This window comes from Methylobacter tundripaludum SV96, assembly GCF_000190755.2.
Classification (GTDB): Bacteria; Pseudomonadota; Gammaproteobacteria; order Methylococcales; family Methylomonadaceae; genus Methylobacter_A; species Methylobacter_A tundripaludum.
Genome location: NZ_JH109154.1, coordinates 1 through 57,671 on the forward strand (window position 1 = coordinate 1; position 57,671 = coordinate 57,671).

At 48.8% G+C, this 57,671-nt stretch carries 52 protein-coding genes and 1 pseudogene (1 of these 53 running past the window's edge); 29 read left to right on the forward strand and 24 right to left on the reverse strand.

The window, feature by feature from the left end; translation table 11 throughout:
* Nucleotides 1-98: 98 nt before the first annotated feature.
* A complete protein-coding gene (locus METTU_RS19745; RefSeq protein ID WP_006893762.1) occupies nucleotides 99-419 on the reverse strand; it encodes a hypothetical protein in 321 nt (106 codons plus the stop codon).
* A gap of 281 nt (nucleotides 420-700) precedes the next feature.
* Here METTU_RS19745 and accA point away from each other — a divergent pair, with 281 nt between their 5' ends.
* The 9 genes from accA to truD all read left to right on the forward strand — a co-directional run bounded on the left by accA (nucleotide 701) and on the right by truD (nucleotide 10,059).
* Entirely contained in the window at nucleotides 701-1,669 is a 969-nt protein-coding gene (accA, locus tag METTU_RS19750; RefSeq protein WP_006893763.1) for an acetyl-CoA carboxylase carboxyl transferase subunit alpha, read from the forward strand.
* Between the two features lie 14 nt (nucleotides 1,670-1,683).
* Nucleotides 1,684-3,039 (forward strand): tRNA lysidine(34) synthetase TilS, encoded by a 1,356-nt coding sequence (gene tilS / locus METTU_RS19755; RefSeq protein ID WP_006893764.1) that lies wholly within the window; start codon nucleotides 1,684-1,686, stop codon nucleotides 3,037-3,039.
* Between the two features lie 162 nt (nucleotides 3,040-3,201).
* Nucleotides 3,202-4,833 (forward strand): CTP synthase, encoded by a 1,632-nt coding sequence (pyrG, locus tag METTU_RS19760; protein WP_006893765.1) that lies wholly within the window; start codon nucleotides 3,202-3,204, stop codon nucleotides 4,831-4,833.
* Complete coding sequence (gene kdsA / locus METTU_RS19765) at nucleotides 4,833-5,666, forward strand: 3-deoxy-8-phosphooctulonate synthase (protein ID WP_006893766.1); 834 nt, start codon at nucleotides 4,833-4,835, stop codon at nucleotides 5,664-5,666. Before pyrG ends, kdsA begins: the two co-directional genes overlap by 1 nt.
* Before the next feature lie 13 nt (nucleotides 5,667-5,679).
* Nucleotides 5,680-6,960, forward strand: coding sequence for a phosphopyruvate hydratase (gene eno, locus METTU_RS19770; protein WP_006893767.1), 1,281 nt, complete (start codon nucleotides 5,680-5,682; stop codon nucleotides 6,958-6,960).
* Between the two features lie 85 nt (nucleotides 6,961-7,045).
* Nucleotides 7,046-7,315, forward strand: coding sequence for a septum formation initiator family protein (locus METTU_RS19775; protein ID WP_006893768.1), 270 nt, complete (start codon nucleotides 7,046-7,048; stop codon nucleotides 7,313-7,315).
* A 78-nt stretch (nucleotides 7,316-7,393) separates the two neighbouring features.
* Nucleotides 7,394-8,086 (forward strand): 2-C-methyl-D-erythritol 4-phosphate cytidylyltransferase, encoded by a 693-nt coding sequence (ispD, locus tag METTU_RS19780; protein ID WP_006893769.1) that lies wholly within the window; start codon nucleotides 7,394-7,396, stop codon nucleotides 8,084-8,086.
* Nucleotides 8,083-8,556 (forward strand): 2-C-methyl-D-erythritol 2,4-cyclodiphosphate synthase, encoded by a 474-nt coding sequence (gene ispF, locus METTU_RS19785; RefSeq protein ID WP_006893770.1) that lies wholly within the window; start codon nucleotides 8,083-8,085, stop codon nucleotides 8,554-8,556. The genes ispD and ispF overlap by 4 nt, the downstream gene beginning before the upstream one ends.
* 483 nt (nucleotides 8,557-9,039) lie before the next feature.
* Nucleotides 9,040-10,059, forward strand: a complete 1,020-nt coding sequence (truD, locus tag METTU_RS19790; RefSeq protein ID WP_006893771.1) for a tRNA pseudouridine(13) synthase TruD — start codon at nucleotides 9,040-9,042, stop codon at nucleotides 10,057-10,059.
* Between the two features lie 65 nt (nucleotides 10,060-10,124).
* Here truD and METTU_RS19795 read toward each other — a convergent pair whose 3' ends face one another.
* On the reverse strand, nucleotides 10,125-11,828 hold the full coding sequence (locus METTU_RS19795; protein WP_006893772.1) for a carbamoyltransferase family protein: 1,704 nt from the start codon (nucleotides 11,826-11,828) through the stop codon (nucleotides 10,125-10,127).
* A gap of 123 nt (nucleotides 11,829-11,951) precedes the next feature.
* Nucleotides 11,952-12,236, reverse strand: a pseudogene (gene tnpA / locus METTU_RS19800) (IS200/IS605 family transposase); the annotation flags it as partial.
* A gap of 187 nt (nucleotides 12,237-12,423) precedes the next feature.
* Here tnpA (METTU_RS19800) and METTU_RS19805 point away from each other — a divergent pair.
* The gene (locus METTU_RS19805; RefSeq protein ID WP_006893774.1) at nucleotides 12,424-13,011 is read left to right on the forward strand and encodes a hypothetical protein; all 588 of its coding nucleotides are present in this window, start codon (nucleotides 12,424-12,426) and stop codon (nucleotides 13,009-13,011) included.
* Between the two features lie 72 nt (nucleotides 13,012-13,083).
* On the opposite strand, the gene METTU_RS19810 is transcribed toward METTU_RS19805, so the two are convergent.
* The 3 genes from METTU_RS19810 to METTU_RS19820 form a co-directional block, all read right to left on the reverse strand.
* Nucleotides 13,084-13,626, reverse strand: a complete 543-nt coding sequence (locus METTU_RS19810; protein WP_006893775.1) for an HPF/RaiA family ribosome-associated protein — start codon at nucleotides 13,624-13,626, stop codon at nucleotides 13,084-13,086.
* A gap of 51 nt (nucleotides 13,627-13,677) precedes the next feature.
* Nucleotides 13,678-13,890: a cold-shock protein gene (locus METTU_RS19815; RefSeq protein WP_006893776.1), complete on the reverse strand. Its 213-nt coding sequence runs from the start codon at nucleotides 13,888-13,890 to the stop codon at nucleotides 13,678-13,680.
* 192 nt (nucleotides 13,891-14,082) lie between these two features.
* On the reverse strand, nucleotides 14,083-14,286 hold the full coding sequence (locus METTU_RS19820) for a DUF2934 domain-containing protein (protein ID WP_006893777.1): 204 nt from the start codon (nucleotides 14,284-14,286) through the stop codon (nucleotides 14,083-14,085).
* A gap of 495 nt (nucleotides 14,287-14,781) precedes the next feature.
* Here METTU_RS19820 and METTU_RS19825 point away from each other — a divergent pair, with 495 nt between their 5' ends.
* Entirely contained in the window at nucleotides 14,782-17,172 is a 2,391-nt protein-coding gene (locus METTU_RS19825; RefSeq protein ID WP_006893778.1) for a Lon protease family protein, read from the forward strand.
* 355 nt (nucleotides 17,173-17,527) lie between these two features.
* Here the strand turns inward: METTU_RS19825 and METTU_RS19830 are convergent, their stop codons facing one another.
* The 5 genes from METTU_RS19830 to METTU_RS19850 all read right to left on the reverse strand — a co-directional run bounded on the left by METTU_RS19830 (nucleotide 17,528) and on the right by METTU_RS19850 (nucleotide 22,464).
* The gene (locus tag METTU_RS19830) at nucleotides 17,528-18,886 is read right to left on the reverse strand and encodes an IS1182 family transposase (RefSeq protein WP_006889238.1); all 1,359 of its coding nucleotides are present in this window, start codon (nucleotides 18,884-18,886) and stop codon (nucleotides 17,528-17,530) included.
* 221 nt (nucleotides 18,887-19,107) lie between these two features.
* The gene (locus tag METTU_RS19835) at nucleotides 19,108-20,055 is read right to left on the reverse strand and encodes a zinc metalloprotease HtpX (RefSeq protein WP_006893779.1); all 948 of its coding nucleotides are present in this window, start codon (nucleotides 20,053-20,055) and stop codon (nucleotides 19,108-19,110) included.
* Nucleotides 20,055-20,702, reverse strand: coding sequence for an MlaC/ttg2D family ABC transporter substrate-binding protein (locus METTU_RS19840; protein WP_006893780.1), 648 nt, complete (start codon nucleotides 20,700-20,702; stop codon nucleotides 20,055-20,057). The genes METTU_RS19835 and METTU_RS19840 overlap by 1 nt, the downstream gene beginning before the upstream one ends.
* A gap of 35 nt (nucleotides 20,703-20,737) precedes the next feature.
* On the reverse strand, nucleotides 20,738-21,187 hold the full coding sequence (locus METTU_RS19845; protein ID WP_254258120.1) for an acid-shock protein: 450 nt from the start codon (nucleotides 21,185-21,187) through the stop codon (nucleotides 20,738-20,740).
* Between the two features lie 155 nt (nucleotides 21,188-21,342).
* A complete protein-coding gene (locus tag METTU_RS19850; RefSeq protein WP_006893782.1) occupies nucleotides 21,343-22,464 on the reverse strand; it encodes an aminotransferase class V-fold PLP-dependent enzyme in 1,122 nt (373 codons plus the stop codon).
* Nucleotides 22,465-22,901: 437 nt separating this feature from the next.
* Here METTU_RS19850 and METTU_RS19855 point away from each other — a divergent pair, with 437 nt between their 5' ends.
* From METTU_RS19855 to METTU_RS19890, 8 genes are all read left to right on the forward strand, one after another.
* Complete coding sequence (locus METTU_RS19855) at nucleotides 22,902-23,264, forward strand: EthD family reductase (RefSeq protein ID WP_254258122.1); 363 nt, start codon at nucleotides 22,902-22,904, stop codon at nucleotides 23,262-23,264.
* Between the two features lie 4 nt (nucleotides 23,265-23,268).
* The gene (locus tag METTU_RS19860) at nucleotides 23,269-23,913 is read left to right on the forward strand and encodes an FMN-binding negative transcriptional regulator (RefSeq protein WP_006893784.1); all 645 of its coding nucleotides are present in this window, start codon (nucleotides 23,269-23,271) and stop codon (nucleotides 23,911-23,913) included.
* Nucleotides 23,914-24,175: 262 nt separating this feature from the next.
* On the forward strand, nucleotides 24,176-25,054 hold the full coding sequence (locus METTU_RS19865; RefSeq protein ID WP_040581660.1) for a DUF2971 domain-containing protein: 879 nt from the start codon (nucleotides 24,176-24,178) through the stop codon (nucleotides 25,052-25,054).
* 357 nt (nucleotides 25,055-25,411) lie between these two features.
* Nucleotides 25,412-26,152, forward strand: a complete 741-nt coding sequence (locus tag METTU_RS19870) for a response regulator (RefSeq protein ID WP_006893786.1) — start codon at nucleotides 25,412-25,414, stop codon at nucleotides 26,150-26,152.
* A 474-nt stretch (nucleotides 26,153-26,626) separates the two neighbouring features.
* Nucleotides 26,627-27,070: an IS200/IS605 family transposase gene (gene tnpA, locus METTU_RS19875; protein WP_006893789.1), complete on the forward strand. Its 444-nt coding sequence runs from the start codon at nucleotides 26,627-26,629 to the stop codon at nucleotides 27,068-27,070.
* Nucleotides 27,071-27,290: 220 nt separating this feature from the next.
* Nucleotides 27,291-27,620, forward strand: coding sequence for a hypothetical protein (locus METTU_RS19880; RefSeq protein ID WP_006893790.1), 330 nt, complete (start codon nucleotides 27,291-27,293; stop codon nucleotides 27,618-27,620).
* Nucleotides 27,621-27,921: 301 nt separating this feature from the next.
* The gene (locus tag METTU_RS19885; protein ID WP_006893792.1) at nucleotides 27,922-28,542 is read left to right on the forward strand and encodes a TetR/AcrR family transcriptional regulator; all 621 of its coding nucleotides are present in this window, start codon (nucleotides 27,922-27,924) and stop codon (nucleotides 28,540-28,542) included.
* Nucleotides 28,543-28,638: 96 nt separating this feature from the next.
* Nucleotides 28,639-29,757, forward strand: a complete 1,119-nt coding sequence (locus METTU_RS19890; RefSeq protein WP_006893794.1) for a methyltransferase — start codon at nucleotides 28,639-28,641, stop codon at nucleotides 29,755-29,757.
* A 126-nt stretch (nucleotides 29,758-29,883) separates the two neighbouring features.
* On the opposite strand, the gene METTU_RS19895 is transcribed toward METTU_RS19890, so the two are convergent.
* Both METTU_RS19895 and METTU_RS19900 read right to left on the reverse strand, forming a co-directional pair.
* Complete coding sequence (locus METTU_RS19895; RefSeq protein ID WP_006893795.1) at nucleotides 29,884-30,273, reverse strand: DUF2380 domain-containing protein; 390 nt, start codon at nucleotides 30,271-30,273, stop codon at nucleotides 29,884-29,886.
* Between the two features lie 109 nt (nucleotides 30,274-30,382).
* Nucleotides 30,383-31,465, reverse strand: coding sequence for a DUF3047 domain-containing protein (locus tag METTU_RS19900; protein ID WP_006893797.1), 1,083 nt, complete (start codon nucleotides 31,463-31,465; stop codon nucleotides 30,383-30,385).
* Between the two features lie 72 nt (nucleotides 31,466-31,537).
* Between METTU_RS19900 and METTU_RS19905 the strand changes: the two genes are divergently transcribed.
* Together METTU_RS19905 and METTU_RS19910 are read left to right on the forward strand one after the other, a co-directional pair.
* On the forward strand, nucleotides 31,538-32,317 hold the full coding sequence (locus METTU_RS19905; RefSeq protein ID WP_217182956.1) for an AraC family transcriptional regulator: 780 nt from the start codon (nucleotides 31,538-31,540) through the stop codon (nucleotides 32,315-32,317).
* Between the two features lie 259 nt (nucleotides 32,318-32,576).
* A complete protein-coding gene (locus METTU_RS19910) occupies nucleotides 32,577-33,965 on the forward strand; it encodes an L-lactate MFS transporter (RefSeq protein ID WP_006893803.1) in 1,389 nt (462 codons plus the stop codon).
* A gap of 129 nt (nucleotides 33,966-34,094) precedes the next feature.
* On the opposite strand, the gene METTU_RS19915 is transcribed toward METTU_RS19910, so the two are convergent.
* The 3 genes from METTU_RS19915 to METTU_RS19925 are packed head-to-tail and all read right to left on the reverse strand — an operon-like array spanning nucleotide 34,095 to nucleotide 36,646.
* Nucleotides 34,095-35,177 carry a protein-glutamate methylesterase/protein-glutamine glutaminase gene (locus METTU_RS19915; protein ID WP_006893804.1) on the reverse strand — a complete coding sequence of 361 codons (1,083 nt, stop codon included), beginning with the start codon at nucleotides 35,175-35,177 and terminating at the stop codon, nucleotides 34,095-34,097.
* Between the two features lie 27 nt (nucleotides 35,178-35,204).
* The gene (locus tag METTU_RS19920; RefSeq protein ID WP_006893805.1) at nucleotides 35,205-35,804 is read right to left on the reverse strand and encodes a chemotaxis protein CheD; all 600 of its coding nucleotides are present in this window, start codon (nucleotides 35,802-35,804) and stop codon (nucleotides 35,205-35,207) included.
* Nucleotides 35,795-36,646 (reverse strand): CheR family methyltransferase, encoded by an 852-nt coding sequence (locus METTU_RS19925; protein WP_436969960.1) that lies wholly within the window; start codon nucleotides 36,644-36,646, stop codon nucleotides 35,795-35,797. Before METTU_RS19925 ends, METTU_RS19920 begins: the two co-directional genes overlap by 10 nt.
* Nucleotides 36,647-36,692: 46 nt before the next feature.
* On the opposite strand from METTU_RS19925, the gene METTU_RS19930 reads away from it, so the two are divergent.
* From METTU_RS19930 to METTU_RS24875, 8 genes are all read left to right on the forward strand, one after another.
* A complete protein-coding gene (locus tag METTU_RS19930) occupies nucleotides 36,693-37,862 on the forward strand; it encodes a methyl-accepting chemotaxis protein (protein ID WP_006893808.1) in 1,170 nt (389 codons plus the stop codon).
* Nucleotides 37,863-37,883: 21 nt separating this feature from the next.
* A complete protein-coding gene (locus tag METTU_RS19935; protein ID WP_006893813.1) occupies nucleotides 37,884-38,252 on the forward strand; it encodes a response regulator in 369 nt (122 codons plus the stop codon).
* Nucleotides 38,253-38,277: 25 nt separating this feature from the next.
* Nucleotides 38,278-38,610, forward strand: coding sequence for an STAS domain-containing protein (locus tag METTU_RS19940; RefSeq protein WP_006893814.1), 333 nt, complete (start codon nucleotides 38,278-38,280; stop codon nucleotides 38,608-38,610).
* Nucleotides 38,607-40,796 (forward strand): chemotaxis protein CheA, encoded by a 2,190-nt coding sequence (locus METTU_RS19945; protein ID WP_006893815.1) that lies wholly within the window; start codon nucleotides 38,607-38,609, stop codon nucleotides 40,794-40,796. Before METTU_RS19940 ends, METTU_RS19945 begins: the two co-directional genes overlap by 4 nt.
* Before the next feature lie 64 nt (nucleotides 40,797-40,860).
* Nucleotides 40,861-42,540, forward strand: a complete 1,680-nt coding sequence (locus METTU_RS19950; RefSeq protein WP_006893816.1) for a methyl-accepting chemotaxis protein — start codon at nucleotides 40,861-40,863, stop codon at nucleotides 42,538-42,540.
* 15 nt (nucleotides 42,541-42,555) lie between these two features.
* On the forward strand, nucleotides 42,556-43,122 hold the full coding sequence (locus METTU_RS19955; RefSeq protein ID WP_006893817.1) for a chemotaxis protein CheW: 567 nt from the start codon (nucleotides 42,556-42,558) through the stop codon (nucleotides 43,120-43,122).
* Nucleotides 43,123-43,147: 25 nt separating this feature from the next.
* Entirely contained in the window at nucleotides 43,148-45,031 is a 1,884-nt protein-coding gene (locus METTU_RS19960) for a methyl-accepting chemotaxis protein (protein ID WP_006893818.1), read from the forward strand.
* Between the two features lie 208 nt (nucleotides 45,032-45,239).
* Nucleotides 45,240-48,056 (forward strand): methyl-accepting chemotaxis protein, encoded by a 2,817-nt coding sequence (locus tag METTU_RS24875; protein WP_006893819.1) that lies wholly within the window; start codon nucleotides 45,240-45,242, stop codon nucleotides 48,054-48,056.
* Between the two features lie 29 nt (nucleotides 48,057-48,085).
* Here METTU_RS24875 and METTU_RS19970 read toward each other — a convergent pair whose 3' ends face one another.
* The 8 genes from METTU_RS19970 to METTU_RS20005 all read right to left on the reverse strand — a co-directional run.
* Nucleotides 48,086-49,384 carry a cobyrinic acid a,c-diamide synthase CobB gene (locus METTU_RS19970; protein ID WP_006893820.1) on the reverse strand — a complete coding sequence of 433 codons (1,299 nt, stop codon included), beginning with the start codon at nucleotides 49,382-49,384 and terminating at the stop codon, nucleotides 48,086-48,088.
* Between the two features lie 187 nt (nucleotides 49,385-49,571).
* Nucleotides 49,572-50,690 carry a CobW family GTP-binding protein gene (locus tag METTU_RS19975; RefSeq protein ID WP_006893821.1) on the reverse strand — a complete coding sequence of 373 codons (1,119 nt, stop codon included), beginning with the start codon at nucleotides 50,688-50,690 and terminating at the stop codon, nucleotides 49,572-49,574.
* A 185-nt stretch (nucleotides 50,691-50,875) separates the two neighbouring features.
* Nucleotides 50,876-52,477 (reverse strand): precorrin-3B C(17)-methyltransferase, encoded by a 1,602-nt coding sequence (gene cobJ / locus METTU_RS19980; RefSeq protein ID WP_006893822.1) that lies wholly within the window; start codon nucleotides 52,475-52,477, stop codon nucleotides 50,876-50,878.
* 216 nt (nucleotides 52,478-52,693) lie between these two features.
* Complete coding sequence (locus tag METTU_RS19985; protein WP_006893823.1) at nucleotides 52,694-53,458, reverse strand: cobalamin biosynthesis protein; 765 nt, start codon at nucleotides 53,456-53,458, stop codon at nucleotides 52,694-52,696.
* A 206-nt stretch (nucleotides 53,459-53,664) separates the two neighbouring features.
* Nucleotides 53,665-54,444 carry a precorrin-4 C(11)-methyltransferase gene (gene cobM / locus METTU_RS19990; protein WP_006893824.1) on the reverse strand — a complete coding sequence of 260 codons (780 nt, stop codon included), beginning with the start codon at nucleotides 54,442-54,444 and terminating at the stop codon, nucleotides 53,665-53,667.
* The gene (gene cobI / locus METTU_RS19995; protein WP_006893825.1) at nucleotides 54,441-55,175 is read right to left on the reverse strand and encodes a precorrin-2 C(20)-methyltransferase; all 735 of its coding nucleotides are present in this window, start codon (nucleotides 55,173-55,175) and stop codon (nucleotides 54,441-54,443) included. Before cobI ends, cobM begins: the two co-directional genes overlap by 4 nt.
* A 151-nt stretch (nucleotides 55,176-55,326) precedes the next feature.
* Nucleotides 55,327-56,460: a cobalt-precorrin-5B (C(1))-methyltransferase CbiD gene (cbiD, locus tag METTU_RS20000; protein ID WP_006893826.1), complete on the reverse strand. Its 1,134-nt coding sequence runs from the start codon at nucleotides 56,458-56,460 to the stop codon at nucleotides 55,327-55,329.
* Between the two features lie 148 nt (nucleotides 56,461-56,608).
* Nucleotides 56,609-57,671: the 3' portion of a precorrin-8X methylmutase gene (locus tag METTU_RS20005; RefSeq protein WP_006893827.1), read on the reverse strand. 515 nt of this gene lie beyond the right edge of the window; only the last 1,063 of its 1,578 coding nucleotides appear in the window; its start codon lies off the right edge, out of view; its stop codon occupies nucleotides 56,609-56,611.

A 57,671-nucleotide genomic window follows, 5' to 3' on the forward strand; every position in this document is an offset into this window, starting at 1 on the left:
ACCCTCGATAAAAGCTCCGGTGCTCGGCGCGGCAAACGGGAGAAATACCATCCGTGCGTAACATCAGTTACCAATCAAAAGTACCCCCTTTTTTGTTTTTATACTGAGCAAGCAAGCTTATCAACTCGCAAAGTGTAACGATTGAAAGAACGCCCGTTGTTTTTCTGTTCTTTGCCGTGAAAAGTCACTGTTACTAAATCTCCCAGCGCGGCGTTATGTTGTTTCAAGCTGTGTATCAAATAACGATTTAGGTCAATACTCACAACCGAGCCGTTATCATCCTGTAAAAGCATGGTTTTCTGTTCGTCATAGAGTGAATTTTTAAAAGTGCCACTGCCTTGAATTACGCCTGTGATTGTTTCGCCTGCCGACGGTTGCCAGTAGGTAACTTTATTTGTTGCTGGTAGGTTTTCAGTCATTTTTTTATCCTGTTTGTTAGTGGGGGCATCTGGGTACAATTGTACTCAGTTCATCTCAATCTTGCTTAATAGCAGTGAGCGCCGCGGGCATGAAAAGGGAGCGGGGGGATAGTCCGTTAAGCACAACATGCTGATTTATTTGTTGTCTTTCGTATCTTTTGCGTCTTTTGTGGATAAACTACGATTTTTAGGTCAATTGGAGTCCGTAATTTATTTAGAAAAAATTGTTGAATTTCTATAAAATCACTCATTACTGCAACAACTTTTCAGATCAAGTCTACATGGACCTAAAATTTCTCGATTTCGAACAACCCATCGCTGAACTAGAAGCGAAAATTGAAGAACTCCGCAATGTGCAGTTTGACAATAACATTAATATTTCCGATGCGCTTAAACAGCTGGAAGAACGAAGCCAGGCGCTGACCGAGTCGATTTTTACCGATCTTTCCGATTGGCAGATTTCCCAGTTATCCCGTCATCCGGGTCGTCCGTATACGCTGGATTATGTGGAACATATTTTTACCGATTTCCATGAGCTGCACGGCGACCGGGCTTATGCCGACGATCCGGCGATTATTTGTGGATTAGCGCGCCTTGAGGGACAGCCGGTTATGGTGATCGGTCATCAAAAGGGACGCGACACCAAGGAAAAAATTTATCGCAATTTCGGCATGCCGCGCCCGGAAGGTTACCGCAAGGCATTGCGCATGATGAAAATGGCGGAGCGATTCAAAATGCCGGTTATTTGCCTGATTGACACACCGGGAGCTTATCCGGGTATCGGCGCGGAAGAACGCGGCCAAAGCGAAGCGATCGCCAGAAACCTGTTTGAAATGGCCAAGCTGAAAACACCGATTATCTGCACTATTATCGGCGAAGGCGGTTCAGGCGGCGCGCTGGCTATCGGCGTCGGCGACCGTTTGATCATGCTGGAATACAGCACCTATTCGGTTATTTCACCGGAAGGCTGTGCATCCATTCTGTGGAAAAGCGCGGATAAATCGCAATTGGCGGCCGAGGCGATGGGTATTACTTCGGATCGTATTCGCGAGCAGGGTTTTCTGGATGAAGTCGTCAGGGAGCCTTTAGGCGGCGGACATAGAAATTTTAAAGTTATTGCCATGAACTTAAAGGACGCGCTGGTTCGTCATATGGATGATTTGATGCGGCAATCTGTTGATGATTTAATGGAAAGGCGCTATCAACGGATTATGGATTTTGGTGTTTTTACCGAAGAAGGCGGGAAGTAGAACGTAGGCGAAAGGTGCAAGGCGAAAGGCGAAAGGTTAAAGATTCGAGTCTCTACGAGGATTTTTGCGGCAGCATTTTCAAGCAACTTGATCTTGGGGGCGAGCGGCAAAGATTTTATATCGCCTACAGCGGCGGCGTGGATTCTCATGTTTTACTGCATTGTTGCGCCTCGATAACTCATCTCAAAGATAAACTTACCGCTGTTTACGTACATCACGGTTTGCAGGCGGAAGCCGAATCCTGGGCCAAGCATTGTGAAAAGACGGCTAAAGACGTGGGTGTTGAATTCTTAACGCTACGGGTTAATGCCAATGCGGCGCCGGGCGAAAGCCCTGAAGAAGCCGCCAGAAACGCCCGGTACGCAGCTTTAAAGTCGTTGATTAAAGCCGATGATGCGTTGCTGCTTGCCCAGCACCGGGAAGATCAGCTGGAAACGGTGTTGCTGCAACTGTTTCGCGGCAGCGGCTTGCGCGGACTTTCTGGAATGTCGGAACGAATGGCTTTCGGGGCGGGTGTGATGCTCAGGCCTTTGTTGAATACGCCCAAACAGGCGATTAGCGATTACGCCCATGCGCATCAATTAAGCTGGGTTGAAGATCCCAGTAATCAGAGCAATGATTATGACCGCAATTTCCTGCGCAATGCGGTTGTACCGCTACTAAAGCAGCGCTGGTCGGCAATCGACAAAACAGTGGCCCGCTCGGCAAAACATTGTGCGGATGCGCAGGTGCTGGTCGATGAAGTCGCAGATGAGCTATTTGGCGCGGTTTTTAATCCGGTAGATAAGACCTTAAGTATCAGTCGGCTATCGGAGCATCACAGCCATCCGCAACAACTTATCGTCAGGCATTGGTTTCGGCATAGAGGGTTAAAAATGCCCGCGCAGGCTAAGGTCGAACGGATTTTAAACGAGGTGGTTGCGGCCGCGGGGCATCGCGACCCGGTATTGTCGGGGCAGGGCTACAGCATTCGCCGTTATCGGGATAAGCTGTATTGCCTGACCAATCTGTCCGGAACGGAACCGCAAGACCGTGTTTGGCCTGTCGGGCAAGCGTCGATAAAAATTACCGATGATCGGACATTGTCTTGCGTGCCGTCTTCAAAGGGAATATCCCGTGAGCGGTGGCAGGATGCCACTGTTGAGGTGAGATTTCGCCGGGGCGGTGAAAAAATCCGCTTGCCGGGGCGTGAAGGTCATCATTCGCTGAAAAACCTGTTTCAGGAAGCAGGTATTCCTCCTTGGGAAAGGGATGCGATGCCTTTTATTTACCTGAATGATACGCTGGCCGCCGTCGGCGACCTCTGGATCAGCGCTGCATTTTACAGTGAAAAAACACAAGATTGCATCAGCTTGTCCCTGCAAAGTTAAGAATTAAACCCAAAAGACAATGACGAAAAGCGCATTGTCGATTAAAATGTAGCGGTTTTACCTAACTTCATCAGAGCTATTAGGATGGGTTGACCAAAGAGGCCCGTCGTTCGCGATTGATGGGCTTCGTACCTCACCCATCCTATGAACTAAAAATCCTACATGACAAAATACATTTTCATTACCGGTGGCGTTGTTTCGTCTCTTGGCAAAGGCATTGCTGCATCTTCACTTGCTGCTATTCTTGAGTCTCGCGGCCTTAAAGTCACCATGACCAAGCTTGATCCTTATATCAATGTTGATCCGGGCACTATGAGCCCTTTTCAGCATGGTGAGGTATTTGTTACTGAAGACGGTACCGAAACCGATCTCGATTTAGGCCATTATGAGCGGTTTCTTAAAACCACGATGGCTAAAAAGAACAGTTTTTCAACGGGACAGGTCTACGAAAGCGTTTTGCGTAAAGAGCGTAAAGGCGAATATTTGGGAGCGACGGTTCAGGTCATTCCGCATATTACCGATGAAATTAAACGCCGTGTTTATGAAAGCGCCGAGGGAGTCGATGTCGCCTTGATTGAAGTCGGCGGCACGGTCGGCGATATTGAGTCGTTGCCTTTTCTCGAAGCTATCAGGCAGATGCGTTTTGAACTGGGTTCCGATCGGTCGCTGTTTATTCATTTGACGCTGGTGCCGTATATTCGTTCCGCCGGTGAAATAAAAACCAAACCGACCCAGCATTCGGTAAAAGAGCTGCGCAGTATCGGCATACAGCCGGATATTTTAATTTGCCGTTCCGAACAGCCGGTGCCGCTCAGTGAGCGTCGTAAAATCGCCTTGTTTACCAATGTCGAAGAAAAAGCGGTTATTACTGCGGTGGATGCCTCTTCAATTTACAAGATTCCTTTGTTACTGCATGATCAAGGACTGGATGAAATTGTCGTTCACAAGTTACGCCTGGATGTACCTCCGGCAGATTTGTCCGAATGGGAAGCTGTTGTTGAAGCGCTGGAGCATTCTGTCAATGAAACGACCATCGCTATTGTCGGTAAATATGTCGATCATTCCGATGCCTATAAATCGCTGAATGAAGCGTTGATTCATGCCGGTATTCGTACCCGCACCAAGGTTAACATCGTCTATATCGATTCGGAAATGATAGAGGATGAAGGCGTTGCCAGACTGAAAGGCATTGATGCTATTTTGGTGCCCGGCGGCTTTGGCGAACGCGGCGTGGAAGGCAAAATTGCCACGGTCAAATATGCGCGGGAAAATAAAATCCCTTATTTGGGTATTTGTCTGGGTATGCAGGTTGCCGTTATTGAATTCGCCCGCGATGCAGCCGGTTTGGAAGGCGCGCACAGCACCGAATTTTTACCCAAATCGCCGCATCCGGTGATCGGCTTGATTACTGAATGGATGTCTGAAGACGGCCAACTGGAAACGCGCAATGAAGAATCCGACTTAGGCGGTTCCATGCGTCTGGGCGGGCAGCAATGCCGGTTACAATCGGATTCGCTGGCTTTCCAGCTTTATCAGAAAGACGTGATCACCGAAAGACATCGCCATCGTTACGAATTTAACAGCCAGTATCTGGAAAAACTGGAACAGGCCGGTATGCGTTTTTCCGGTAAGTCTATTGATGGGCGTTTGGTCGAAGTGATAGAAATACCCGATCATCCGTGGTTTTTGGCTTGTCAGTTTCATCCGGAATTTACCTCAACACCCAGAAAAGGTCATCCCTTGTTTTCAGGTTTTGTAGTCGCGGCTGTTGAACATAAAAAAGGTACAGTGTAATGAAATTATGTGGTTTTGAAGCCGGTTTGGATCAGCCGTTTTTTTTGATAGCCGGTCCTTGTGTTATTGAAAGTGAGCAAATGGCGCTGGACACAGCGGGTTATCTTAAAGAATTAACGACCCAACTAAACATACCCTTTATCTACAAGTCCTCTTTCGATAAAGCCAACCGTTCATCGCACGAAAGTTATCGCGGTCCCGGCGTGGAAGAGGGGCTTAAAATACTGGAAAAAGTAAAGCAACAAATCGGTGTGCCGGTTTTGACTGATGTCCATGAAGATACGCCGCTGGCCGAAGTCGCCTCGGTCGTCGATGTAATGCAAACGCCTGCGTTTTTATGTCGGCAAACCAATTTTATTCAGCAAGTCGCCTCTCAAGGTATTCCCGTCAATATCAAAAAAGGCCAGTTTCTGGCGCCTTGGGATATGGTGCATGTCGCCAACAAAGCCAAGGCAACCGGAAATCAGCAGATTATGGTCTGCGAGCGCGGCGTATCGTTCGGTTATAACAACCTGGTTTCCGATATGCGCTCTTTGGCGGTTATGCGCGACACCGATTGTCCCGTGGTTTTTGACGCGACTCACTCGGTGCAACTGCCCGGCGGACAAGGCACGGTATCAGGCGGACAACGCGAATTTGTACCGGTGTTAGCCAGAGCCGCCGTCGCGGTAGGCATTGCCGGCCTGTTTATGGAAACCCATCCGAATCCTGCGGAAGCGAAAAGTGACGGCCCCAACTCCTGGCCCTTACACAGAATGAAAGAATTACTGGAAGTTTTATTAACTATCGACAGCGCTGTAAAAGCTAGCAGCCTGATCGAAACAACTCTCTAAATAAGGAAAAATAATGGCTGCAATAGTAGATATTCGTGCAAGAGAAATTTTAGATTCACGCGGCAACCCGACTCTGGAAGCGGACGTGATTTTGGCGTCCGGCGTGATCGGCAGCGCTATGGTGCCATCCGGCGCATCGACCGGCGAGCGCGAAGCGATAGAATTGCGTGATAACGATAAAGCCCGTTATTTAGGCAAAGGCGTATTAACGGCTGTTAACAATGTTAATACTGAAATTCGCGCTGCGATTGTCGGTATGGATGTCGCTGACCAAGCCGGCATCGACAAAAAAATGATCGCACTGGACGGCACAGAAAACAAAGGCCGTTTAGGCGCTAACGCTATTTTAGCGGTATCTATGGCGGCGGCTCATGCGGCGGCTAAAGAAGCGGGCGTACCTTTATACCGTCATCTGAACACCAGCGGCAAGTTCGTCATGCCGGTACCGATGATGAACATCATCAACGGCGGCTCACATGCCGATAACAGCGTTGATCTGCAAGAGTTCATGATTTTGCCTGTCGGCGCACCGACTTTCCGTGAAGCGATTCGTTACGGTGCGGAAGTTTTCCATAACCTGAGCAAAGTTTTAAAAGCAAAAGGTCTGGCGACTACAGTGGGTGACGAAGGCGGTTTCGCACCGAACTTGTCTTCTAATGAAGAAGCTATCGAAGTCATTTTGGAAGCGATTGAAAAAGCCGGTTACAAAGCCGGTGTCGATATTTTCTTAGGTATGGACGCAGCCAGCTCTGAATACTACAAAGACGGTCGTTATGAATTATCGGCAGAAGGCAGAAGTTTCAACTCAGTTGAAATGAATGATTTCTTTGTTGAATGGGTCAATAAATATCCGATTATTTCTATCGAAGACGGCCTGGATCAAAACGACTGGACCGGCTGGAAAGATCAAACCGAAAAATTGGGCAGCAAAATCCAATTGGTCGGCGATGACTTGTTCGTAACCAATCCGGCTACTTTAAAAGAAGGCATTGAGAAAGGCATTGCCAACTCAATCCTGATTAAAGTAAACCAAATCGGTACTTTGACCGAAACGTTGGAAGCGATTAATACCGCACACGCGGCAGGCTACACCGCTGTTGTATCGCATCGTTCAGGCGAAACCGAAGACACCACCATTGCCGATTTAGCCGTTGCCACAGGCACAGGACAAATCAAAACCGGTTCCTTGAGCCGTTCTGACCGCGTCGCTAAATACAATCGTTTGATGAAGATTGAAGAAGAATTAGGTGACTTGGCTGTTTACGCAGGTCGTAGCGCGTTTAAAATGTTGTAAAAAGCAGACGAAAGGCGAAGGACGAAAGGTGAAAAACTGTGAACTTTACGTCTTAGCCTTTTGCCCTTAGCCTTTCGCCTCGTCCATGAAAATCATCATTGCAATTATCATCCTGTTAATTATCCATTTCCAATACCGGATATGGGTTGGCGACGGCAGTGTTGCGCAGATCGACGCCTATCAACAGCGCCTTGATGACCTGAAAAAACAGGCAGAGGAAAAAAGAGAGCGCAATGAAGCTCTTTATGCTGAAGTGCTTGATTTACGGAAAGGGCAGGAAGCGATTGAGGAGCGGGCCAGGGACGAATTAGGGATGATTAAGGAAGATGAAACGTTTTTTCATGTGCTTGAGTAATTAGGCGAAGGGCGAAAGGCAAAAGGTGGCGTTTTTCATCTTTTGCCTTTCGCCCTTTGTCTTTAGCCTTTTTTACCAATGATCAATTCAATAAAATTCTGGGCTATCGTCCCCGCTGCCGGTGTCGGCAAACGCATGCAGGCCGACCGGCCTAAACAATATCTGGAACTTGCCGGGAAAACGGTCATAGAACATACCTTGCTACGCTTGTTGCAGGCCGATGTTTTTGCCGCCATCGCCGTTGTGGTTTCCGAAGAAGATCCTTACTGGCCTGATCTGGCCGTATCGCAACATCAAAAAATCATCACCGCTCCAGGCGGCAAAGAACGGGCTGATTCCGTACTGTCCGGGTTAAAAACCATCAGGGAGCAAGCGTCCGATGACGACTGGGTATTGGTGCATGATGCAGCCAGGCCCTGCATTACAGCGGCCGACATTCATTATCTGATCGACTCGCTGGTTGACGATGACGTAGGCGGGATTTTGGCCTTGGCATCGCCCGACACCTTAAAACAGGTTGAAGGTAAGTGCATTACCGGAACGCTGGATAGAAGCCATATCTGGCGGGCATTGACGCCGCAAATGTTCCGTTACGGCATGTTAAAAACCGCACTGGAACAAGCACAAGGCAATCCGGCCATAACCGACGATGCCAGCGCTCTGGAACTACAAGGCTTGCAGCCTAAAATCGTCGAGGGCCGTCCCGACAATATCAAAATCACCCGCCCGGAAGACCTGGCATTAGCGCAATTTTATATGGAGCAACAATGATTAGAGTAGGTCAAGGTTACGATGTACACCGTTTCAAAGACGGCGGAGACGTTATTTTAGGCGGCATAAAAATACCTTATGAACAAGGCCTGGAAGCGCATTCCGACGGCGACGTGGTTTTGCATGCATTGTGCGACGCCATATTGGGCGCGGCGGCTTTGGGGGACATCGGCAAGCATTTTCCCGACACCGATCCCGAATTTAAAGGCGCCGACAGCCGGGTTTTATTGCGCCATGTTTACGGCATCGTGCAGGAAAAAGGCTATCGGTTGGTGAATGCTGATATTACCATCATTGCCCAGGCGCCGCTTATGTCGCCGCACACAGCCGCCATGTGTCGCAATATCGCCGATGATTTGCATGTTGATGTCGATTTCATTAACGTCAAAGCGACCACTACGGAGAAGTTGGGCTTTGAGGGGCGCAAAGAAGGTATTGCCGTACAGGCAATTGTCCTTATCGAAAAATAGGCGCTACTTCTGTTAGGGAAGCGCTGATTAAATCCTTCGACAGGCTCAGGACGAACGGTAAGCTGTTGATTCCGTTCGTGGTGAGCTTGTCGAACCATGAGCGGAATCGATTTGTTCAGCGTTTCCTTAGCTCTCAAAGAGAAAACTTTAAGTAAATAAATCTCCAGTCTGGGAACCGGCGCAAAGGCTTTTTAAGGAAGTTGCCGAGAGCTGGAGTGCAGGCTTCGCCTGCAAGCGCAAGCAAAGCTTGCACTCCGTTGCAATAAGTCGTAACGATGAACATAGGCTTGCACGGAACGGAGACTGCTCAGGCATTCTTACCGGATGACGGAGTCCCGCAAGCGCTTATGTATAAAGATGAGCGCGCTACATGGGGACACAGTATCGGCGCGTGCGCCGCGAGAAATTAAATGGCTACGGCTTAACGGGACGCAGCGCGTCCCAGATGCATTTCCACGCAGCGCGTGGGAACGAGAAGACTTTATGCAAAACATTGAAATCCCCGTCTGGCCTTACGTTTACGGTCAACCTTCCGGCACCGGCAAAATCCGCAGTTTACCCGAAGACTTTATCGTTAAGGAAAACCTGTCCTTCGAACCGTCAGGCGCTGGCGAACATGCTTTCTTGCAGATAGAAAAGAAAGGCGAAAATACTGAATATGTTGCCAGGCAACTGTCCAGGTTTGCCAATGTCAGACAGCGCGATGTCAGTTACGCAGGTCTAAAAGACCGGTACGCGGTTACCACACAATGGTTCAGCGTCTGGTTGCCCGGCAAAGCCGATCCCGACTGGACGCAGTTTGAATCAGACAGCATGAAGGTGTTGCATTCTGTGCGACATGCCAGGAAACTCAAGCGCGGCGTGTTGTCGGGCAACAGTTTTAAGCTGATTATTCGTGACTGGCAGGGTGATCAGGCAAAAACCATTCAGCAGCTGGAACTGATTAAAGCCAACGGCATCGCCAATTATTTCGGCTCGCAACGCTTTGGCAACGAAGGTCAAAATGTCAGCAAGGCTTTGGCAATGTTTGAGGGAGCAAAAGTAGGCCGGGAGCAGCGCAGCATTTATTTGTCGTCGGTCAGGTCTTTTCTGTTCAACCGGATTTTGGCTTATCGGGTAACGCATAATAACTGGAACCAGCCGATTGCAGGTGACACCTATCAATTCGACCTGTCGCACAGCTGTTTTCAGTCGAATCAGCCGGACGATGAAATCATCCGGCGATTGGCGGCCAAAGAAATTCATCCTGCCGGCGTATTGTGGGGTAGGGGAGATGCTGATGTGTCAGCCGATGCGCTGGCTATTGAGCAAGCTGTTATCGATGTACATCAGCAATTGGCTCAGGGCTTGATAGCGAGTGGCGTCGACCGGGACAGACGCGCATTAAGGGTAAATGTGCAGGATTTACAATGGCGGTTTATTGATGACGGGATGTTGGAGCTTTGTTTTACATTACCGGCTGGGAGCTACGCCACATCGGTGTTGCGGGAAATTATCATATAAAAGAACACCACGAAGAAACGAAGAAAAATATAAGCTTCATGCTCTTCGTGGTGATTAACTGCCTTTTACTGAACCGCGCTTACTTTTCTAATTAAAAACGGCCCTAAAACCAACGCATCCAGATCGGCCGCCTGAAAAGCCCGAATAGCCTCGTCGGCAGTCCGAACGATAGGCTCTTCGTGCATATTAAAACTGGTGTTAATGACGCTGGGTACGCCGGTAACATCATAATATTCTTTAATAATATCGTAATAGTCCGGGTTATCTTCTCTGCGTAGCACTTGGGGGCGCGCAGTATTATCGATATGCACGGCGGCGGGAATGTTTCTTTTGGCTATATCGGAAACATTGTAGGTAAGCGTCATAAAACGCGCGGTAATATGATCTTCCTTCCATTCCGGAAAATATTCTTTCGCATGTTCCTGAAGAATAACCGGGGCAAAAGGCATAAATTCGGTGCGGTCGAACTTTTTATTCAACCAGTCATTAATGGTCGGGTCATTACAAGCCGCCATCACGGTGCGGTTACCCAAGGCGCGAGGGCCGTATTCCATTTTGCCGTCTGCACGCGCAATAACTTTGCTGTCAGCCAATAACCTTGCAACGGTTAACGCAAGGTTTTCGGGCTCTTCGTAAGTGATTCCCTGTTTTTCAAGCGCGGCTAACGCAGTGTCGCGGTTAATTTCAGTGCCCAGATAAACCTGCTGATTAAACTGCGGTTCCAAGCCCTGATTTAAGCGTGAATAAACTTCAAATGCGGCGCCGGTTGCCAAACCGCCGTCACCCATATTAGGGTGTACATAAATAGTTTCAATTTCCGGTAATGCCAGAATAAGTTGATTTAATTTTACATTCGAAAATACGCCGCCGGCCAAAGCTAATTTGGTGACCTTTAATTCTTTGACCCGATCTTGTACCCACTTGCAAATCAATTTTTCAGTATAGGCCTGGATTCCGGCTGCTATATCTTCGCGAGACAAATCGGCACACAATTCCCGGACAACCGATTGCCCGAGATTCGCTCCGAATTTTAAAGAAACCCGTACTAATTTAGGATTAAAAAGATCATCCCAATTTTCGCTATTGGTATGTGCAAGTAAACGCGATAACAACGGCTCAGGATTACCGAAAGCGGCCAGACCTAATACTTTGCCTTCATGCCTGTTGGCCTTAAAGCCTAGGTAAATAGTAATCGCAGAGTACAATAAACCTATACTGTTGACCTGATGTAGATGGTCTACATGCTGTAGTTTTCCGTGTTCGCCTATCCAAACAGAGCCCCAGGAAAAATCTCCGACGCCGTCCAGAGTAATCACTCCTACACGCTCATTGCCAAAAGGCGAGGCATAATAAGCAGATGCCGCATGAGCCAAATGATGTTCAACCGTTTGATAAGGCTTTTGCGCCAGAATACCCAAGGGTTGCTTGCGTCGATGCAGTACGCGACGATAACGCTCAAATTGTTTTTTCCAGAAAAAGTTTCTGATTAAAGTATCGGTTTTGCCTGCCTTGGCTATATGCTGATAATAACGGTTAAGGTAAGGGATTTGTTGCCAGCGCGATAAATTAGCTTTGGCAACCATATCAATATCTTCAGCTGTCAACCCCGCAATGGCTAAAGCTTCATCAATTGCAGCATGGGGAAACGAGCCGTCATTTTTAATCCTGGAAATACGTTCCAGCTCAACAGACGCAACCAATTTGCCATCAACTAAAATTGAAGCGGCGGAATTATGATGGCAGCCATCATTAATACCGAGAATAATCATAAAAAACTCCGAAGAAATTGTTCTTAAGGCGGAAGCTGTAGCAGGGTAGCAATTAAATTACTATCCGCCGGGATGGATATGTCGGGCGAGGGACTTTATCAACAACAAACATTTTAGCATATTTAAGTGCGGAAACTCTTCAAACAAGTAATTTGCTGTCCGCCCTTTGATCCGCCTCATAATTTCACTCGGCGCTAAATTCGGTGGAGCACTCACCAAAATATGTACATGATCTTTACTCACCGCACCTCGGATAATCCGAATTTCAAACGATTCACATGTCTGCCTAACCAATTTTCTAACCCGTTCCGCAATCTCACCTCTCAAAACTTTGTAGCGATATTTGGTTACCCATACAAAATGGTATTCAATTTGGTAAACCGTATGGCTCCCATATCTGTATTCCATAAACCACCTCCTTATGGCTTATTATCGCAGCTAAAGCTGACGGGCTAAAGCCGGTGATTTAAACCTTATGATGGAAAATTAATAATTCTTATGATCAGGAATATGGTTAAATGTCAGCGCTAATTGACTGAATTTTTATATATTATTTAATCTTACACGCCACTTCTTCTTTGAGCGGGAATTAACTATGCCAACACAAATTGAAATATTACTGGATAAAATAAAAAACCTGGAAGATGAATTGGTCGATGAGTTGCAAAAGCAACAGGAAGAGTTTTCCTATGAAATTTCTAAAAGACGTATTTATTTTGAAGAAAAAGTTATTGCTAGGCATAAGCGGTATGTCAAACAGTTATTTAGCTATATATCTGATGCAAAACTAAAACATATACTTAGCGTACCTTTTATATGGATATGTATTATACCTATAGTATTAATGGATATAACTATCAGCTTATATCAGGAAATATGTTTTCCTATTTACGGTATTCCTAAAGTAAAACGGCAGGATTATATTGTTTTCGATAGGCAATATCTAAATTATCTTAATATCATAGAAAAAATAAATTGCTTTTATTGTAGTTATGCCAATGGATTATTCGGTTATTTTCAAGAAATAGCCGGGCGCACAGAGCAGTTTTGGTGCCCAATAAAACATGCTAAACGTATTAAAAGCTTACACAGCCGTTATCAGAAATTTATTGATTATGGCGATGCCGAAACATATCGAGCTAAAATTGAAAAAACCCGACATGATTTTAAAGATATAAAATAAAATAAAGTCATGCCGGGTTTATTATCCAGCATATTGACAATTAAAATGTCGGGTATTATAAAGGCCAGTATCTTAGGGATAAACAATACTGGCTTGTGGGCCGAGATCGTCTGTTTCTTCGACATAACGGATCTCATCGCCAACTTGTAACGCATCAAATCCACTTCCTGTCACGCTGTTTCGGTGGAAATAAATTTCATGCCCGTCTTCAGCCTCAATAAAGCCGTGATCTTTTTCCGGTAACATGCGGCTTACGGTTCCGGTGCTTTGCAAGTCATGCGTTTTAACCTTGCCCTGCTGAATCCGTGCATAATCTTCCAATTGCCTTGTCGCTGCGTTAAAGGCGTCACGTATGGCTACATAAATATCTTCATGAGCCTTTTTGTCATGATGCTCCCGGCTAATGACCAACTCTTTGCGCGGCGTGGTGATGTCAATGCGAATATGGTATTGATTGCCTTGATGATGATGGTGGTGCTCTGCTTCCACCGCAACCCGGCAGCCCATAATATGCGAATGAAACCTATCCAGCTTGCCGGCTTTTTCACGGATTTTAGCCTCTACAGCATCAGAATGGGGTATCCCATGAAAAGTGATTTGTAATGGGATTTGCATATTACTCACCTTATTGAGGTTAAATTCGAAAATGAATACTCTGCTGCGGCATCAGATGACAATTAAATCTTCAGCTTGCGGGCCTTTTTTTCCTTGCGATACATTGAATTTTACTTTTTGCCCATCAGTCAATGACTTAAACCCTGTGCTGCTAATATTGCTGTAATGAACAAAGACATCAGGGCCTTTTTCCTGTTCAATGAAACCAAAGCCTTTGCTGGCGTTAAACCATTTAACTGTACCGGTATTTGTTTGTGTAGACATAATTAAAAATCCTAAAGAATAAATTTTATTTTAATTAAGTAATAAATGTATTACTTAATTTTGATTTTTCGGTATAAATGGTAGCTATCAACCCGACAGTTAACCGAGTATATTTTTTCATCTATTTAGTTAATCAGCATAACATCTCCAATAATATAAAAATAAAGTTAAGTCCTTTAATTTACGTAGGGTCTAGTGAGGAGTGTTTTTAGCAATCATTTCATTAAATTCCCGTTCTGCCTCAATCCAGTCATCAAGTTCATGGCCTGGTTCAAAACCTCTGTTTTCTGCCTTGTAGAAGGCAAGTTCAGCAATTTTTGTGTAACAGTCTGGGAGGTTTATAGGCGTAAAAGACCCCACTATGATTAAATTAGCGTCTTGGATAGGCGTACTCACTTCTCACCTCACTCATAGCTAAGTTGCTAGATTCGTATGAATTCTTTGATCGCACATAGAAAAATTCAACTGTGAGCATTGAAACAAAAAATTAAGAATAAAAATATTAGTGTAAATACCTAGTTTCACAGCAATTTTAGAAGAGCACTAAAATGAATGAAATTTTACCGACGCAAGTTGGAGCTTATAGGAATTGGCACATAAATCAGGCGCACCATTTGGCTTAAATTAACTGTCTAACCAAAAACACACCACAGTTGTCGTAAGCAGGCAGGTGGTAATACTTAGTGTAATAATATTCTGGAAATAGGGTTAAATAGCGACTATTATTAAAATATAAATTTCATCGCTGTGTTTAAAGTTGTTAATTATCAATATCTAAAAATAGATAATAAGCCTTGCTATAAGGTATTGTTTTTTGTATCAAACGCAGGGGGCGTATATTTAACGCTACCCAATTAATAAACTGAGTTTTCCACGCAGAGTATATAACCCATGAAAAATACACCGTTGGATCCTTCACAACTCTATAAACCATGTAATGTCGAACAGTTAAAGTTCAGCTCCACCCAGGAGCTTGAAGATATTGATATTGTCGTAGGACAGCAACGCGCTGTTGAAGCCGTAAAATTAGGCATCCACATGCATAAAAACGGTTACAACATCTTCGCAATGGCCCCTTCCGGCACCGGTAAACTGACTACCGTACGACAGTTGGTCGAACACGAAGCCAGTCGGCAATGCATTCCTTCGGACTGGTGTTATGTAAACAACTTCAGTCAGCCTGCCAAACCGACGGCCATTAAATTCATGCCGGGACATGGTAAGGTGTTCAAGCAGGATATGGAACAATTGATTGAGGAGTTGAGCATCGCCATACCTGCAGCGTTTGACGGTGATGAATACCGATCCAGAACGGGGGAACTTGAAAGCGAATCGCGGCGACGGGAAATAAGCGAACTCAGCCAGTTACGTGAAGAGGCGGCCAATGCCCATATTATCCTCACCGAAACCGCGACCGGTTATGCCTTTTCTCCTGCGAATGAAAACAACGAAATTATCAGCCCCGAGCAGTTTAATAAGTTTGATAAGGACAAGCAGCATGAAATACAAAAAACCATTTTCGACTTGCAGGAGCGTCTGGCAAAACTGCTGAAAAATTTCCCCATTTGGCGCAAGGAAACCAAGCGCAAACTGCAAGCGCTTAACCGCGAAGTTGCGGAGCAGGCCGTCAACCATTCCATAGATGACCTGATTGAAAAATACGCCAAACAGGAAGCTGTCCTTAGTTATCTAAATGATGCTCAAAAAGATATTATCGAGCATGTGCTGGATTTTCTTCCGCGTAGCGAAAAAATGTTGCCGTTTATGGAGTTAACGCAGGAATCTAATCCGCTTAAACGTTATTGCGTGAACCTGATGGTGGATTTTAGCGGCAAGAAAGCGGCTCCGGTTATTTACGAAGATCATCCGAATTACAGCAATCTCGTCGGTCGTATCGATCATCAGGCTTACATGGGGTCGCTAGTCACCGATTTCACGATGATCAAACCCGGTGCGTTGCATAAAGCCAATGGCGGCTACCTGATTATCGATGCCCGAAAGCTGCTGTTTCAACCCTATGCCTGGGATACGCTAAAAAGAACATTACAATCCGGTGAGATTCGTATCGAATCGCTGGAACGGGCGCTCAGTCTGATCAGCGCTACATCGCTGGAACCGGAACCCATACCGCTTAATTTAAAGCTTATCCTGATGGGGGAGCCGGTGATTTATTATTTGCTGAGCGAATATGACCCGGAGTTTCACGATCTTTTTAAAATCGCAGCCGATTTCGACCAATCGGTTTCCAGAGAAGACAACGACCATGACTACGCCCGGTTGCTGGCGACTATCGCCCGCCGCGAGAAGTTACGTCCACTGAGCCAAAACGCAGTTGCCAGGGTTATCGAACAGAGCTCCAGAATGGTCGGTGATGCGGAAAAACTGCTAACCCACCTGCGTAGTATCAAGGACTTGTTAACCGAATCGGACTATTGGGCAGATAGTAACGGTCACGAGCATATTACCAACAGCGATGTGCAACAGGCTATTGACCATAAAACGCACCGGTTGGATAAGGTCAGGGAAAAACTGTATGAGAATATACATCGAGGCACGGTATTAATTGATATTGAAGGTAAGGTTACCGGTCAGATCAACGGCCTTTCGGTATTACAGCTAGGTGAATTTAGTTTTGGACAACCTTGCCGGATCACAGCAACCACCCGCCTAGGCACCGGCAAAGTGGTGGATATTGAACGTGAAACCGAATTAGGCGGCGCTATTCATTCAAAAGGCGTATTGATATTGTCGAGCTTTATCGCCGCACGGTATTCCCGGAAAACGCCGTTCTCGATTGCCGCCAGTCTGGTATTTGAGCAATCCTACGGTCACATTGAAGGCGACAGCGCCTCTTTGGCAGAACTTTGCGCTATTTTATCGTCGCTTGCCCAGATTCCGTTACGGCAGGATTTGGCAATTACCGGTTCGGTTAATCAACTGGGCAACGTCCAACCGATAGGCGGAGTTAATGAAAAAATTGAAGGATTTTTTGATGTTTGCGCCAAAAAAGGATTAACCGGCACTCAGGGGGTGATCATTCCCGCCACGAATATTAAACATTTGATGCTGCGCTGGGATGTGGTGCATGCCGCTCAATCCGGCCAATTTAGCATTTACGCCGTCACAACCGTAGATGACGCCATTGAGTTGCTTACCGGCATGGAGGCTGGTGCTGTTAACGAGCAGGGCGCTTATCAGCCGGAATCATTTAACGGTCAGGTTGAAGCCCAGTTGTTGCAATTTACCAAGATCAAGAAGGCATTTGGCAGTAAATCCAATTGATGGTTGACTATAACGGATTGCGGTTTTTGTCGGGTATATAGACCCGGCAGAACTGGAGTCGTCATGGTACACAAATGCTGCAACCCGTATCAGAAGCAAGTAACCGCCAACTACATGTAAGGCAAAGCCGCCGAGGCATGATGGCAGATAGGTTGTTTTTCCATCTGGCTGTAATTGTCGCTGCTGCCAGGAATGTAAACACATAGTTTTCATGAGTGTTTTCGCTAGGAGGCTGTCGGATTAATAGAGCGAGCCTCCCCACTTAATCACGATTAAAATTTAAAAAAGTGGTTTATTGGGATTTTTAATGCCCATAGTTCTGTTTTATGGGCAGCTCAATGCTCTTTTTCCTCTCTCACCCTCTTAATACATGCATTCTTTTTAAATTCCAGCCTATACAGACTAAATTCCATTCACTTTGGACGGATTCCAGGCCTCGAAGCTGGAATTGCCTGAATCCCTGGACGTGTTTAATGATGCCAAACACGGTTTCGACAGTAGATTTTCGCTTGCCGTAGAGTGCTTTGCCCGCTTTGGTTGTTAAGCGATGGGTCATGGCCTCAACCGGCGGTAAGGTGCTTTCGCCTATTTCCGGCTGATGCTGAAACCGGGCGTCAAGGGCTTGGTTATGGCTTTGCCGCTTTTGGGCGATGTACGGTTTTATCTTTGCATCAGCACACGCCTTTACATTGGCTTGGCTGAAGTAGCCGGTGTCGGCCAACAGGTTGTCAACACTCCCCAAGCATTCCGGGAGCTGTTCCAGTTTGGCTAAGGCCGGTTCGATTTCTTGTTTGTCGTTGGTGTGTTGGGTGATGTGATGAGCAACGATCAGGTGGGTGGCAATATCAACACTGGCTTGGGCGTTATAGGCTTGTTCAAAACCATTAGGGGTCGGCATGATGCGGGACTCTTCATCGGTCAGGCTGACTTGATCTTTACCTTGAGGCGCATCGGTAGGCGCTTGGGGGGCTTTGCCGCCCATTTTCTTGCCGGTTTCACTCAGGTGTTGTTCACGCTTAGCCTGCTTTTCGTCATACTCGGCCTTTTCTTGCGCGTAACGCGCCTTGGCACGGGCCTGGATTTCCTGTTTGGCTTTGGCAATCACTGCTAAACGGTCTTGGCGGCGTTTGAGTTCCTTGGGTACATCCATGTCTTCTGGAAGCGGGGAATTGTCGGCGGCTTCAGCCAGTTTCATCAAGGTTTCAACTTCCTGTTTGAACTGGGCTTCCAGTTGATTGGCGTAATCCCAGCTCAAGGCTTTATGCTTGCTGGCATTGGCTTTAATCTTGGTGCCGTCCAGGCTCACCGTACCCAGCTTAAGCAGCCCCAAGGTTTGTGCAAGTACCAATATCTCGACAAATAGGCTTTCGATCTCTTTGCCAAAGCGCTTGCGAAAGCTGTTGATGGTGTCGTGATCTGGGTTTTCGTTGGCGCAGATGTATTTAAAGGCCATCGAGTCATGAGTGGCTTTCTCCAGTTTGCGACTGGAAAATACGCCGGTCGCGTAACCGTAGAACAGCAACGCCAACAGCATCGCCGGATGATAGGGGCGCTTTCCTTTGCCCGCATAGACGGCTGATAGCGTCCGTAAATCCAGTTGATCGACAATCTCGACAACAAAACGGGCCATATGATCTTCAGGCAAATAATCCTGAACACACGGGGGCAGAATGTAGGGGGTATCGCGATCAATCAGGATGAATTGGGTAGCCATTTTTGTTTTTTGATTTGGTGTTTCGATAGGGTTATTTTAACACTTTTTGCACTGCTAAATCCGACAGTCTCCTAGATTCCAAGCTTGAGCTTGGGATCTAGGTGTGGAGGCTCTAGCTTCCCGTGTCGCGAAGCTAGAGCCTCGCCTTTGATGTTCCCAATCTGGAGATTGGGAACCAGCGCAATGAGTCTGTCAGTAAATCCGAGGATTAGCTACGGAGTTTAATACCAAAACCCGCCCAAATGCCTGCGGGGTTTTCTAATTGATTTTTGATAATGGACGGGTACGGAAAATCCGTTATGGTTCGAATATTTCAGGGTTTGTTTCGAAAGCTCTTTCAAACTTAACAGCCGTTTTATTCTTTCTTCGGTGTCCGGGTGCGTTCTGAGTACGGAGGGAATCGATCCTCTATGACCTCGACCCAACAGAATGTCGAAAATCGAGGACTCATAGACTTCCAGTTTACTTAATGCCATTGCCAGCCCTTCGGGGTCGCCCGTTAATAAAACGGCTTGGCGATCGGCATCAAACTCTTTCATTCTGGATAATGAAAGTTGCAGGAAACCCATAATGGTCGGTGCCACAATCAGCACGCCTAATGCAAACCAGGAAATCGTCACCAAGCCCAGAAAATACAGCGGCAGATTTAAAAAAATCAGCAAAAAACCAGTCAAAGACAAGGTGTTGGTGATCCGGTTGAGGACATCGGCATAAGTCATCACCCGCACATCATTATGCTGGATATGACTGATTTCGTGTGCCAGTACTGCAATAATCTCTCTCATGCTCAGTGTATGCAGCAGCGAATCACTAAGACCGATCGCCGGATTTGCCGACGTACCTACCGAGAAAGCATTCATAAGTTGACTGGGCAGGTAGTAAAGCTCGGGCGGCGCAGGCAAATCGGCACGAGCGGCCAACTCCTGTGTTACCTGATAAAGACCGGGGGCATCATTCGCCGATAGCAATCTACCTCCATACAGGGCAAATATGAAAGCGGGGGATATGTTCGGGCTGATAACCAATATCAGGACACCTAAAGCCGCCGCCCACAAAATGCCATCGACACCGGCCAAAATAAAACCCACTAATGACAAAATGACGCCCATGCAAAGAAAAAGCGCCAAGGTGTGAACGAAGTTTTTTAGCTTGCGGTTAAACTCTGTCATCAGGAGTCTTTTGCTGAAAGCGCTTCGGCATTACGTTTAACCAGGTTATCGATAACGGCGCTTAATGAACCTTTGGTTTGAATTTCGTCATTAAAAGTTGAACGGTAATTAGTCACCAGACTCACGCCATCAATCATAATATCGTAGACTTTCCATTCGCCTTTAGTCAGGAGCATCCGGTAATTTACGTCAACAGGTTGCAGGCCGGGTTGCAGAACCTCTGTTTTGACGACGACTTTTGTGGCTTCATTTGACATTTCAAGCGGCATGAAACGCATGGTCCAGTCGTTATATTCTACAAACGCCCTGGAATAGGTTCTTACGATCAGGGTCTGGAACTCATGTTTAAAACGCTCCTGCTCACCAGACGTTGCTGTTTTCCAATGTTTCCCCAGAACTAACGGTGCGATTCTGTCGAAATCGGTATGGGGGTAAATAACGCCATTAACGAATTGCGTAACTTGTGCAAAATTCCTGGTAAAGGATTTGTCCTTCAGTTTTTGCTGTAATTGTGCCGAAACACTTTGGATGATTTGTTGCGGGGGTTGTAAATCCTCGGCTATTACTTTTGTGGTGGGTATTAAACCGAGTAATAGAGCAAAAAATAAACCCACTATTGCGTATTGTTTAGTTCGATTTCGCATCATTACCCGGTCCTAAAAAATATTAAATAATGCTCGGATTACTTGGGTTTTGCCATCTTTTCATGATTTTCGGCTGCTTTTTCATGTTCCTTGGCCAGCGCTTCATGGTGTTTAGCCATCGCTTCGTGGTGCTTTTTCAATTCAGGATGTCCCGCTTTACCATATTCTGCGGCCACCGATTCATGATGTACTGCCATTCCTTTGTGATGTTCCGCGTGTTTCTTATGAAGCGCTGCCGCTTCCTGATGCTCTGTAGGTGATGTAGCAGGCGCAGAGATATTTGCGGGATGTTCAGGCGCCGGCACAACTTCCGCCAATAAGGGTGTAGAAACGATGCTCAGGCAAGCGGCCAAGGCCAAACCGATATAAGTACTTTTCATAACTGTTTCCTCATGTGAATTAATAGCATTGAAGTAATTATTTTGTTGAAGATGTAGTGAAAAGTGCTGTTGAGTTATTTTTACTGCATTTTCAACGCGTATCATCATGTCGGTAGTTCTAATGAAGCGCAAGTTGGGTCGATTGCGTATTGACAAATAATAGTCCTGATGGTTGACGTGCCAACCATCAGGATATATCAGGATTATCACCCCGGGATGAATGGCCCTCCGTGCTGTTAAGGTCTTCGTAGTAAATAGTGTGCTTACAACAAGTCAATCAACTCAAACGCCCGGTCGATTTCCTCAAACGTATTATAAAAATGAGGCGAAAATCGTATGCCGCCGCCGCGCAAGGCGCAAACCACGCCGTTTTCCTGCAAATATTTATATAACACCTCGTTTGAAACCGTTCGGTGTTTAAAGATAACAATGCCGGATTTAAGCGGACTTTGCTTTGCCGACAATAAGACTAACCGCTCGTTTTTATCGATCATATCCTTTACATAATCGGACTTGTCTAAAACCTGCGTTTCGACCGCAGCCATGCCGGTTTCCAGCAATAAAGACAAACTGGCGGAAAAAGCGTGGATGCCCAGCATATTGGGGCTACCGCATTCAAAACGACGGGCGGTGGGGTGAACTTCCCACGGCTGGTTTTCATAATTGTGGATGTCTTTCATCATGTGCCAGCCGTATTGGGTCAGCTTTAGCTTGTCCCTGGCCTCGGGCGTGGTGTAAAAAACGCCCAAACCTTCGGGGCCGAACATCCATTTATGACCGTCGGCCATTACAAAATCCGCCTGATAAGCCTGCACGTCAAATTGCACCGCGCCCAGACTCTGGATGGCGTCAATGCAAAACAGGATGCCGCGTCGCTTGCAGAATTCACCGATCCTTTCCAAGTCCATACGCAGGCCCGAGGCAAATTGTATGGAACTGATGGTCAGTAAGCGCGTGTTGCCATCGACCAGCGCAAATAAAGCATCTTCGGGGGAATCGGCGCTGTGTAAGTCGGCCTGGCGAAATTCCACGCCCTGATCGGCCAAGGATTCCCACGGCAGTCTGTTGGAAGGGAATTCCTCATTGCTGGACACAATATTGTCGCCGGACTGCCAGGTCAAACCGTAGGCGACAAAGGACAAGGCTTCCGAGGTGTTTTTAACCAGCGTAATATCGTCAGGGGAGGGGGCATTTAACAAAGCCTGCAATTGGGTGCGTAATTCAGCTTCCTTGTTTAGCCAGTCCAAGTAGAAGTGTGAACCGTAGCGGGTGTTTTGTTCGGCAAACTTGATTACCGCCGCGCCGGTTCTTTTGGGCCAGGGGCCTACGGCGGCATGGTTAAGATAAATTAATTCGTCGATCAGCGGGAATTCAGGGTGTTTCATGGTATCCACGTGGTAGGTTAAACAGCATGTTCATTTAAAATGGCATTGATGCGCGATGCAGACCTTTACCCGAGATAGCCGCATAGATTCGCTCTTAGGCGACTTTCTTGTGTAACAACACATTTGCACTCGCGTTTTAGACCGTATTTTTTAGCTTCACTGCGTTCAATATATCGTATTTAAAAATCGAGTTACAATAATCCTATCATCGCAGCTGAAGTTTTGTTGGGTGCATTCAACTTAGTCATGATGTTTTTGATATATAAAGTTGACAGTACGCTTTGAGATATTCAAGGATGCACAAAATCTTGCCAGACGTTTTACCGTCGTCAGTCTGGCGTCCTGGCGGTTTTACTGGGAATACCCCCTGCAAGGAAAAAATCCCCTGGCATTGAGTAACGCCTGAACGAATCGATGAAACATGATCCTATCAAGCCATGCTATTTAACCCACCATTCACCACTGACCGGATCTTCATGATAAAAATCAGCATCCTGTACCCCAGCAATCCAAGCGCACGGTTCGATATGGGCTATTACATCGACACGCATATGCCGTTGTCGATTGGGCTTTTGAGCGCCCATACAGGATTCAAGGGCGTTTCAGTCGAGCGCGGGCTTGGCGGCGCAATGCCGGGAACGGATGCCGCCTATATCGCCATGTGCCACTTACTGTTTAATTCGGCTGAAGACTTCATGGCCGCTTTTATGCCGCACGCCGAAGTGCTGCAAGGTGACATGCCCAATTACACCGACATAGAGCCGGTTATTCAAATCAGCGAAGTCCTTATTTCCGAGTAGACCCATGTACATACCATCACAATTTGAACAGCCCAATATTGAGGTTATGCACGAGCTGATTCGCAACCGGCCGCTTGCGACATTGGTAACGCTCGGGTCGAACGGCATTAACGCCAATCACATTCCATTGCATCTTTCGTCAACGCCGGAACCGTTTGGCGTGTTACGCGGTCATATCGCGCGGGCAAATCCGCTCTGGCGTGAGCTTGCAGCGGATGTTGAGACGCTGGCTATATTTCACGGCCCGGACGCTTACATCAGCCCGTCGTGGTATGCGACTAAACAGGAAGCAGGAAAGGTGGTTCCGACCTGGAATTATGCGGTAGTTCATGCCTACGGTTTGTTGCGCATCATCGATGACGCTGCTTGGATTCGTACTCAGCTTGAAGCGTTAACACAGCATAACGAAGCCGCTTTTCCTGAGTCGTGGGCAGTGTCGGATGCGCCGGAGGATTTTACCGAAAAGCTGATTGGGGCTGTGGTTGGGATTGAAATGGTTGTTACTCGGTTAATCGGCAAGTGGAAAGTCAGTCAAAATCAACCTTCGCAAAACCAGCGTAGTGTTATAGAAGGGCTGAATGCCAGAGGACAAAGCGAGGCGGTAACAATGGCTGCATTGGTTAATGCCGGAGTTAAAAATGTACGCTGATCGGCGCGGTTGCAATTCGGGGTACAATTGGCGCTAGCCTGTTTGGAAGTGATTTTTGGTGGGTTGATGGTGTTGTATTTGTTTGTGCGTCATGTCCTGTTTTTGTAACGTTGGCTTAATAAAAATAAATTATTTGAGGGATTTATGAAGAATATACAACAACGCGGTTTTTTATATGACAGTTGGTGTCGTATATATTACGTTATGTGCTCAGCTCAACACGACCAGTCAGCAAACGAGAATATGGAGATACTTCGTTGCGATGGATGAAATAGAGTACGAACGTAGAATATCCGACCTAAACGGCTGGGCAGAATCAGTCAGGGCCGAATTGGCTAGCCTGATCACTGATCGTCCTGCTTCAGTCATTTATCACTACACTGACCTAGCAGGACTAATTGGCATTATTTCTTCTGGACGCGTATGGGCAACGCATACGGGTAAATTGAATGATGCGAGCGAGAATCGCCACGGATATGAATTTGTTGCCGATCATGTTCGCGCCAACCTTCCAGAGCCCTCAAGACCAATATTTGAGAAAGCGCTCTCAGTTTTGCGCAGTGTTGATACGTACGTGGCATGTTATTCGACACAAAGTGACCTCCTAAGCCAGTGGCGAAATTATGCCGTCGGGCGTGTAGGTTACAGTCTCGGATTCGAAACAACTAGAATGGCGACGGGCGACGGTAGCATGCCCCTTCTGGAAGCAGTGATCTACCGAGATGACATCGCCAGGTCGGTCATTGATCAATTGCTTGGAAGAATTGACGCGTATTTTGTTCGTCAATCCTTCGGCGAAGTTGAAGTAGGCTATGTGTCAGGCATGTTGCAGGCCCAATTGAACATCATTGCGTGCATCCTAAAGCACCCAAAATTCGAAGAAGAGTCTGAGTACCGGCAGATCTATCAGCCAAGCAGTTCGGCGCTTGTACTGAATACGGAGTTCAGACAAGGAAGATTCGGGTTAACTCCATTTGTGAGGATTGGGTTCTTGGAGAAAGATCGGCTTCCGCTTAAGACGATAACAATTGGACCATGCCAAGACCCGGAAACTGAATCCAATGCTCTGAAGATGTTTCTATCCAGCAACGGCTACGCACACGTAGAAGTGTTGACGTCTGAAATACCGCTGCGGATGTAGCCCCGTAGGCCGGAATAAGCCGGTTCGAGCGGCTGCGAGAACTGGTGTTTCCGGTAAACATCATCCAAATCCGCCGGAAACGCCACCTCGCGCTACGCGCTTGGATGGCCTTATTCCGGCCTACGCCTAGGGATGAAAGCTGTAAGGCGGATTCGCGCTAGCATCGTAGATTGGGTTGCAATCTTTTCCCAACCCAACACATTCTTACTCCAAGCGGGGCGGGGTTTGCAACCCCGCTCCTAACGTTTCAGCAACACGGGTTATACTTAACTAACGCCTTACGTTTCGGACGGGGCAACATGCCCCGTCCGGCTTGGGTGTGCTCGAATGTCTCGTTATGTAAAAAAGGAAAAGGAAGTGAATATTTTAATTGCTGAAGATAACCAAATTATTCAAATGCTTCATGCTGAGCTAATGAGTCACTGGGGATATGATTTCGATATGGCATCAAATGGCATAGAGGCTATTGAATTCGCACAGAAAAATGACGGCAAATATGATTTTTGCTTGATGGATGTTGAAATGCCAAAAATGAACGGAATTGAAGCTACAAAGATCATCAGGAAAATCGCAAATTATTTTCCGATCATGGCATACAGCAGCAACCATGATTACAAAAAAGCATGCTTTGAAGTGGGAATGGATGATTTTGCACTGAAACCATGTCCTCCCGATGAGTTGTTTTATAAAATAAATGAGCTATCAGTAAAACTATATAATCTCATAACTAAGCCAAAAAATTTCGCTATAAAAGAGGTGATGCCAGTGGACAAAAAACATGCAGATGAACTGCGGGATCTTGCTAAACAAGGGTTATGTAAAATAAATATACGAGGAGTCGGTGATCATGACCTGACTGTTGTTGTACATAAAAATGTACCCTACAAGATATCGAATGATTTTATCGGAAATGGTGATGAGGTCTCTGTTTTTCTTGATCGTTCTTCTGACAGGCCAGCCGAGTGCCACCTATATAAATCAAGCTGCCCTATGCCAGCCATTTTTTTAAGGGATGATGAATTCGAAGAAAAACGAAAAGCGGAGGATGAGTTATTGAAAAATTGTGTAGCAATGGTTGTTAAAAAGAGTAAGCCATAGTTTCAAGCGGGGTTGCATTGATGACGCCACTTGGGTTCGCACCCAGCTTGAAGCGTTAACCTCAAGCGGGGCGGAGTTTGCAACCCCGCTCCTAACGTTTCCACGATGTCTAGAAAGTGGTTGAGCTTAATCAACACAAAACGTTTCGGACGGGACAACATACCCCGTTCGGCTTGTAGACACACAAATTGATAATTCCATAATGGCAATTTTTCGGTTAGCTGGGTAGGTCGGACAACATGGTTGAGTTGCATCCTTTCGCAACCCAATACCTTTGGATGGAAATGTTGAGTTAACGATTCCAACCTTAGACGCTTTAGGTGACGCTGAAACCCAACGCGTCAGGAACCCCAACGGGGTTCAAGCCGTTAGCCGGGGGTTGAGCGTAGCGACACCCCCGGACCAGATAGCATGAGACAAAAAACCTCGACCCCGGCGGGGTCGCAGAAACACAACATTTAAGCGAAGTTTACCATGGCATCCACCTATCTTAGCCTGCATTACCATATCGTATTTGGAACCAAAAACCGTGCTCCCGTCATAGATGCAAAATGGCGTCCTCGGCTTTATGATTATCTCGGTGGAATTGTCCATAGACTGGGCGGGTTTTCAAAACGAATTGGTGGAATCGATGACCATGTCCATTTGCTGGTGTCTTTAAAATCCACGCACAATCTTGCAGACCTGATGCGGGAGTTGAAGAAAGCATCTTCCGTGTGGGTTCATGATACATTAGGAGAAAAGCAATTTGCATGGCAAGAAGGTTATGCGGCTTTCACCGTTAGCGCGTCCGGGCTGGACGCTGTGGCAAAATATATCGCCAATCAGGAACAACACCATAAAATGAAATCGTTCCGGGATGAGTTGGTTGAAATGCTGAAAAAATCCGGTGTCGATTATAACCCGGATTATTTGTAGCCCGAATTACTGCGACCCCGCCGGGGTCGAGGTTCTTTGTCCATGCCATCCGGGGGTGTCGCTACGCTCAACCCCCGGCTAACGGCTTAAACCCCGTTGGGGTTCCAGACGTGTCGGGCAACATCTTTTTGTTGCCCAATATTTTGATGTATATGAATATCGGGCATAAACAGTTTGCCCCAATGTGACTCCATAACAATAATCGATAATAAGGAACAAAATGAATAAGAAAATTTTAATGTTTATCGCGGCTTTATGCCTCGGCTTATCGGCATGTAGTGCAGAGAAGGATAATGGAAACCTCGTTAAATCGGCTTTCATTAATAACTGTATAAAGCAGGAGAGTTCGACACGCTCTGCGGAACAAGCCAAATCCTACTGTGATTGTGCAGCTGATGCAGTGTTTAGCAATAGTAATATTTCCGATGAAACAAAAAGCCTGATGCCGACTATGAGTGATAAGGACAGTAAGATCAATAAACAAAGTGATATTGCAACGGTAAGGGGGCTGCTGATGTCCTGCTACACCAAAAAGTTTTATAAAAAATAAGCCTGAAAAAATCAATGTAGCCCTGTAGTAGGCCGGAATAAGCCGGTTCGAGCGGCAGCGAAAACTGGTGTTTCCGGCAGACACCTCCCAAATTCGCCGGAAACGCCACCTCGCGCCATGCGCTTGGATGGCCTTATTCCGGCCTACGCTACTGTTGGGCACATCTATCCGGTTCAGAATTAACATCCCTAAGCAGCAAATTTCCCAACCAATCAAACCGCCTAAGTTGATTGACAAAACTTATGGTGACACCCACTTGCAACTGCTAATCTAAATTCACTATCTGATATTGGAGAATGTGATGTTTAGCAACCCCGAGTTTGCAACCGATCCCGTACGCGAGCGGCTGCTCAAAGCGGCTCTCGACAGTTTTCTGTCCGACGACTACCACAAGGTCACGACCCGTCTGATCGCCGAAAAGGCCGACGCCAATATCTCAATGATCCGTTACTACTTTGGCAACAAAGAGGGCTTATATGAGGAGATGATCCGTGACACGATGAACCCGCTACTTAACGTGTTGGACGGGCAAATGCTGAACTCCGTTGATGGGGTTAAAGACTTCTTCAAGCTGTATTACGAGACCATGTCCAAACGGCCCGAGTTTCCGAAGCTAATCTTGAAAGTTCTGGCCCTTAACCAGGGACCGGGGCGGCGTTTTATTCAACAGCTATTGGAGCGAGGGCGCACGCGCGGGGCCAAGAAGGTGGAGGATATGAAGTCTGCCGGGCAAATCGCTCCTTCATTAGACCCTGACATTGTCAGGATGGCCTTTGTCAGCTTGGCAATGATGCCGATCCTGCTGAAAGATGTTTTTGAAGAACAGATGGGGCAAACAATGGATGCCGACTTCCTCGAAAAATTGGCCGCATTCAATGGCTACCTGTTTTCCACGGGCTTGACGCCGACAAGGGCGGAATAGCTTGGGCGTCTAATCCCCTCATCCCAACCCTCTCCCGGAGGGAGAGGGAGCCCGTTGTTAAACAAAGTGGTAGATATGAATATCAGGAGATTTGCGATGTCATTACAAAAAAAATCAGGCCCGGTTCGTCGCTTTGCAAAGCTGATGAAGTTTGCCGCTTGGCTACAGAATATTTCCAACAAGATCACGCCGCCACCGTTTCGGCTTATCCAGATTGGCTCTGCGTTTTGGCAGTCGCGTGTGCTTCATGCCGCGGTACATCTGGACATTGCATCCGTTCTGGGCGATGAGCAGTTCGCAGTTGACGTCATTGCGGCACGCGTCTTGGCGCAACCGGACGCCATCTACCGTCTGCTGCGCATGCTGGCGGCCATGGGTATATTTGAAGAAGTGTCGCCGCAAGTCTTCAAAAACAATGCGCTTTCCACTTACTTGCGAGAAGACAACCCGAAGAATGTCAGGGCAATGATTTTGATGCATAACTCGCTTGAGATGAGCCGGCCTTGGTATGAGCAGCTGGAACAGGGAGTGCGTAGCGGGGACGTCCCATTTCAAATTTCTCACGGCCGGGAGCTTTATGCCTACATGGACGATCATGCCGAATTCGATGCGCTGTTTGCCCGTGCGATGGACAGTGTAGAGGCATTGACTGGCGACAGTTTTGCCACTGACTTCGATTGGGGACGATTTGAGCGAATCATCGATGTGGGCGGCTCGAAGGGAAGTAAATCATTAGCCATACTAAAGCGCTATCCGCATCTGACAGCTTTGGTGTTCGACCGGAATCAGGTTATTCAAACAGCGGCAAGCTATTGGGCCGGAAAAGCCTCGCCAACTCTTCTGTCCCGATTAACCTTCCAAGCGGGGGACTTGCTCGAATCGGTTCCCGCAGCCAAAAACGACAAGGACATCTACTTGTTGAGCGCCGTTCTGCATGGCATGGATGACCAGAATTGCGTAAAAGTGCTGCGTAATCTCGTCGCCGCAAGTACGGGTACCGGTGCCCGCATTGCGCTAATGGAGTTGGTTGTTCCGGAATTGAAGGCCGATTTTTCCAGTGCAGCTTTCGATATGCAGATGTTCATGGCTACCCGAGGCAGGGAAAGAACGCTTCCCGAATGGCAGGGGCTTTTCGATCAATCCAGGTTGGCGCTTGAGGAACTGGTAGGGCTTCAATCACTGGGTAAGATACTCGTATTGAGGCCGAAGGATTAAGCCGAAAGGTACGCACAGCGTACCCTACGACCTTATCCAGTTAAGGCGTTGTTTTAGACGCCGAATCGGAGAGCTGCTCGATACGTGCAGTTAGCTTTTTAGCAAGCGAATTTATGCTTCGTTGCGTCACTTTAGGGTTTTTACATTGACCAAATGCACCATTAAATAGGAATACAAAAAACTGTGTTTGCTGTGCTGTCCAACCACTACCCAGTCTGCGCCGGACTGCTTGCCCAGTTTGGCGGCAACGTCATTAAAATTAAGCAGATAGCCTATACCGGCGGTTGCGGCATTCTGGTCATTAACGCTGATTTGAACAATTTCATAATCGCCAAGTCGCCTGATGGCCTGCTCAAGCAAGGGCTTCATCGATGCTGTGCGGGTCAATTCCTCCGGCGTATTCGGTAACAAAGTTTCGTCAAGCAACTCAAAGTTTAAGATGGCAATGCGGGGAGCGGCATTCACGGGATCACTAAAAGCCAGATAAACCAACAGTATTAAACTGATAATTTTCATGATATTTGCTCCCGATATAGTGATTGAGATTTTAAATCTCCTCACCCTAACCCTCTCCAGCAGGAGAGGGGATAAATGCTCCTGATTTTGAAGTGCGGTGAGTATGAAATCATTGCACAGGCACCACACGGTCATCGTTCAGAAAGCTGATGTCTGCATATTGGCACACGCCTTCTTCATGCTGAAAAAGACTAACCGCAATCAGCCAGACTTTGACGATGTTGCCCGGCATTGCTCCGCCTATGGCGTTGATATAGTCCTGATAGACATCCCGATCTTCATTAAACCATTCGCCCAAGCCTTGTTGACCGGAGCGGATCACGACATGGGTTTCGCGGTGAGTCCAGGTCGGTATCGGGCAACGATAGACCGTTTCGGGCGGCAGTTCGGCGCTCCAGTAATAGGTGATGTCCTGGCCGTTATCGAATTCGACCGCGATGCTTAAATAGTCGTGGGTGGGCAAGGTGTCTTCCCGTACAGCGGAGGGTAAGACATCCATTTTCCAGGACCAGCGCAAGCGGGTGTTCGGCTTAAACGGCAGGGAAATCGGTTTTATCAACAGGCCGCCGTCATTGTGGGTATGACAGCAGATGGCCGATTCTTTCGCAGGCACTGCATGGGACTGATAAACTTCCGCAGGTCCGGTAAACCATAGATAATCCCAGCCTTCCGGCGTAATAACCGGCGAAACCAGCCGGTCGATTTCCATTGCGATCAGGGTATCCACGTCGCCGTTCTCGGCAAGGCTTTTTAGGCCGTCCAGCGTATCGCCCTGCCAGCGGATAAGCAGCACAGCCAAGTTGCCGGTGACCATGTCATATACTTCGTCCGGCGTTGCCAGTCCGCCGGTTTTGCTGGACCATTCCCCCGGAAAATAACTGGCCAGATAAAGCCGTCCCGATTGCGCTACGGTAAAACTATGACTGTCGCGGGTGCCGCGAAATATCTCGCCGTCCTGACCGATACGAAACCACAGCTGAAAGTTGGGTTCCAGCGTTATGGGCAGGTCTTTAAACTGCGTTTGCCCGGCTGCAAAAGAGGTAAAGTTATCGCCTGCTTCAACATCAAGGCCGGTATCGAACCAGGGTTTTTGCTCGGAGGGCAGTTCAAAAAAACGATGCTCGAAAATAACGCCTTTTGCAACATTGCCCAACAATTCTATAAAGCGGGACTTAAATTCAATAATATTCATGATGTCTCCTGTATCGGTAAAGTTCATAAAAATCAGCTGCAAGGATTATAATCAGATCGCCCTCATTAAATCTTGTATAAACTGGCTATGCTGAAACTTTATCCTGCTTATATGCGCTTGTTTATTTGGCGAAGCCGGTCGCTTTATTTCGGTCCGTCGGTGCATTTGGATGCGCACGCTTATGCGACAGTGGCATTGCATGTGGGGATTTACCGGCCTTTCAGGATAAAGATCGCTAACGGTGTCTGGCAAAGTTGCCGTTGTGCGATTGTCCCGGCCGGTATTCCGCATGAGCTTGATTTTGAAGGCGGCATCCACGGCAAATTATTTATTGAACGGGACAGCTCCGACTATTTGTATTTCCAGCGCCGCTTTGCCTGCCCGGAACAGTCGCTATCATTATTTCAGGATGATGAGCTGATCGAACAATTGTGCTGGATTTATGAATTGGATCCCGATAAAACCGTAATCGAAAACTGTTTGAGCGACTTGTTGCGCTGTAACGGAGAGCTGAATTTAGTGCTCGACCCGCGCGTACAGACTGCTATCGACCTGATCTGCGATGAGCCGGATTACAATTTCTCACAACAATATCTGGCCGATAGGGCCGATCTTTCGCCGTCCCGGTTTTTGCATTTGTTTAAACAGCATACTGACGTCCCTTATCGGCGTTTCAGGACATGGAAACGGCTGTTCTTAGCATTGGAAAGTTTAAACGCCGTTGATAATATGACGGTAGCCGCGCTGGATGCCGGATTTGCCGATGCAACCCATTTCAGCCACAGCTTTCGCGATAACTTCGGCATAAACCCGGCTTACGTATTTCGCGGCATTAATCGGTTTGAGGTTTGAGCGCTCAATTTATCGGGATAAAGTTTCAACGACTCGGCGGTTAACAAAATGGAACGCGGATAACGCTGATGATTAAGATAAAATATGATTTTTCGTAATTATTCAGCGAATGCTAACTACGATTAATAGAACACGGATGTAAAAGCCGAAGCCATGTTGTTTTACGCTTTTTAATCAGTGCTCATCATATTCATCTGCGTTATCTGCGTTCCATTGCATTTAATGACATTTATAATAAAAACAACAGGAACAACGTTTTATGTCCACATGGTTAGCTTCATCCTTTTTATCGAAAGACAGAATTATTGCCAAACCGGGTTTTAACCGTTGGCTGGCGGCTCCGGCGGCTTTGGCGGTACATCTGTGTATCGGCCAGGTTTACGCATTCAGTGTTTTTAATTTGCCGTTGACCAAGGTGCTGGGCGTGACCGAGTCATTGCCGGAAGATTGGAAACTGACCACCTTGGGCTGGATATTCAGTCTGGCTATTATGTTTTTAGGGCTGTCGGCCGCATTCGCCGGGAAATGGCTGGAAAAAGTCGGGCCGCGCGTCACCATGTTTTGCTCGGCGCTTTGCTTTAGCGGCGGCTTTTTTATTGCGGCGGCCGGCGTTGAGCTGCATTCAATCTGGCTGCTGTATTTGGGTTACGGCGTATTGGGCGGCATCGGTTTGGGGCTGGGCTATGTGTCGCCGGTTTCAACGCTGATTAAATGGTTCCCCGATCGGCGCGGCATGGCGACCGGTTTGGCTATCATGGGTTTTGGTGGCGGCGCAATGATAGGCGCGCCGTTAAGCGTGTTTTTAATGAAGCATTTTGCGTCGGCGACATCGGTTGGTGTTGCCGAGACTTTTGTGACCATGGGCTGTATTTACCTGGTTTTTATGATGATCGGCGCTTTCAGTATCCGTTTGCCGGCAGAGGGCTGGTTGCCTGCCAATTTTCAGCCGGACACGCGCAAAAGCAAGTTGATTACGGACAAGCATGTCCATGTCGAGCAGGTCCTTAAAACACCTCAGTTTTACCTGTTGTGGCTGGTGTTATGCCTGAATGTGACGGCCGGAATCGGCGTACTGGGCCAAGCTTCGGCGATGAGCCAGGAGATGTTTAAGGATCAGATCACGCCCGAGAAAGCCGCCGCTTTCGTTGGCATGCTTAGCTTCTTTAACATGGGCGGGCGTTTTGTCTGGTCCACGCTGTCCGATTACCTGGGCAGAAAAAACGTTTATTTCACCTTTTTCGTGCTGGGCTGCGTGCTTTATTCGATCGTGCCTTATACCGGACGAATGAACAACGTCATGCTGTTCATGGGCTGTTACGCGGTGATTATGAGTATGTACGGCGGCGGGTTCTCGACCATACCGGCCTATTTGGCCGATATTTTCGGCACCCAATACGTCGGGGCGATTCACGGTCGGTTGCTCACTGCCTGGGCTACGGCGGGGGTTGCGGGGCCGGTGCTGGTTAATTATCTCAGGGAAAGTCAGATTGCGCAGGGCGTGCCCAAAGCCGATGCTTACAATATGACCATGCAGATCATGGCCGGGTTATTGCTGGTGGGATTTTTTTGTAACTTGGGCATCAAGGCGGTCGATGAAAAACATCATCTCAAGCATGATGACGTAAATGATCAGTTTGATGCGGCTTGAGACAGTTGTTTTATGATTGATAGTCCACGGGTTGGAGAGGTTTAAAACGGATTTTTAAAAGCCGAAGCCACGTTTGCTGTGTGCTTTTTTAAATCCGTGTCATCTGTCGATTGCACTAATGAGTTGAATCTAGGCTTTTTTAAACAGCGCCCGGGTAGGCGCTTGCATAATCAGTTGCGGAATGGCTGACAACGGCAAAATGCCATCGACAGCGCCCAGTTTGACGGCTTCCTTAGGCATGCCGTAGACCACGCAACTGGTTTCATCTTGGGCTATGGTCAGGGCGCCGACATCGTGCATTTCTTTCATGCCGTGAGCGCCGTCATCGCCCATGCCGGTCAGGATAATGCCGACTGCATTGGCCCCGGCAGATTGAGCGCTGGAGCGAAATAATACGTCTACTGAGGGCCTGTGTCTGCTTATCAGCGGCCCGTCCTTGATTTCAACCTGATACTGCGCGCCGCTACGTTGCAGCAACATGTGCTTGCCGCCGGGAGCGATTAAAACCATACCGGGCAAGACGCGATCATTATGCGCGGCTTCTTTTACCGTTACTTGGCAAATACCGTCCAGCCTTTTGGCAAAAGCCGCAGTAAAATGTTCCGGCATGTGTTGAACCACGACTATCGGCGGGGCAGTGCGCGGCAGCTGGGTAAACAGGTATTCCAACGCCTGCGTACCGCCGGTTGAGGTGCCGATGACGATTACCCGATCGGTTGTTTGCACCATCGGCTTAGGGGGGCTGACGCCGAACAGGCTGTTTGTGCTTGCCGCGACAGGACTGGCCGAAGCTGTGCTTGATTTGATTATTCGAGGTCGGGATCCCGCCGCAGCCTTGATGACGTCGATAATGGTGGCTTTGGATTCTTGCAGGAAGTTACGCAAGTTGACCTTCGGCTTGGTGATGATGTCGACCGCACCGGCGCTCATCGCCTGCATGGTCACTTCCGCGCCTTTTTCCGTCAAGGTGGAGCAAATAACCACCGGAGTAGGGCGCTCGCTCATCAGTTTTTTAAGGAAAGTCACGCCGTCCATGCGCGGCATTTCAATGTCCAGCACAATAACATCAGGCCATTCGCTTTCCATTTTCTTCATCGCGAAAATGGGATCGGGCGCCGCGCCGATGATTTTTATGCCCGATACGCCGTCCAATAAACCGGTCAATACCTGTCGCACCACGGCGGAATCATCGACTATCAATACTTTAATCATTAGACATGTTTTTAATTAATAATGCCGTTACCAAAAATCAGCCTGATCCGATGGCTGCGGGATGTGTAGAGCGGTATTTCTTTTCAGGAAACGTTGTTCCTGTTTAATAACGGCTTGTTCCTCAGCATGTTCAATGCTTTTAACATAGACGGAAAAGTCGTTCGCCAGAAAAAAGATGTTGCGACCGATGTGACCGCCCAAACTGGAGGCTACCAAGGGGATATGTTCGGTTTTCAAGAAGGTTTTAATAAACTCGCAGTTGACTGCGCCTATGGATTGTCCACCGCGTAATTCATTGCCCAGTTTAAGCACGTCGCCACCGCCAAAGGCTTTGGCTTTTAGATGAATGCGTTGCGCGCCCTGTTTTAGCATCTGGTTAATCAGCAGCTCCATCGCATGGATGCCGTAGCGCCCGCCTTCCGAGCCTAACAGGGCCGCATTGTGGGCAGAATGCTGCTGAGCCAGTAAAAAATGATTCATGCCGATCACGCGATTAACCGGATCATACAAACACGCCGCTACGCAGGAACCCAGCAGGGTGGAAATAATTTCATCCTTTTTGGTGACATAACTTTCGCCGGGGTCGATGATGATCCTCGGCAGTCCCTGATACTGGCCTATTTGCACGGTTTTTGATAAATGGAAGGCGTGACCATGGCTAATTCGGTTTTAACACTGTGCAAGGTTTCAGAATGGCTGATAAAAAAATAGCCGCCCGGCTTTAACGCTGAAATGACGCGCTGCACTATATCCTGTTTGGTTTCCGTGTCAAAGTAGATCAGCACATTGCGTAAAAAAATAACATCGAATTGCCCAAGGCTTTTGGGCAGCGCAGTTTTAAGGTTGACCTGTCCGAAACTGACGCGGTTTCTTATTTTTTCATCGACGCGGAAATAGCCGTCCTGAGAACGTACGCCTTTCAGACAATATTTGTCCAGGTAACGTTTGTCCATATTATCCAGCCTGTCCATCAAATAAACGCCTCTTTGCGCGGTTGCCAATACCTCGGTATTGACATCGGAGCCGAATATTTCCCATTTTCTCATGCCCAAGCCTTCAGCCAAGGTCATGCCGAGCGAATAACTTTCTTCGCCGGTGGAGCTTGCCGCGCTCCATAGACGGAAATTATCGCCTCGCCAGGACTTGATAATCTGTTCCTGAAGAAAACTGAAATGCTTGGGTTCGCGAAAAAAATACGTTTCATTGGTGGTCAGGATATTAACCATCAATTGAAATTCGTGGGGATGTTGTCCTGAATTGAGCAATTGGTAGTATTGCCCGTAAGTTTGCAGGCCGTAATGCAGCAAGCGTTTAGCCAACCGGCTGGCCACCATGATTTTTTTTTCCGGTGCCAGCGCGATGCCTGCATGATCGTAAATGACACGCCTGAAATGGGCAAACTCTTCGGCGTTGATGGGTTCAAGACTGATAATAAACTTCCGTTTTATAAGAAAATTAGAACTACGTATAAATACATATTAAACTAGCTAGTCTACTAGAACAACGGAGGTTTGAATGCGGAACGGCCAAAATAACATCGACACTAAATTTCTGTACGGTTCATTACCCGCATTGCCGGTTATTTTGAGTGGGATAATCATGGTCTGGCAAAGCGGGGCGACTTTGTATGGCGTGGTTATCAGCCTATTGTTGGTGCTGTGCGGGATAGGAAGCGGTTTGCTCTTGTGGTACCGCTATGTTAACCAATTGACGCAAATCAATTCCCGTTGGGAACAGGACGAAATCGGCAAGATCGATACGGTTGCGACTTATACCACCGAATTGGAGCGGTTGCTGTTGACCATCAGCCCCATACTTTCCCAACACGTAATGGTTTCGCGTGAACATACCGAGCAGGAGATTATCTCGTTAACAAGTCGTTTTGCCGACATGGTTGGCGAACTTCAGCTGATTGTCGACAGTGCCGATAATACCTTGGATGGGCAGCATTATCACTTGGACAATGTAATTACTACCAGTCGCGAGCTGCTGCAACCTGTTCTGGAAGTGCTCAAACAGGCTCATAAAGCAGACCACGATGTTTTAGGCGAACTGCAAAAATTATCCGGGCACATGAGCGGACTGAATGCCATGTCGACCGAGATACGTAACCTGACCGGACGAATCAACCGGTTGGCGCTTAGCGCGGCTAATGAAGCCTCTTTAGCCGACGGCTTTGAAGTTATTGAGAATGACGCGCGTAAATTGGCGGATGATTTTTTACACATCGATCAGCGCTTGGGCAGCCAGGTCAACGATACGATTGCCGCCGTAACTGCTGCGTTAAAAATAGCGAAAAATGCCGCGCAGGTCGATGATTCAACCCTGTTTCAGGCCGAAGCCAATATCGAACAAACGTTATCCCACTTGAGTCTGGCCTTGGCCCATTACCGCGACAACGCCGGCACGCTTAGAAACAATGCCGAGCAAATCCGCGGCGAAATTAATAATGTATTGGTAGCCTTGCAGTTTCAGGATCGCGTCAGTCAAATATTGATGCAAGTTGAAAATAACTTGCTGAATCTGCAAAAAACCATTGAAAAGATACAAGAGCAAGGCAGTAACCGCGATGGCAACATGCTCCGGGTCGATGAAGCCGTAGAGCATATAGAAGAAAACTACAAGTCGGTTAGCTCGCGGCCTGATCATGCACCGGACAGCTCGGACGAATTAACTTTTTTTTAATACAAAGGTAGGCTTTTACTTATGGCGAAAACAATTATGATCGTGGATGACTCCGCTTCAATGCGACAGGTGGTCGGGATTGCACTTAAAGGAGCAGGTTATGAGGTGATCGAAGCCTCTGACGGCAAGGATGCATTAGGCAAACTGAACGGCGTTAAAATTCATCTTATTGTCAGTGATATTAATATGCCGGTTATGGACGGCATTGCCTTTGTTAAAGCGGTTAAACAGCTCGACAGTTACAAATTCACTCCGATCATCATGCTGACCACTGAAATGGAAGAAGATAAAAAACGCGCGGCCAAAGAAGCCGGTGCTAAAGCGTGGGTGACCAAACCCTTTCAGCCACCTATCTTACTCGCGGCCGTCGCCAAATTAGTGCTGCCTTAACCCTATCCCTTATTTGAGAGATGTCATGACCGCAAAAGCCAATAAAAACGACGGGATACTGTGTGTGCCTATTATGGATGACATGACTATCTACAATGCACAGTCGCTAAAAGAAACCCTGTTAGGCTATTGCCATGCGGGTACGCAGGAGTTGCAACTTGATTTATCGGCTGTTGCCGAAATAGACAGCGCAGGTTTGCAGTTGTTGCTGTTGCTAAAGGCTGAAGCGCAAAAACGCGGATTTACCCTGCGCTTGCTTAGGCATAGCGAAGCGGTGATTGAGATTTTCGAGCTGCTTAAACTCGGCATGTATTTTGGCGATCCCATTGTTATCCCCGCTAATTGGAAAAAATCATGAGCGATATAAATCCCGCCCTGGAAACCTTTTCCCAGGAAGTTGACGAGTTACTGGCGGCCATGGAAGAAGCCTTATTAGGTTTGGAAGGGACGCCTGATGACGCCGATTGCATCAACAGTATTTTTCGCGCCATGCATACCATCAAAGGCTCTTCCGGGTTGTTTGGTTTTGACGATGTGGTCGCCTTCACCCATGAAGCCGAAACCGTATTAGATCGGGTTAGAAATGGCGAGCGGGCGATTGACGCCGAACTGGTCTCTGTTTTGTTAGCCTGTAAAGACCACACGGCACAGATCATTCAACATTTTCTTTTCAACGAAGACGAACCGCTGCCGGAATCGCTGCATCAACAAAGTCGGGCGCTGATTGCCCAATTAACCGGTCAATCGGCGGCGGTCGGCGGAATGCCCTCGACGCAAGAGGAAAAAGCCGATCATTTTGAGGTTGATGACAACACCACGGATAGCAGCGACAACTGGGTTATCAGCCTGGCTTTCAAACAAAACGCGCTACGCAACGGCATGGATCCGTTATCGTTTATTCGCTATTTGCAAACGCTGGGTAAAATCAATGAAGTGATTATTACCATGCCGACGCTTCCTCGTATAGAGGATATGGACCCCGAAGACTGTTATCTTAATTTTAAAATAGCCTTCAGCAGCAATGCCGACAAGAGAACCATAGAGGACGTATTCGAGTTCGCCGAAGACGATTGCGATATTACTATTTTGCCGCCAAATTCCAGACAGGAACACTACCTACAGTTGCTGGCGGATTTGCCGGAAGATCAGGTTAAACGCTTAGGCGAAATGCTGATTGAGATCGGCGCCTTAACTGAAAAAGAAGTCGCACACACACTCAATGAGCAGTGTGCCGATGATAATCTCGATACGAAACCTCTCGGCGAGATGTTGGTGGATAAAAATATCTTGCAGCAGCCTGTGGTAGAACAGGCGCTAAAAAAACAAGAAGCCGTCAAACAAAAAGTCAACAAGGAATCCAATTACATCCGGGTCGATGCGGCCAAACTGGGTTATCTGATAAATCTGGTCGGCGAGCTGGTCATTTCAGGCGCCGCGATGCGGCTGATGGTCGATAAGCACGGCTTATCCGATGTCGACGATGTCGCCTCGACCATGAGTCATCTGGTGGAAGACATACGCGACACCGCATTGCAATTGCGCATGGTGCAAATTGGCGAAACCTTTACGCGCTTCCAAAGAGTGGTGCATGACGTCAGCAAGGAATTGGGCAAGCAAATTCAATTGCAAATCACCGGCGGTGAATCCGAACTGGATAAAACCGTGGTCGAAAAAATCAACGATCCGCTGACCCATCTGGTGCGCAATTCGCTCGATCATGGCATCGAAACGCCCGCAGAGCGACTACGGGCAGGCAAGCCTGAGAAAGGCACCATACAGCTTAATGCCTATCATGACTCGGGACGCATCGTGATCCAGATCAGTGATGACGGCAAAGGGCTGGACCCGGAAAAAATCGTCGCCAAAGCGGTAGCTAAAGGGCTGGTTAAACAGGATCAAGTGCTCAGCAAGAGCGAGATTTACCATCTTATTTTTGAGCCCGGCTTAAGCACTAAAGAAGAGGCCAGCAACCTGTCCGGTCGGGGCGTCGGCATGGACGTGGTCAAGCGCAATATCGAGGCATTGCGCGGCAGCGTCTCCGTTGATAGCGAATTGGGGCAAGGCACCACGGTAACGATACACCTGCCGCTAACGCTGGCGATTATTGATGGGTTCATGGTGGAAGCGCAAAAAGAACGCTACATCATCCCGCTGAGTATGGTCGAAGAATGCGTCGAAATGAACAGCGATGAATGGCAAATCGATGATACCCAACATTATGTCAATTTGCGCGGCCAAGTTTTGCCCTATTTGCGTTTGGGCGATTTTTTCCACAAGAATAAAAAACACACGCATACGCAACGGGAAAGTCTCGTCGTCGTGCGTTTCGGCGAGGCAAAAGCGGGGTTTGTCGTGGATGAATTGCACGGCGAAAATCAAACCGTGATCAAACCGCTCGGCAAGCTGTTTGAGAATCTTAACGGCATAGGCGGCGCAACTGTGTTGGGTAGTGGAGATGTCGCGTTAATTCTTGATGTGCAAGGACTTATTCAACACGCGAAAAAGCAGGTAAATCCCACTTTGGCATTGTCGTCGAGTGTTTAAAGTCAAAAAGGTACGTTATGGCTATTAACGATTTAAAAACAAGAACATCAACGGAAATTTTACCATGCTAAATAACCTGACTATCAAAGCCCGCCTGATTCTGGTTGTGGGTCTTATGTCCTTGCTCGCCATTTCTATGGGGATACTTGGCCTGGACGGGATGAAAAAAGCCAATGAAGGCTTGCTCACCGTTTATGTCGACCGCACTATTCCGATGGGGCAGCTGGGCGAAATCAAGGCGAAATTGCTAAGCAATCGTCTTGCAATCACCAATACCTTGGTGTTCAAGGAAGAAAACCAGAAAAACATAGAACTGATTAAGAAAAATATTGTCGATATTAACAGGATATGGGATGAGTACATGGCGACTACCCTGACCGTGGAAGAAAAGAAACTGGCCGATAAGTTTGCAATAGATCGTAAGCGCTTTGTTGTCGAAGGGTTAAATCCCACCATGGAATATCTTCTTGCCGGAAATACAGACGCCGTGGAAAAAACCATCAGGGAGGCGGTGCGTCCATTATTTGTGCCTGTCGGCGAAGGCATTGATGCGCTGACGCAGTTACAGCTGGATGTCGCCAAACAGGAATATGACGCCGCTCAAATCCGTTATGAAGAAAGCCGTTTTATTTCGATAATTCTGCTGGCAGTGGGGTTGTTACTGTCCATGTTTATCGGTTTTATGCTGATTCGTGGCATTTCGCGCTCCCTGTTTGCGATGCAACAGTTTGCAGAATCTTTAGCGAAAGGCGACCTTACCGCGCGTATTGATCTTGAGCAAAACGATGAAATCGGCATCTTGGCTCAATCAATGACCAAAATGCGCGATCAACTTAGCGGCGTCGTGCAACAAGTTCGCACTAATTCCGATGCCTTGGGCAGCGCCTCGCAGGAAATCAGCGCAACCGCCCAGTCCATCAGTCAAAGCGCTACCGAACAGGCTTCAGGTGTTGAACAGACCACGGCCTCTATCGAAGAGTTGAACGCATCGGTCAAACAAAACGCAGATAACGCCAAGCTGACCAATGGCATGGCAACGACCGCAGCGGCAGAAGCTGCCAATGGCGGACAAGCGGTAAAGCGCACGGTGGAGGCAATGAAGGAAATCGCCGATAAAATCGGTTTGATTGAAGATATTGCCTATAAAACCAATCTGTTATCGCTCAATGCGGCGATTGAGGCGGCCTTGGCCGGCGAACACGGCAAAGGCTTTACCGTGGTTGCCGCAGAGGTAAGAAAGCTGGCGGAAAACAGCCGGATAACCGCGCAAGAGATCAATAGCCTGGCTAAAAACAGCGTCAAGATTGCCGAAGACGCCGGTATTCTGCTGGAAAAAATGGTGCCTAATATTCAGAAAACGGCGGATTTGGTCGAAGAGATTACCGCGTCTTCAGAAGAACAAGCCCAAGGCATCGGCCAGATCAGCGATGCGGTCGGTCAATTGGATAAAGCGGCACAACAAAATGCATCAGGTTCGGAACAGCTTGCCGCCACCGCCGAAGAACTGAGCGGCCAAGCCATGCAACTGCAACAGGTTATGGCGTTCTTTAAAGTGGATGCAAACCAGGGCTGCACCGCTAGAGTTCAACCGGTTCAGTCTACCAGGCAGATGCTTGCAAACAAAAAAACAGCACCTTATTTTACTCCGGCCGGGTCTTCTCCGGTAACGCCTAAGCCTGCGCCGATCGGCAAGGCAGCAGGGAATAAACCTGAATTTAATGAGCATGATTTTGAACGATTTTGACAGGCAGAATGAACCATGAACCAATTAATACATAAGCAAGAAAACAAAACCGAGTTAATGGCTCAGGACCAACTACGCCAGTATCTTACTTTTCAGGCAGGCAACGAGAATCTGGCTATCAGCATTCTGGACGTCAAAGAAATCATCGAAATCAACACGATTACCGACGTGCCGATGACGCCGGACTATATACGCGGCGTTATCAATCTGCGCGGTAATGTCGTGCCGGTAATCGATTTGTCGGCACGCCTGGGTCGGCAAAGTAGCGAAATAACCAAACGCAGTTGTATTGTACTGGTGCAGGTTGAATACAAAGAGGATGCCCAGTTACTGGGTATGTTGGTCGATGCCGTTGATGAAATTCTGGAAATTCCCGAAGCGAACATCATGCCGCCGCCTGATTTTGGCGCTGATATTCGGACTGATTTTATTCAGTCGATGGGACGAGTGGGTGACGAGTTTATTATCTTGTTGAATATCAACCGCGTACTTTCGATAAAAGAATTATCTCAGCTCAAACAAGTTGCCGATTACGAAAGCGGCAATGCAAGCAAAGAAGCCAGTTTCTCGGCACTAAATTGATTAACCCTCCAAGGATTCATTATTTATGAACGTAAAAGACTTAAGTATAAAAACCAAGATATTAACCGGAGCCTTGCTGTTGGTATTGATTACCTGCGGATTTGGCCTGTTGTCAAAGCTGTATATCGGCAAAGTGTCAGGCTCGCTGTTCGGAATTACCGACAACAACGGTAAGGCGATTGAATATGCAACCGGGGTCGAGCGTATGGCGCTGACGACTTACATTGAAGAAAAAAATTATCTGCTAGAAGAAACAGATGAAGTTCAACAACGTGCTGAACAGAATGTTAAAGAGCTGATCGGGTACTTGGATAAAGTCGATACGGTGGCAAAGGAATATAAGAATACTGAGCTATTAGAGCAATCAAAAAATGCTCGGGAAGGCATAGGTCAGTATATTGATAAATATAGAGCCGCAGTTAAGGTGATGAAAGACAATAAGCAAGCCGTTGCCAATATGGTTGAAAAAGGTAATGCGGTAGCTAATGCCGCAGATGGTTTTTTGGACAGGCAGGTAAGACTGTACACCGAAGCGCAGAAAAAAGGGTTAACTGGTCAAGAGCTTGATGCCTATGTGCAGCGCTATATTATTGCGACCGGCATTTCTGTAAAAGCGATGCAAATAATGCGCGCTGAAAAAGAAGAGGTTAATTATCAGGATCGGGTTGCTTGGAAAAAAATGGGGGTTTTATTGCCTGAGTTAATGCAGTTATATGACGACCTGCAAAAAATAGTGAGCAGTGACGAAGCACTTAAATTTATTGCCGATTCACGCAATATAACTCGAGATTATCATGAGGCCGCCAAAACTTGGATAGAAAATAATAGTCAAAAGAAAATTATTTTAGCGGATATGTCGAGATTGGGCAGTAGTGTCATCAAGCAGGCGCAAGATGCCGAAGCAGCTGGTTACGTTCAATTAGGTAATGCCCGTAACGATGCAAACCAACTGGTCAGCGAAGCCAACAAGATCATCATTGGTACCATTATTCTTTCGATAATTTTAGGTGTTATTATTGCGTTTTTTTTGGCTTCAATGATCACCAAGCCGATTATTTTAGGTGTTAAATTTGCCGAGTCTTTATCAAAGGGAGATCTTACTGCCCGGATTGATATTGACCAGAAAGATGAGATCGGCGTCCTGGCCAGTGCATTGCAAACCATGCGCGACCAGCTCAGCAGCGTTGTTCAGCAAGTGCGCACCAATTCCGACGCCTTGGGCAGCGCGTCGCAGGAAATCAGCGCGACCGCCCAATCCATCAGCCAAAGCGCTACCGAACAGGCTTCAGGCGTCGAGCAAACCACGGCGTCCATCGAAGAGTTGAGTGCATCAGTCAAACAAAATGCCGATAACGCCAAAATAACCAACAGCATGGCTACCACGGCTGCGGAAGAAGCTACCAATGGCGGGGAAGCCGTGAGGCGCACGGTGGAAGCGATGAAAGAAATCGCCGATAAAATCGGTTTGATTGAAGATATTGCTTATAAAACCAATCTGTTGTCGCTCAATGCTGCGATTGAAGCTGCGCGGGCAGGCGAACACGGCAAAGGCTTTACCGTGGTTGCCGCAGAGGTAAGAAAACTGGCGGAAAACAGCCGGGTAACGGCGCAAGAAATCAATAGCCTGGCAAAGAACAGTGTCAAGATTGCCGAAGACGCCGGTATCCTGTTGGAAAAAATGGTGCCTAATATTCAGAAAACGGCGGATTTGGTCGAAGAGATTACCGCGTCTTCAGAAGAGCAGGCCCAAGGCATCGGCCAGATCAGCGATGCGGTCGGTCAATTGGATAAAGCCGCACAACAAAATGCATCGGGTTCCGAACAGCTTGCCGCCACAGCGGAAGAACTGAGCGGCCAAGCCATGCAGCTGCAACAGGTTATGGCATTCTTTACCGTGGATAATCGTTAATCCGGTTGCGGCTTTCATCATTCCCAAGCCGGTGTGCTCACCTTTATAAACAAGTGCCTGCGGAACACCGTCATTTCGGCAGGGATGCCGATATGACGATTCCCGATATGACGTTCTGGGGCGAAGTTGTGTATAACGATGTGCGCGGTGCGCCTCATTGCAAAATTTTTAAATTATTTGTGTCATTTCCAAGAAAAACAACATCCCCATGAAAATTAACATGCCGATCACCAATGTTGAACATGCTCTTGCAGAGACGGATTTCATTGTTACCAAAGCCGATCTAAAAGGGGTGATTACCTACGCTAATGAGGATTTTATCCGAATTTGCGGGTTTACCAGGGAAGAGCTGATTGGCGCATCGCACAATATAATCCGTCATCCGGACATGCCGGCAGAAATTTTCGAGGATTTTTGGAAGTCGATAAAAGCAGGTCGGCCATGGACCGGGGTGGTCAAGAATCGCTGCAAAAACGGCGATTTTTATTGGGTATTGGCCAATGTTACCCCTTATTATGAAAATGATAAGTTGGTCGGCTATATGTCGGTACGCAGCAAGCCCAGCCAAAATCAGGTTGCAGAGGCCGTCGATGCCTATCAAAAATTTCGCGAAGGCAAGGCGGGTCATTTAAAAATCCAGGATGGAAAAATCGCCAAAAAAACGCTGACCGGGCGATTCCCGTCCTTAGAAAACATCAGCATCAAAGCCCGTTTATTGATGGTTATCGCTATCATGTCAGCCCTGCTGCTCATTATCGGCGGTATGGGACTTTTCGGCATGAGTAAGGCCAGCGACGGTTTGCGCACTGTTCATACCAATCGCATGCTGCCTTCGAACCAGATTTTCCAGGTTCAGAAACTGCTGCTTACCAATCAGTTGCGGATTACCGCCAGCTTGTTCAACCCTACGCCCGAGTTGGTTCAAAAAAATCTTGCCGAAGTGGAACAAAACATCGCAACCATCACCCGGATCTGGGAGGCATACATTGAAAACTCGCTGGGTCCGGATGAAAAAATGCTGGCGGATAAAGTTGCGGATGACAAAAACCGCTTTGTCATGGAAGGCCTGCAACCGGCTATTTCAGCATTGCGCAGCAATGATGCCGGGCTTGCCCGCAAGATTATCGAGGGCAAGGTTAATCCCCTTTACGAGCCGGTCGGGGAGGGTATTCAGAAGCTATTGCAATTACAGGTCGGTATTGCCAAACAGGAATCCGATGCCAGTCAGTCGCGTTATTACAGCACCCGCGAAATAGCTGGCGTCTTGATCGCTTCGGGTATTTTACTGGCGCTGTGGTTGAGTTTTTCTTTATTGCGTTCCATCGTGCGTCCGCTTAATGCCACCATTAGCCATTTCGGTCAAATTGCCCAGGGTAATTACACTAACGTTATTGAAATCAAAGCCATGGATGAGATCGGCAGGGTGCTGGCGGCTCTCAAAGCGATGCAGATCAGGCTGGGCTTCGATGTCGCGGAAGCTCAACGTATTGCCGATGAACATTTGCGCATTAAGATTGCATTGGACAACGTCAGCACCGGCGTGATGATAGCGGATACCGACCGTAACATTATTTACGCCAATAACTCGGTGATCAATATGTTTGACGAAGCCCAAGCCGATATCCGCAAACTGTTGCCCAATTTCTCCGTTGATAATCTGGTAGGCACCAATATTGATAGCTTTCACAAGATTCCCTCGCATCAGGCGCAATTACTTAGCGATGCAACCGGCTGCTTGAGTCCCATCAGTATTAATTGGGGCGAACGTTATATGATGGTCACTGCCAGTCCGGTAATTAACACCAAAGGCAAGCGCATGGGTTCGGTAGCCGAATGGCTGGATCGCACCTCCGAGGTCATGGTGGAAAAAGAAGTGGCCGTTATTTTGGTTGCAGCGGTTATGGGGGATTTTACCCAGCGCATTGTCATGCAAGGCAAGACAGGCTTTTATCGTGAGCTGAGCGAATCAATCAATCAACTGATGCAAACCAGCGAAAGCGGTCTCAATGAAACGGTACGGGTATTCAATGCCTTATCCCACGGTGATTTGACTGAAAAGATTATTAATCATTATTCAGGCACCTTCGGACAACTTAAGGAGGATGCCAATTCCACGGTGGATGACCTCAACAATACTATCGGTCAAATCAAGGATGTTGCCGAATCAATCCACACGGCCGCTAAAAAAATTGCACACGGCAACATGTCTTTGTCGCATCGCACCGAAGTGCAGGCAAACAGTTTGGAGCAAACCACCGCCAGCATGCAAAAACTGACCTTAACGGTGCATCAGAATAGCGATAACGCCAAACATGCCAGTGAGCTTGCCGTTAGTGCATCGAATACCGCAGGTAAAGGCGTCACAGTGATTGGTCAAGTTGTAAAAATGATGGAAGCGATCAATGAGTCCTCGCGCAAGGTTGTCGAGATTATTACCGTGATAGACAGTATTGCTTTCCAGACCAACATACTCGCGCTCAATGCCGCCGTAGAAGCGGCGCGTGCCGGAGAACAGGGGCGAGGTTTTGCCGTGGTGGCTGGAGAAGTGCGCAGTCTCGCGCAACGCGCCGCCTCCGCTGCCGGGGAAATCAAGAACCTGATCGGTGATTCGGTTGAGAAGGTAGAGGACGGCAGCAAACTGGTCACCCAAGCCGGCAACACCATGGAAGATATTGTTAATTCTATTCGTGGCGTTACGGCCATCATGTCCGAGATCAGCGCGGCATCCGCAGAGCAAACCGCCGGTATTGAGCAAGTGAATCTGGCCATTTGCCAGATGGATGATGTAACCCAGCAAAATGCCGCCTTGGTAGAACAAGCCACAGCCGCCGCAGCATCGTTGGAAGAACAAACGCAGCAGCTGACGGTCACGGTAACGCACTTTAAAATGGATGGCGATAGCCGTGCTGCGGACAGTTCGTTTGCTACAGCACCGGTTGCGAAGGAAACCGATCATGATCCCGTGGGACATATGGTCAAACTGGATCCTCAATCTACTGACAGCGGCGGTTGGGAAGAGTTTTAAACTGGGATAGAAGTGTCGTTCTGTTTTCGTTAAGGTAAAAACAATTGTGCGGCAGCAGTGGGATTTGACGCAAAATAACAGTGCAGGTAACTGGCAGTCAGCCGGTTTAGCTGATAAATGGCTTCCCCTGCTGAAGTGTTATGCACACGCTCGCCAAAGGCAATAGGGACCAGCGGTGTTTCGATAAGGGAGTGGTGAAAAGCATGGCTGCGCAATACGCCACCGGCCATAGGCGCCGATTGAAAACCCAAACCTTTCAGCCGGTTTTGCATGATGGCGTGTCCCGGCAAGAGGCCAACCATCTCACCGCGATTCCCGGCTTTATCGACGATCGATTCCAGCAAATACAACATGCCGCCGCATTCGGCGTAAATGGGTTTGCCTTGCTGGAAATGCATTTGCAATGCCGCTTTCATCGACGGATTATCCTGTAGCGTTTGCAAATGCAGTTCGGGATAACCACCCGGCAGATAAATGCTGTCAACATCGGGCAGTGCTTTATCTGCAAGCGGCGAAAAGAAAATCAGTGTGGCTCCCATCGTCCGCAGCACATCCAGATTGGCTGCGTAAATAAATGAAAACGCGGTATCGCGGGCAACGCCGATGCGGATACCCGATAACAGTTGAGGCGGCGTTTCCTGTTCTGGCGCTGTAAATTCCACAGACTCCGGAAAATTCGCCAGCCCGGTCACGGCAATTGCCGTTGCGGCGGCCGACATTCGCGATTCGAGATCAAGCACTTCTTCCGCCTGAACCAGACCCAGATGTCGTTCCGGCAATACAAACCGGTTATCGCGGGGTATCCCGCCGAAGTAGCATAGATCCGGCGGCATGCCTTGCATGATCATTTCGTTATGCCGCGGGCTGGCGATATTATTGGCTAAAACACCGGAGAATTTGAGTCCAGGCCGATAGTTGGCGAGTCCGTAGGCAAGTGCTCCCAGCGTTTGGGCGGCACCGGTCGCATCAATCACCGCCATCACCGGCACCGAGAATAGTTCGGCCACATCGGCGCTGCAAGGCTCGCCATCAAACAAGCCCATAACGCCCTCAATCAGTATTAAATCGGCTTCCAGCGCGGCCTCATATAACAATCGCCGACATTCAGTTTCGCCCATCATCCACAGATCAAGTTGGTACACCGGCAGGCCGCAGGCGCGTTCGAGTATCATCGGATCGAGAAAGTCGGGGCCGGATTTAAACACCCGGACTTTGCGGCCTTGCTCGACGTGATAACGGGCAAGCGCTGCAGTGATGGTGGTCTTGCCGTGATTGGAGCCGGGCGCGGTGATGAACAGGGCAGGGCAGTGAATTGTTGAAAGGGTCATTTCCAGGCAGCTCCAGTCGATTGGCTCGTTTCCATTCACCGCGTTCTGTATACATAGGACGTTGTTCGTGATTCCTGGCGTAGCGCGTGGGAACGAGAGGCAACATTAGGAGTGCAAGCTTTGCTTGCGTTTGCAGGCGAAGCCTGCACTCCAAACGTAAAAGTAGTAGCAGCTAAGTAGCGGCGGTTCATTTCCATGCAGTCCCGGTCAATTTGGATAACAGTTCCGCCACCGTGTTACGGTTCAGATGATAACCGATAAAAACCAGTTCCGATTCTTTTGAAGATTGCTTGGCAGTGTCGGAACCTATCGTCACGCGAGTGCGCACACCCTGCACCAGAACGGATTGATCGGCAAATAGTATAAAGCCTTTGCAGCGCAACAACGGCTCCGCTTTAGCCACTTCGATCAATGCCTGTTTGATTGTTTCCGCCTGCTGCGGCTCTTGGCTGCGCAGTACGAACGAGAGCCATCCCGGATCCTGCTCATGAAAATGTTTGTGCGTCGTCAGTCCGTGACTGTGGCCTGCCAAACCGGAATGGGCGTGACCGTTCAGTCTTGCATGGCTACCTAATGTCGGCGCACCGGAACCGGGTATCGGCGTAAACCGGTGGTTGTGCGTTGTAAAGGTCGGCTGGTGCAAGCGCAGGCCAAGAGCCAGACGGATATCCAGCTGGGCGTTGTAGGCAAGTTCGAGGAAGCGCACGTTCGGCGCCCGATCGCGAACGCGTTGTTCCGCGAGCAGCAAGGCATCCTCATCCAGCGCATCGATTTTGTTCAACACCACGACATCGGCATATTCGAGTTGCTGCTCAAACAAGGTCGCGACTGAATCGGCAACGGCGGCCTGCGGACTGTCGGCACTCAAGTCACGATCAAATTGGTCGGACAGCAGCAACGGCGTATCCACCACGGCCAGCGTCGCATCCAGGATAAAATCCCCGGCCAACTCAGGTGTTTGCAACAGTTCCATGACCGCTGTCGGCAACGCAAGCCCGGAGGTTTCTATCAGCACATGATCGACATTGGCACGGCGCCCGGCGATAGCCTGCATGGTCGGGATAAAGTGTTCGTCATCGCCGTAGGCAATCAGGCCGTAAGGGAAATCATGAATCCGCACATGCTCATCGCCGCCAACGCTGTCGTTAATCAGCGCACCGTCGATGGAAACTTCGCCGAATTCATTGATCAGTAACGCAAGGCGTCGGGTTTGCCTGCTTTTAATCAGGCTACTCAGCAATGTGGTTTTACCGGAACCGAGAAAACCGGTAACGATGGTGACCGGAATCATGCGTTGATATTCCATGGAAACTTCTCATTAAAAACAGGTAAATCAGTAATGAATCGATAAAAGCTATCACCACGAAGACACGAAGTAATAAAACTTCGTGTTCTTCGTTTCTCGGCAACTGCTCCCTGCGTTGCTCTACCTCCTGCGTCCATGCAGTCGTTCGTGGCGAATAAAATGCTTTTAATCGTCTACTTACTCGTTTATGGGGTTACATGCCACGCTTGCAATTGGCTCAATGCCGCATCGAAACTTGAGGTAGTAAACGGATACTCAAGTTTCGGGCGCTTGATCACCAGCAACGGGATGTTCAGCGCCTGCGTTGCCGCCACTTTGGCTTGATAGCCGCCTGCATCGCCGGAATCCTTGGTGATGACGCAATCGATTTTCAAATCCCGCCACAAGGCGGTGTTGAAAGCTTCAGAGAACGGTCCTTGCATCGCGCAAATATGGCTGCGCGGCACACCCAGATCGATTGCTCGTTGGATGAATTCAGGCTCGGGCGTAACCCGCACAAACCATTCGCGTTCGGCGGCACCCGGCGCATTGAGAAAGGCAGCCAAGTCTTTGGAACCGGTGGTCAGAAAAATGCGCCGACCGAGTTTAATGGCTTGTTCGGCAGCTTGTTCCAAAGAACATGTAGGATGTGCTGACGAAGGAAGCGCATCACTATCAGAAAGATGCGCTTCACTGTGTTCAGCACATCCTACGGAGCTGGGCCGTTCATAACGCAGATACGGGATATTCAAGCTTTTCGACAAGCCCATCAATTGTTCAGAAATCAACTTCGCATAAGGATGCGTTGCATCGACAATCACCCGCGCCTGATTTTGGCTTAGCGCCTGTTTTCGCGCCTCGACGCCTTGATGACCGGCCCAGACCGACACGCCGGGGCAATGCTGGGCGGCAACCTCGCCGCCATATTCCGTCGCGGCGGAGACCACGACCGGATAGCCTTGCTGTGCCAATTCGTTAGCCAAGGCGTTGCCGTCGCTGGTGCCGGAAAAGACCCATAACGCTTGCTCTGGCAGATCAGGGCAACCACAAGGGATTTCCCCTACGTCGGGCGCATCCCAGTTATTGTAGCCGCGCGGCGTAAAAATAAAGCCGCGCTTGCGCTGGGTAAAACGGTTGCCGATCACGATGGTGGTCAGCATATCGAACTGCAAAGACAGCAAGTCTTCCAGGTGGTGAATGCTGACTTTCTGGCCGGGCCGATAGGCATTATGGATTACGCCGCACAGCGTCTTCGGCGATTTCGACTCCAGCATGATATTGAGGATGCGGTACACGCCTTCCTGGCGACCGGCGCTTTGCACGTTGTACAACACACAGGCGAGGTCGGCCTGGGCGATATGCCGTCCGCGTTGCTCTATCCAGTCCCAAGGGCACAACAGGTCGGACAGGCTCAGCGTGGCAAAATCGTGCGACAACGGCGAGCCTAATAACGAGGCGCAGGCATTGGCGGAAGTAATGCCGGGTATCACGTTGACGGCATAGTCGTCATCTTCGCGCATTTCATCGAAAGCCAATGCAGCCATCGCGTAAATGCCGATGTCGCCGCTGGAAATCAGCGCAACTTTAGCGCCGCTACGGGCCTTTTCAATCGCCAATAAAGCGCGCTCGCGTTCCTGAGTCAGCGGCGGCGTGTGGATTTCCTTGCCGGTTATCCACGGCTCAATCCAGCGCAAATACAGGTCATAAGCCACGATCACATCGCTGTCCCGCAATGCCGCTTCGGCACGCGGAACGATCAAATCGCTAAATCCCGGCCCGACCGAAACCAAATTCAATATACCTTTCATTCTTTTATCCACTGATTATTGCTCTGTCTATTTAAAAGCGATCACCACGAAGGCACGAGGAACACGAAGTTTTATTTCTTCGCGTATTCGTGGTGAATTTTTCATGTTGCTGCGCTGGTTCCCAAGCTCCAGCTTTCAGTGTCTCGGGAAGCTGGAGCTTCCAATACGGCATTCCCAAGCTGGAGCTTGGGAACGAGCGATCCGGCGGACGGCGCTCTATATATTATCTTCAACCACGGCAACGGCTACGCCGTTTAAAGCCGTTTTAGGCACGATCAATCTGCCGCGGGCGCCGGCAATCAATGCGCAAGGCTCACAAACTCCCGGCAAACCCACATTCTGCTGAACCCAGTCCGAGGCTTTAGTTACCCAAGGCCTTGCCGCCACTGTTGCGCTTGCCAAGACGCGTAGCGGCAAATCGTGCAGTTCGCAAAAATCCAGCAAGCCCGGTTCGTTTGCCTTCAAGTCTATAGTCACTATTTCGCGCACTTCGCTTAACGGCCTCTCGCCTAATGCCAGATGCACGGCCGCGGCGATTTGCCCGGCAGTGACACCCTTGCGGCAACCTATACCGACGACCAAAGGCTTCAAGGCTTCGGTCGCCGTAGTAATGACCGGTACCGCGCCGGTTACATTGGCGACGCGATAAGCCAAACGGTTGGCACCGCCTTCGTGTCCTGCCAGCAGCGACACCGCGAACCGTCCCGCTTCGTCCAACACCACGACGGCCGGGTCGCTATGTTTGTCCTGCGCCAAGCCCTCGAGAAAGCGCACCGCGATGCCGCTGGCCGCTATCATGATCCACTGCGACTGCTGGCGATAAGCGGCGGCAAACTGCTCTTTCTGGGGTGTGGCGATATCGAGCCATGGCCGATACAGTACACCGCCAAGCCGTTCTTGCAGGGCCAAAGCCAAGGCTTCGCTTTCCGGCCTTACCAGCCAGATGCCGCAATCAGTCATGCTGCGGCCTTTATCGTACATAGCAATTTAAGCGGAAAATTCATATATTCAATAAAAGATTAATTCACCACGAAGACACGAAGAAAGAAGTAGAACCTTCGTGTTCCCGGCAATTGCTCCTGCATTGCTCTACCTCCTGCATAACCCACAGGGATGTGGGGAATGCAGATATTGCAGGAGCAAATATCTGTCCATGCAGTCGTTCGTGTCTTCGTGGCGAAATGTTTTTAAGTTGATGACGACTTTTTCTTTTTCATGACGCGGAAGATATGCGTGAAATCCTTGGAATACAGACTGGATTCGGTTTGTTCACCGCGCCCTAAAGCTTTGCCTACCAATAACATCGTAGTTAGATTCCACTCGCTTTTTTTGGTTTCTTTAAGGATGACGCCCAAGGTGCCCTGGTAAGACCGCTCTTCCGGCCAGGTTGCCCGATAGACCAGCGCCACCGGCGTGTCGTCCGGATAATGCAGGCGCAGGTCGGCGACTATTTTTTTCAAATGCGGCCCGGACAGGAAGATGCACATCGTCGCTTGGTGTTCGGCCAGTCGTGCAATCGATTCCAGTTCCGGCACGGCCGAAGCGCGGCCCGAAACGCGGGTCAGAATGACGGTTTGCGAGACTTCCGGCTTGGTCAGCTCGGCCTTGATGGATGCCGCCGCCGAAGTGAACGAGGATACGCCCGGTACAATTTCGTAGTCTATGTCCAGCCCATCTAGCCTGCGCATTTGCTCGGCGGTCGCGCCGTAAATGGCCGGGTCGCCGGAATGCAAACGGGCTACATCGCAATCATTCTCTTGCGCTCGACGGTAGCAGGCTTCCTGTTGTTCAAGGTCAAGCGTGGCTGTGTCGATCAGTTCGGCATCTGCCCGGCAATGCTGCAACATGTCGGTAGGCACCAATGATCCGGCGTACAGCACCATGCTGACCCGGCCGAGAATATTCGCGCCGCGCAATGTGATCAGATCGGAAGCGCCGGGGCCTGCGCCGATAAAATAAACTTTCATGCGTGTCTTCTCTCTCTGGGTGTTTTGCGTATGAGTAAAGTGGCGAGATAGCCCATCGCCGAGGTGGCGCATAAATCGCTGACATCATCGGCCAGCATTTCGTCCGCCAAGCCGATGCGACGGGCAAACGCGCAGTGCTCGGCGATGCCCATGTCACGGAGCAAGGCCAGCACCCAGGGCAGGCGCGCGCCGATCTTCATCAGCACCACGATGTCATGGCTTTCGATGTCCTGTCGTAGCGCCGCCGCATCTTCGGGGCAAGGCAGAATTAATGTACGCTCCTTGCCTACCCCCAGCGGCCAACCCATCGCCGAGGCCGCAGCCGCATAGCTGGTAATGCCGGGGAAGGTGCGCTGCGGCAGATCCGGCAAATACTCGCGCAAGGCGGCCAATATATAGCCGTAAGTGGAGTAGGTTAGGCTGTCGCCTATGGTCAGGTAAGCCACGTTTAAACCTGCGCGCAAATCGACGGCGATGGTTTCCGCCAGTTGTGCGTAATGCTCGCTCAGCACCGTGCGGTCAGGGTCCATGGTGAATTCGATTTCACGTATCCGTTCCTGAGCGATGGCTATGCCTGCTAAGCATTGCAGGGCTACCGATGTGTCGGAACTGTGCGCTCGGGGGGCGTAAATGATGTCGGCCTGTTGCAGCGCTTCGACCGCCGCCAGCGGAATGTAACCCGCAGGTCCCGGCCCTACGCCTATACCCCAGAATGTACCCAGCAAACTCATATAGCTCTTCTCATAAAAATTTAAGTGTCATCTCGTTTCCACACGCAGTGCCGAGAACGGTCATGGTTGTGGGGGCGACTTTAGTCGCCCAGTCAGTAATAATCTAACCGCTCAATGGCGACTGAAGTCGCCCCCACAGCAGCAGTTATTTTCAATCGGCTCCCAAACTCTCGCCTTGTAAATTAAATAGCCGCACTTCAACCTTTTTCACTGCCGGTACGCGTTGATGAACAAGCGCGGCGATGCGCTGTTCGATGTCTATCCACAACGCCTGTGCGCCGGTTTCCTTCTTTAATCTTTCCATTGCGGCTTCCACTGTGTTTGCCTGCTCCAGTTCTTGTACCAGACGGCTGTCAAATCCTCGTTCTCCCGCCACCCGCGCGACAACGCTCATGGCCATGTCGCTCCTGCTGGAGTGCGTATCCCATACGCCGTCCAGCACTTTGGCAAGTTTGCCCGGGTGCCCCAATAACCACAATACATCCAGATGGCGTTGTTGTTCAGCCAATGCCTGCTGTAAAAAATCTAACGCGTCGCCAAGAAAATTGGCGATCTGCACTGAGCGCTGTTCGGGTAATCCCAGTGCCTCTTTGGCATAAGTGCGACCGATTTTCCCCGGCAGCAAAGCGATGCTGTTTATATCGTCGCCCCCCAACGCGACGCGTACATAAACCTCAATCGAGGCAATCCAGGATGCCAGCGACAAAGGCTCGACTATGCCTGAAGTGCCGAGTATCGATATGCCGCCGACTATGCCGAGTCTCGGGTTGAAGGTCTTTTTGGCAATCGCTTCGCCGTTGATACAGCCTATGATTAGGTCGAAGCCTTGGTCTTTATTATCGGACACCTCGGCAACCGCCTGCCGCATCATCTTGCGCGGCGTTGGGTTAATTGCAGGCTCACCTACCGCTACGCGTAAGCCGGGTTGAGTCGCAGTGCCGACGCCGCTTCCGGCGAAAAAGCGTATTTGTCCTTCATTGTTCCTTCGCACTTCGGCAAAGATGGTGGCCCCGTGCGTATTATCCGGATCATCGCCGCCGTCTTTTAGCACGTCGGCTCGCGCTGTGTGCTCGTTCAACCAACGGCAGTCCTGAATCGGTACGGTCAGGTAATGCGTATCGTCAGCCAATGTTATTTGTACCTGTGCGTGACGCTCGCCGTGCAGCAGCAGATAGAGCGCGGCTTTAACCGCCGCCGTGGCGCAACTGCCGGTGGTGCGTCCGCGCCGTAAACCGTTCGGGGCGAGGACATTGAGGTCGAATTCTCTAAGTTCAGTCTGACTCATGCAACGCGAGTAACCTGTCCTGTCATTTAAAAACTTAAAAAACTATCACCACGAAGACACGAAGAACACGAAGAAATATAACTTCGTGTCCTTCGTGTCTTCGTGGTGAATAAAAAGCTTTAACAGCCTGTTTACTAGCATTTCGCGCTTAATCGATTTTATTAGTAGCTAATGAGCAGAGCTGATTCACCGCATCGATCATCAAGCCGTTGACGACGGTTGCCGCCCAGGGTGAACCGCCGCGCGTGCCGCTGTTGGTGATGCGCGGCACTTGCAGGCAGCGTTTTAATTCCGCTTTCGACTCGCAGGTGCCGACGAAGCCGACCGGCAAACCGATCACCAGTTGCGGCCGCCAGCCGTGTTCGCGGATCAGGCGCACCGCTTCCCTGATCGCAGTCGGCGCATCGCCTATCGACAGCACGATGTCGTTACCGAATTTTTCAAAAGCGCGTCGTATTCCGGCCGCGGAACGGGTGATGCCCTGCGTTTGCGCCATCAGCGCGGTTTCGTGATCATGCACCCCGCACCAGGTTTCGATGCCGAGCTGTTCGAGCAGCGCGCGCTTGAGTCCGGTCTGCACCATGGTCACGTCGGTCACTACACGCTTGCAACGCAACAAGGCACGGATGCCCGTTTCGACCGCGCCCGCCGAAAAGTAAATGTCGTCGACCGCATTAAAGTCGCCGCTGGTATGTACCAGCCGTTGCAGCACGGTCAGATGCGCCTCGGGAAAGACCGACCAGTCGCGCCCGGCGGCGATGATGCGGAAACTTTCGGCTTCTATCGGATGCGGCACGTAAGGGGCGAATTCTGTTACGGTTTCATCCACAGCGGCTTTCTCAAATAACCCGCGAACTTGAAGATGATGAGGGCGTTGCGGCTCGCCGACCTGCTGTTCAAAGCCGACGATTTGCACCCGGTATTTGCACAGCGAGCAGTTCATTTCCGCACGGCCTTCTACCGCTTCTTGCGCCCTGGAAATCAGCACATCGGCCACGTTCGGATGCACGCCGAGATAGCCTGCCTTGAGCACTTCCAGCTCAGGCTCGCGCTCTTGCATGGCATCGGCGGCCTCATAAATACGCTTGACCAATATGCCGTCGAACAGGAAAAACGGCACCACGATCAACCGTGCACACCCCAGTTGAGCTACGGCACGCAGGCCGTCGGCAACCAACGGTTTGGCTGTGCCTGAATAGCACACGTAAGAT

What these genes read in the sequence shown, in the direction of transcription:
- cbiD (WP_006893826.1), bottom strand. Translation starts at nt 56,460, where the DNA reads ATGAGTCAGACTGAACTTAGAGAATTCGACCTCAATGTCCTCGCCCCG.
- cobJ (WP_006893822.1), bottom strand. Translation starts at nt 52,477, where the DNA reads ATGAAAGGTATATTGAATTTGGTTTCGGTCGGGCCGGGATTTAGCGAT.
- ispD (WP_006893769.1), top strand. Translation starts at nt 7,394, where the DNA reads ATGATCAATTCAATAAAATTCTGGGCTATCGTCCCCGCTGCCGGTGTC.
- METTU_RS19985 (WP_006893823.1), bottom strand. Translation starts at nt 53,458, where the DNA reads ATGTACGATAAAGGCCGCAGCATGACTGATTGCGGCATCTGGCTGGTA.
- METTU_RS19745 (WP_006893762.1), bottom strand. Translation starts at nt 419, where the DNA reads ATGACTGAAAACCTACCAGCAACAAATAAAGTTACCTACTGGCAACCG.
- METTU_RS19775 (WP_006893768.1), top strand. Translation starts at nt 7,046, where the DNA reads ATGAAAATCATCATTGCAATTATCATCCTGTTAATTATCCATTTCCAA.
- METTU_RS19795 (WP_006893772.1), bottom strand. Translation starts at nt 11,828, where the DNA reads ATGATTATTCTCGGTATTAATGATGGCTGCCATCATAATTCCGCCGCT.
- METTU_RS19950 (WP_006893816.1), top strand. Translation starts at nt 40,861, where the DNA reads ATGCTAAATAACCTGACTATCAAAGCCCGCCTGATTCTGGTTGTGGGT.
- accA (WP_006893763.1), top strand. Translation starts at nt 701, where the DNA reads ATGGACCTAAAATTTCTCGATTTCGAACAACCCATCGCTGAACTAGAA.
- METTU_RS19880 (WP_006893790.1), top strand. Translation starts at nt 27,291, where the DNA reads ATGAATAAGAAAATTTTAATGTTTATCGCGGCTTTATGCCTCGGCTTA.
- METTU_RS19885 (WP_006893792.1), top strand. Translation starts at nt 27,922, where the DNA reads ATGTTTAGCAACCCCGAGTTTGCAACCGATCCCGTACGCGAGCGGCTG.
- eno (WP_006893767.1), top strand. Translation starts at nt 5,680, where the DNA reads ATGGCTGCAATAGTAGATATTCGTGCAAGAGAAATTTTAGATTCACGC.
- ispF (WP_006893770.1), top strand. Translation starts at nt 8,083, where the DNA reads ATGATTAGAGTAGGTCAAGGTTACGATGTACACCGTTTCAAAGACGGC.
- METTU_RS19930 (WP_006893808.1), top strand. Translation starts at nt 36,693, where the DNA reads ATGCGGAACGGCCAAAATAACATCGACACTAAATTTCTGTACGGTTCA.
- METTU_RS19900 (WP_006893797.1), bottom strand. Translation starts at nt 31,465, where the DNA reads ATGAATATTATTGAATTTAAGTCCCGCTTTATAGAATTGTTGGGCAAT.
- METTU_RS19825 (WP_006893778.1), top strand. Translation starts at nt 14,782, where the DNA reads ATGAAAAATACACCGTTGGATCCTTCACAACTCTATAAACCATGTAAT.
- METTU_RS19945 (WP_006893815.1), top strand. Translation starts at nt 38,607, where the DNA reads ATGAGCGATATAAATCCCGCCCTGGAAACCTTTTCCCAGGAAGTTGAC.
- cobI (WP_006893825.1), bottom strand. Translation starts at nt 55,175, where the DNA reads ATGAGTTTGCTGGGTACATTCTGGGGTATAGGCGTAGGGCCGGGACCT.
- METTU_RS19935 (WP_006893813.1), top strand. Translation starts at nt 37,884, where the DNA reads ATGGCGAAAACAATTATGATCGTGGATGACTCCGCTTCAATGCGACAG.
- METTU_RS19910 (WP_006893803.1), top strand. Translation starts at nt 32,577, where the DNA reads ATGTCCACATGGTTAGCTTCATCCTTTTTATCGAAAGACAGAATTATT.
- METTU_RS19865 (WP_040581660.1), top strand. Translation starts at nt 24,176, where the DNA reads ATGGATGAAATAGAGTACGAACGTAGAATATCCGACCTAAACGGCTGG.
- METTU_RS19850 (WP_006893782.1), bottom strand. Translation starts at nt 22,464, where the DNA reads ATGAAACACCCTGAATTCCCGCTGATCGACGAATTAATTTATCTTAAC.
- kdsA (WP_006893766.1), top strand. Translation starts at nt 4,833, where the DNA reads ATGAAATTATGTGGTTTTGAAGCCGGTTTGGATCAGCCGTTTTTTTTG.
- METTU_RS19855 (WP_254258122.1), top strand. Translation starts at nt 22,902, where the DNA reads ATGCTATTTAACCCACCATTCACCACTGACCGGATCTTCATGATAAAA.
- pyrG (WP_006893765.1), top strand. Translation starts at nt 3,202, where the DNA reads ATGACAAAATACATTTTCATTACCGGTGGCGTTGTTTCGTCTCTTGGC.
- METTU_RS19815 (WP_006893776.1), bottom strand. Translation starts at nt 13,890, where the DNA reads ATGTCTACACAAACAAATACCGGTACAGTTAAATGGTTTAACGCCAGC.
- METTU_RS19940 (WP_006893814.1), top strand. Translation starts at nt 38,278, where the DNA reads ATGACCGCAAAAGCCAATAAAAACGACGGGATACTGTGTGTGCCTATT.
- tnpA (WP_006893789.1), top strand. Translation starts at nt 26,627, where the DNA reads ATGGCATCCACCTATCTTAGCCTGCATTACCATATCGTATTTGGAACC.
- METTU_RS19830 (WP_006889238.1), bottom strand. Translation starts at nt 18,886, where the DNA reads ATGGCTACCCAATTCATCCTGATTGATCGCGATACCCCCTACATTCTG.
- METTU_RS19895 (WP_006893795.1), bottom strand. Translation starts at nt 30,273, where the DNA reads ATGAAAATTATCAGTTTAATACTGTTGGTTTATCTGGCTTTTAGTGAT.
- METTU_RS19810 (WP_006893775.1), bottom strand. Translation starts at nt 13,626, where the DNA reads ATGCAAATCCCATTACAAATCACTTTTCATGGGATACCCCATTCTGAT.
- METTU_RS19805 (WP_006893774.1), top strand. Translation starts at nt 12,424, where the DNA reads ATGCCAACACAAATTGAAATATTACTGGATAAAATAAAAAACCTGGAA.
- METTU_RS19915 (WP_006893804.1), bottom strand. Translation starts at nt 35,177, where the DNA reads ATGATTAAAGTATTGATAGTCGATGATTCCGCCGTGGTGCGACAGGTA.
- METTU_RS19890 (WP_006893794.1), top strand. Translation starts at nt 28,639, where the DNA reads ATGTCATTACAAAAAAAATCAGGCCCGGTTCGTCGCTTTGCAAAGCTG.
- cobM (WP_006893824.1), bottom strand. Translation starts at nt 54,444, where the DNA reads ATGAAAGTTTATTTTATCGGCGCAGGCCCCGGCGCTTCCGATCTGATC.
- METTU_RS19975 (WP_006893821.1), bottom strand. Translation starts at nt 50,690, where the DNA reads ATGGAATATCAACGCATGATTCCGGTCACCATCGTTACCGGTTTTCTC.
- METTU_RS19970 (WP_006893820.1), bottom strand. Translation starts at nt 49,384, where the DNA reads ATGACCCTTTCAACAATTCACTGCCCTGCCCTGTTCATCACCGCGCCC.
- METTU_RS19845 (WP_254258120.1), bottom strand. Translation starts at nt 21,187, where the DNA reads ATGATGATACGCGTTGAAAATGCAGTAAAAATAACTCAACAGCACTTT.
- METTU_RS19960 (WP_006893818.1), top strand. Translation starts at nt 43,148, where the DNA reads ATGAACGTAAAAGACTTAAGTATAAAAACCAAGATATTAACCGGAGCC.
- METTU_RS19860 (WP_006893784.1), top strand. Translation starts at nt 23,269, where the DNA reads ATGTACATACCATCACAATTTGAACAGCCCAATATTGAGGTTATGCAC.
- METTU_RS19955 (WP_006893817.1), top strand. Translation starts at nt 42,556, where the DNA reads ATGAACCAATTAATACATAAGCAAGAAAACAAAACCGAGTTAATGGCT.
- METTU_RS24875 (WP_006893819.1), top strand. Translation starts at nt 45,240, where the DNA reads ATGAAAATTAACATGCCGATCACCAATGTTGAACATGCTCTTGCAGAG.
- METTU_RS19835 (WP_006893779.1), bottom strand. Translation starts at nt 20,055, where the DNA reads ATGACAGAGTTTAACCGCAAGCTAAAAAACTTCGTTCACACCTTGGCG.
- METTU_RS19840 (WP_006893780.1), bottom strand. Translation starts at nt 20,702, where the DNA reads ATGATGCGAAATCGAACTAAACAATACGCAATAGTGGGTTTATTTTTT.
- truD (WP_006893771.1), top strand. Translation starts at nt 9,040, where the DNA reads ATGCAAAACATTGAAATCCCCGTCTGGCCTTACGTTTACGGTCAACCT.